At 52.0% G+C, this 57,671-nt stretch carries 53 protein-coding genes (2 of these 53 cut by a window edge); 34 read left to right on the forward strand and 19 right to left on the reverse strand.

Going from position 1 to position 57,671, the window contains the following annotated elements; translation table 11 throughout:
* The 7 genes from ACYVAD_RS25605 to ACYVAD_RS25635 form a co-directional block, all read right to left on the reverse strand.
* On the reverse strand, nt 1-840 hold the 5' portion of the coding sequence (locus ACYVAD_RS25605; protein ID WP_461142404.1) for an aminotransferase class V-fold PLP-dependent enzyme. 390 nt of this gene lie to the left of the window's left edge; 840 of the gene's 1,230 nt are visible here — the first part of the coding sequence; its start codon is at nt 838-840; the stop codon falls past the left edge of the window.
* 112 nt (nt 841-952) lie between these two features.
* The gene (locus ACYVAD_RS25610; RefSeq protein ID WP_461142405.1) at nt 953-1,444 is read right to left on the reverse strand and encodes a RidA family protein; all 492 of its coding nucleotides are present in this window, start codon (nt 1,442-1,444) and stop codon (nt 953-955) included.
* Between the two features lie 69 nt (nt 1,445-1,513).
* Nucleotides 1,514-3,070, reverse strand: a complete 1,557-nt coding sequence (locus ACYVAD_RS25615) for a SusD/RagB family nutrient-binding outer membrane lipoprotein (RefSeq protein ID WP_461142406.1) — start codon at nt 3,068-3,070, stop codon at nt 1,514-1,516.
* Between the two features lie 23 nt (nt 3,071-3,093).
* On the reverse strand, nt 3,094-6,477 hold the full coding sequence (locus ACYVAD_RS25620) for a SusC/RagA family TonB-linked outer membrane protein (RefSeq protein ID WP_461142407.1): 3,384 nt from the start codon (nt 6,475-6,477) through the stop codon (nt 3,094-3,096).
* 237 nt (nt 6,478-6,714) lie between these two features.
* On the reverse strand, nt 6,715-7,851 hold the full coding sequence (locus tag ACYVAD_RS25625) for a FecR family protein (RefSeq protein ID WP_461142408.1): 1,137 nt from the start codon (nt 7,849-7,851) through the stop codon (nt 6,715-6,717).
* Nucleotides 7,852-8,119: 268 nt separating this feature from the next.
* Nucleotides 8,120-8,725, reverse strand: coding sequence for an RNA polymerase sigma factor (locus ACYVAD_RS25630; protein ID WP_461142409.1), 606 nt, complete (start codon nt 8,723-8,725; stop codon nt 8,120-8,122).
* A gap of 172 nt (nt 8,726-8,897) precedes the next feature.
* Nucleotides 8,898-9,650: a TrmH family RNA methyltransferase gene (locus ACYVAD_RS25635; protein ID WP_461142410.1), complete on the reverse strand. Its 753-nt coding sequence runs from the start codon at nt 9,648-9,650 to the stop codon at nt 8,898-8,900.
* Between ACYVAD_RS25635 and tamL the strand changes: the two genes are divergently transcribed.
* From tamL to secG, 6 genes are all read left to right on the forward strand, one after another.
* Nucleotides 9,650-12,250: a translocation and assembly module lipoprotein TamL gene (gene tamL / locus ACYVAD_RS25640; RefSeq protein WP_461142411.1), complete on the forward strand. Its 2,601-nt coding sequence runs from the start codon at nt 9,650-9,652 to the stop codon at nt 12,248-12,250. The two genes, ACYVAD_RS25635 and tamL, sit on opposite strands and share 1 nt — an antisense overlap.
* A 183-nt stretch (nt 12,251-12,433) precedes the next feature.
* Nucleotides 12,434-13,948 carry a MiaB/RimO family radical SAM methylthiotransferase gene (locus ACYVAD_RS25645; RefSeq protein WP_461142412.1) on the forward strand — a complete coding sequence of 505 codons (1,515 nt, stop codon included), beginning with the start codon at nt 12,434-12,436 and terminating at the stop codon, nt 13,946-13,948.
* A gap of 68 nt (nt 13,949-14,016) precedes the next feature.
* Nucleotides 14,017-15,369 carry a sigma-54 interaction domain-containing protein gene (locus ACYVAD_RS25650; RefSeq protein ID WP_461142413.1) on the forward strand — a complete coding sequence of 451 codons (1,353 nt, stop codon included), beginning with the start codon at nt 14,017-14,019 and terminating at the stop codon, nt 15,367-15,369.
* A complete protein-coding gene (lptE, locus tag ACYVAD_RS25655) occupies nt 15,359-15,913 on the forward strand; it encodes an LPS assembly lipoprotein LptE (protein WP_461142414.1) in 555 nt (184 codons plus the stop codon). Before ACYVAD_RS25650 ends, lptE begins: the two co-directional genes overlap by 11 nt.
* 60 nt (nt 15,914-15,973) lie before the next feature.
* Nucleotides 15,974-16,804 carry a hypothetical protein gene (locus tag ACYVAD_RS25660; protein ID WP_461142415.1) on the forward strand — a complete coding sequence of 277 codons (831 nt, stop codon included), beginning with the start codon at nt 15,974-15,976 and terminating at the stop codon, nt 16,802-16,804.
* A 55-nt stretch (nt 16,805-16,859) separates the two neighbouring features.
* The gene (secG, locus tag ACYVAD_RS25665) at nt 16,860-17,285 is read left to right on the forward strand and encodes a preprotein translocase subunit SecG (RefSeq protein WP_461142416.1); all 426 of its coding nucleotides are present in this window, start codon (nt 16,860-16,862) and stop codon (nt 17,283-17,285) included.
* A gap of 64 nt (nt 17,286-17,349) precedes the next feature.
* On the opposite strand, the gene ACYVAD_RS25670 is transcribed toward secG, so the two are convergent.
* A complete protein-coding gene (locus tag ACYVAD_RS25670; RefSeq protein ID WP_461142417.1) occupies nt 17,350-18,057 on the reverse strand; it encodes a hypothetical protein in 708 nt (235 codons plus the stop codon).
* Nucleotides 18,058-18,304: 247 nt separating this feature from the next.
* Between ACYVAD_RS25670 and ACYVAD_RS25675 the strand changes: the two genes are divergently transcribed.
* Both ACYVAD_RS25675 and groL read left to right on the forward strand, forming a co-directional pair.
* Nucleotides 18,305-18,601, forward strand: coding sequence for a co-chaperone GroES (locus ACYVAD_RS25675; protein ID WP_012925587.1), 297 nt, complete (start codon nt 18,305-18,307; stop codon nt 18,599-18,601).
* 61 nt (nt 18,602-18,662) lie between these two features.
* On the forward strand, nt 18,663-20,303 hold the full coding sequence (gene groL, locus ACYVAD_RS25680; RefSeq protein WP_461142418.1) for a chaperonin GroEL: 1,641 nt from the start codon (nt 18,663-18,665) through the stop codon (nt 20,301-20,303).
* A 361-nt stretch (nt 20,304-20,664) separates the two neighbouring features.
* Here groL and ACYVAD_RS25685 read toward each other — a convergent pair whose 3' ends face one another.
* Nucleotides 20,665-21,321: an ABC transporter ATP-binding protein gene (locus tag ACYVAD_RS25685; protein WP_461142419.1), complete on the reverse strand. Its 657-nt coding sequence runs from the start codon at nt 21,319-21,321 to the stop codon at nt 20,665-20,667.
* Nucleotides 21,322-21,466: 145 nt separating this feature from the next.
* On the opposite strand from ACYVAD_RS25685, the gene sucC reads away from it, so the two are divergent.
* On the forward strand, nt 21,467-22,684 hold the full coding sequence (gene sucC / locus ACYVAD_RS25690; protein ID WP_461142420.1) for an ADP-forming succinate--CoA ligase subunit beta: 1,218 nt from the start codon (nt 21,467-21,469) through the stop codon (nt 22,682-22,684).
* Between the two features lie 85 nt (nt 22,685-22,769).
* On the opposite strand, the gene ACYVAD_RS25695 is transcribed toward sucC, so the two are convergent.
* The gene (locus ACYVAD_RS25695; RefSeq protein WP_461142421.1) at nt 22,770-23,588 is read right to left on the reverse strand and encodes a M48 family metallopeptidase; all 819 of its coding nucleotides are present in this window, start codon (nt 23,586-23,588) and stop codon (nt 22,770-22,772) included.
* 198 nt (nt 23,589-23,786) lie between these two features.
* Between ACYVAD_RS25695 and ACYVAD_RS25700 the strand changes: the two genes are divergently transcribed.
* From ACYVAD_RS25700 to ACYVAD_RS25745, 10 genes are all read left to right on the forward strand, one after another.
* On the forward strand, nt 23,787-24,398 hold the full coding sequence (locus ACYVAD_RS25700; protein WP_461142422.1) for a fumarylacetoacetate hydrolase family protein: 612 nt from the start codon (nt 23,787-23,789) through the stop codon (nt 24,396-24,398).
* A 173-nt stretch (nt 24,399-24,571) separates the two neighbouring features.
* Nucleotides 24,572-26,533, forward strand: coding sequence for a M23 family metallopeptidase (locus ACYVAD_RS25705; RefSeq protein ID WP_461142471.1), 1,962 nt, complete (start codon nt 24,572-24,574; stop codon nt 26,531-26,533).
* 50 nt (nt 26,534-26,583) lie between these two features.
* A complete protein-coding gene (gene bcp / locus ACYVAD_RS25710; protein WP_461142423.1) occupies nt 26,584-27,033 on the forward strand; it encodes a thioredoxin-dependent thiol peroxidase in 450 nt (149 codons plus the stop codon).
* Between the two features lie 79 nt (nt 27,034-27,112).
* Nucleotides 27,113-27,970, forward strand: coding sequence for a transketolase (locus ACYVAD_RS25715; RefSeq protein ID WP_461142424.1), 858 nt, complete (start codon nt 27,113-27,115; stop codon nt 27,968-27,970).
* A 57-nt stretch (nt 27,971-28,027) separates the two neighbouring features.
* A complete protein-coding gene (locus ACYVAD_RS25720) occupies nt 28,028-29,002 on the forward strand; it encodes an AAA family ATPase (RefSeq protein ID WP_461142425.1) in 975 nt (324 codons plus the stop codon).
* Nucleotides 28,996-29,568, forward strand: coding sequence for a DUF4276 family protein (locus ACYVAD_RS25725; RefSeq protein ID WP_461142426.1), 573 nt, complete (start codon nt 28,996-28,998; stop codon nt 29,566-29,568). The genes ACYVAD_RS25720 and ACYVAD_RS25725 overlap by 7 nt, the downstream gene beginning before the upstream one ends.
* A gap of 9 nt (nt 29,569-29,577) precedes the next feature.
* Complete coding sequence (locus tag ACYVAD_RS25730) at nt 29,578-30,531, forward strand: transketolase family protein (protein WP_461142427.1); 954 nt, start codon at nt 29,578-29,580, stop codon at nt 30,529-30,531.
* A gap of 78 nt (nt 30,532-30,609) precedes the next feature.
* Nucleotides 30,610-31,182, forward strand: a complete 573-nt coding sequence (locus tag ACYVAD_RS25735; RefSeq protein ID WP_461142428.1) for an RNA polymerase sigma factor — start codon at nt 30,610-30,612, stop codon at nt 31,180-31,182.
* Between the two features lie 66 nt (nt 31,183-31,248).
* The gene (locus ACYVAD_RS25740) at nt 31,249-31,713 is read left to right on the forward strand and encodes a hypothetical protein (RefSeq protein ID WP_461142429.1); all 465 of its coding nucleotides are present in this window, start codon (nt 31,249-31,251) and stop codon (nt 31,711-31,713) included.
* A gap of 25 nt (nt 31,714-31,738) precedes the next feature.
* The gene (locus tag ACYVAD_RS25745) at nt 31,739-32,176 is read left to right on the forward strand and encodes a hypothetical protein (protein WP_461142430.1); all 438 of its coding nucleotides are present in this window, start codon (nt 31,739-31,741) and stop codon (nt 32,174-32,176) included.
* Between the two features lie 102 nt (nt 32,177-32,278).
* On the opposite strand, the gene ACYVAD_RS25750 is transcribed toward ACYVAD_RS25745, so the two are convergent.
* The 3 genes from ACYVAD_RS25750 to trpF form a co-directional block, all read right to left on the reverse strand.
* Nucleotides 32,279-33,313 carry a LiaI-LiaF-like domain-containing protein gene (locus ACYVAD_RS25750; protein WP_461142431.1) on the reverse strand — a complete coding sequence of 345 codons (1,035 nt, stop codon included), beginning with the start codon at nt 33,311-33,313 and terminating at the stop codon, nt 32,279-32,281.
* 2 nt (nt 33,314-33,315) lie between these two features.
* Nucleotides 33,316-33,798, reverse strand: coding sequence for a PspC domain-containing protein (locus ACYVAD_RS25755; protein ID WP_461142432.1), 483 nt, complete (start codon nt 33,796-33,798; stop codon nt 33,316-33,318).
* A gap of 480 nt (nt 33,799-34,278) precedes the next feature.
* The gene (gene trpF / locus ACYVAD_RS25760) at nt 34,279-34,896 is read right to left on the reverse strand and encodes a phosphoribosylanthranilate isomerase (protein WP_461142433.1); all 618 of its coding nucleotides are present in this window, start codon (nt 34,894-34,896) and stop codon (nt 34,279-34,281) included.
* A 195-nt stretch (nt 34,897-35,091) separates the two neighbouring features.
* On the opposite strand from trpF, the gene mnmA reads away from it, so the two are divergent.
* From mnmA to ACYVAD_RS25805, 9 genes are all read left to right on the forward strand, one after another.
* Nucleotides 35,092-36,270 (forward strand): tRNA 2-thiouridine(34) synthase MnmA, encoded by a 1,179-nt coding sequence (mnmA, locus tag ACYVAD_RS25765; protein WP_461142434.1) that lies wholly within the window; start codon nt 35,092-35,094, stop codon nt 36,268-36,270.
* 62 nt (nt 36,271-36,332) lie between these two features.
* Entirely contained in the window at nt 36,333-36,584 is a 252-nt protein-coding gene (locus ACYVAD_RS25770) for a hypothetical protein (protein WP_461142435.1), read from the forward strand.
* 51 nt (nt 36,585-36,635) lie between these two features.
* The gene (locus ACYVAD_RS25775; protein ID WP_461142436.1) at nt 36,636-37,307 is read left to right on the forward strand and encodes an HAD family hydrolase; all 672 of its coding nucleotides are present in this window, start codon (nt 36,636-36,638) and stop codon (nt 37,305-37,307) included.
* Between the two features lie 57 nt (nt 37,308-37,364).
* Complete coding sequence (locus ACYVAD_RS25780) at nt 37,365-38,441, forward strand: agmatine deiminase family protein (protein ID WP_461142437.1); 1,077 nt, start codon at nt 37,365-37,367, stop codon at nt 38,439-38,441.
* Between the two features lie 4 nt (nt 38,442-38,445).
* The gene (locus tag ACYVAD_RS25785) at nt 38,446-38,784 is read left to right on the forward strand and encodes a n-acetylglutamate synthase (RefSeq protein WP_461142438.1); all 339 of its coding nucleotides are present in this window, start codon (nt 38,446-38,448) and stop codon (nt 38,782-38,784) included.
* Nucleotides 38,784-39,488 (forward strand): hypothetical protein, encoded by a 705-nt coding sequence (locus ACYVAD_RS25790; RefSeq protein WP_461142439.1) that lies wholly within the window; start codon nt 38,784-38,786, stop codon nt 39,486-39,488. Before ACYVAD_RS25785 ends, ACYVAD_RS25790 begins: the two co-directional genes overlap by 1 nt.
* Before the next feature lie 124 nt (nt 39,489-39,612).
* The gene (locus ACYVAD_RS25795) at nt 39,613-41,973 is read left to right on the forward strand and encodes a peptidylprolyl isomerase (protein ID WP_461142440.1); all 2,361 of its coding nucleotides are present in this window, start codon (nt 39,613-39,615) and stop codon (nt 41,971-41,973) included.
* Nucleotides 41,974-42,094: 121 nt separating this feature from the next.
* Complete coding sequence (locus tag ACYVAD_RS25800; protein WP_461142441.1) at nt 42,095-43,477, forward strand: peptidylprolyl isomerase; 1,383 nt, start codon at nt 42,095-42,097, stop codon at nt 43,475-43,477.
* 84 nt (nt 43,478-43,561) lie between these two features.
* Entirely contained in the window at nt 43,562-44,524 is a 963-nt protein-coding gene (locus ACYVAD_RS25805; RefSeq protein ID WP_461142442.1) for an AAA family ATPase, read from the forward strand.
* Nucleotides 44,525-44,660: 136 nt separating this feature from the next.
* Here the strand turns inward: ACYVAD_RS25805 and ACYVAD_RS25810 are convergent, their stop codons facing one another.
* Genes ACYVAD_RS25810 through ACYVAD_RS25820 form a run of 3 tightly spaced genes read right to left on the reverse strand, consistent with a single transcriptional unit; the run spans nt 44,661 to nt 47,571 of the window.
* The gene (locus ACYVAD_RS25810; protein WP_461142443.1) at nt 44,661-44,846 is read right to left on the reverse strand and encodes a hypothetical protein; all 186 of its coding nucleotides are present in this window, start codon (nt 44,844-44,846) and stop codon (nt 44,661-44,663) included.
* Between the two features lie 57 nt (nt 44,847-44,903).
* Nucleotides 44,904-45,902: an ABC transporter ATP-binding protein gene (locus ACYVAD_RS25815; RefSeq protein ID WP_461142444.1), complete on the reverse strand. Its 999-nt coding sequence runs from the start codon at nt 45,900-45,902 to the stop codon at nt 44,904-44,906.
* Between the two features lie 46 nt (nt 45,903-45,948).
* A complete protein-coding gene (locus ACYVAD_RS25820; protein ID WP_461142445.1) occupies nt 45,949-47,571 on the reverse strand; it encodes an NADP-dependent glyceraldehyde-3-phosphate dehydrogenase in 1,623 nt (540 codons plus the stop codon).
* A gap of 192 nt (nt 47,572-47,763) precedes the next feature.
* On the opposite strand from ACYVAD_RS25820, the gene ACYVAD_RS25825 reads away from it, so the two are divergent.
* Both ACYVAD_RS25825 and ACYVAD_RS25830 read left to right on the forward strand, forming a co-directional pair.
* The gene (locus ACYVAD_RS25825) at nt 47,764-48,480 is read left to right on the forward strand and encodes an SDR family oxidoreductase (RefSeq protein ID WP_461142446.1); all 717 of its coding nucleotides are present in this window, start codon (nt 47,764-47,766) and stop codon (nt 48,478-48,480) included.
* A 75-nt stretch (nt 48,481-48,555) separates the two neighbouring features.
* Nucleotides 48,556-48,969: a hypothetical protein gene (locus tag ACYVAD_RS25830; protein ID WP_461142447.1), complete on the forward strand. Its 414-nt coding sequence runs from the start codon at nt 48,556-48,558 to the stop codon at nt 48,967-48,969.
* 119 nt (nt 48,970-49,088) lie between these two features.
* Here the strand turns inward: ACYVAD_RS25830 and ACYVAD_RS25835 are convergent, their stop codons facing one another.
* Nucleotides 49,089-50,690 carry a Na+/H+ antiporter gene (locus tag ACYVAD_RS25835; RefSeq protein ID WP_461142448.1) on the reverse strand — a complete coding sequence of 534 codons (1,602 nt, stop codon included), beginning with the start codon at nt 50,688-50,690 and terminating at the stop codon, nt 49,089-49,091.
* 385 nt (nt 50,691-51,075) lie between these two features.
* On the opposite strand from ACYVAD_RS25835, the gene ACYVAD_RS25840 reads away from it, so the two are divergent.
* The 4 genes from ACYVAD_RS25840 to ACYVAD_RS25855 all read left to right on the forward strand — a co-directional run bounded on the left by ACYVAD_RS25840 (nt 51,076) and on the right by ACYVAD_RS25855 (nt 57,005).
* Nucleotides 51,076-52,635 (forward strand): M81 family metallopeptidase, encoded by a 1,560-nt coding sequence (locus ACYVAD_RS25840; protein ID WP_461142449.1) that lies wholly within the window; start codon nt 51,076-51,078, stop codon nt 52,633-52,635.
* A 333-nt stretch (nt 52,636-52,968) separates the two neighbouring features.
* Nucleotides 52,969-54,150, forward strand: coding sequence for a DUF2235 domain-containing protein (locus ACYVAD_RS25845; RefSeq protein ID WP_461142450.1), 1,182 nt, complete (start codon nt 52,969-52,971; stop codon nt 54,148-54,150).
* A 162-nt stretch (nt 54,151-54,312) separates the two neighbouring features.
* Nucleotides 54,313-55,644: a glycerate kinase type-2 family protein gene (locus ACYVAD_RS25850; protein WP_461142451.1), complete on the forward strand. Its 1,332-nt coding sequence runs from the start codon at nt 54,313-54,315 to the stop codon at nt 55,642-55,644.
* Nucleotides 55,645-55,649: 5 nt separating this feature from the next.
* Nucleotides 55,650-57,005, forward strand: a complete 1,356-nt coding sequence (locus tag ACYVAD_RS25855; RefSeq protein WP_461142452.1) for a GntP family permease — start codon at nt 55,650-55,652, stop codon at nt 57,003-57,005.
* Here the strand turns inward: ACYVAD_RS25855 and ACYVAD_RS25860 are convergent.
* Nucleotides 57,002-57,577, reverse strand: a complete 576-nt coding sequence (locus tag ACYVAD_RS25860) for a D-sedoheptulose-7-phosphate isomerase (RefSeq protein ID WP_461142453.1) — start codon at nt 57,575-57,577, stop codon at nt 57,002-57,004. The genes ACYVAD_RS25855 and ACYVAD_RS25860 overlap by 4 nt on opposite strands.
* An 89-nt stretch (nt 57,578-57,666) precedes the next feature.
* Nucleotides 57,667-57,671: the end of an ROK family protein gene (locus tag ACYVAD_RS25865; protein ID WP_461142454.1), read on the reverse strand. Its footprint extends 952 nt past the window's final position; 5 of the gene's 957 nt are visible here — the last part of the coding sequence; its start codon lies beyond the right edge, outside the window; its stop codon occupies nt 57,667-57,669.

Consider the following 57,671-nt stretch of genomic DNA (forward strand, 5'->3'; position numbering starts at 1 on the left):
GCCAATAGTCGCACCACGGGGTGGCATGCTGAGCCGGGCCGCTTCGATGTATTTTTTCTTACCCATCAGGATACCCGCGCTCTGCGGACCACGCATCGCCTTTCCGCCTGATACGCAGACCAGATCGAAGCCCATGTCATGGAATTTCCAGAGGTTTTCGACCGGCGGTACGTCGGCCGCAATGTCAATCATGGTGGGAATGTTGTGTTTCTTACCGAGCGCTACCCAATCCTTGTGCTGAATTTTGCCTTTGTCGGACTGGATGTTCAGAAACCACAGTAGCGCCGTTTTGTCGGTGATGGCTTTTTCGACATCCTCAATGGTTTCAACCTGAATGATTTTACAACCCGTATTCGTCAGGGCGTGCGAGTAACCAATGTCATGGGCTTTTTGCGCAATCACTTCCGATTTCATACCGGTGCCTTCCAAATGCGGCAGTTGTTCAACTTTTTTGGGGTCCATACCGGTCAGTACACCGGCCAGGCCCAGCGTCATGGCGGAGAAGCAACCCGCCGTCACCACGGCCGATTCGGCGTGGGTAATGACGGCAATTTTTTCGCCCACTTTCGTCTGCACGTCGTCCAGCATCATAAATTCTTTCGATGATGCCAGAATAGTATTTACTACGTCCTCTTCCATGAGCGAGCCCGTCATGGCGGTATACGTGCCAGCCGCATTGATAAACGTCCGGATACCCAGTTCTTTTACCAGGTTACGGGGCGCTACCGTAGGCGCTGTCGCAGCCAGTGCCGTAGTCAACGGAGCAGCTACTCCACCAAACAAACCGCCAACCATCGGCACAGCCGACAGATGTTTAATCAATGTACGTCTACTGAGCATAATCAGTTATGTATTAATGGAGTAAGAGAGCAAAGAAAAAAGGAAGGGGTGGGATGAAGCGAAAAGCCTGAGCGCTCTGAACGTCAACAGTCAGAGCGCTCAGCCAATTCATTTACAGATGGGCAATGCAGTCAATCTCGACCAATGAATTGCCGGGAACACCTCCACGAACTGACACCGTAGTACGTACCGGGGGTTTGCTCCCGAACCGGCCTTTGTAGACTTCGTTCATGGCTTTGTAATCGTTGGGATCGTGCAGAAAGACAGCTACTTTCAGCACTTTCTCCATCGACGAGCCAGCTTTGACGAGCTCTTTCTCCAGTTCGTTCAGGACGTGGTCGGTATGCGCCTTTACGTCACCTTCGAAGTGAGCACCGATGCCGAAGAGAAACAGCATGTTGCCGAGCTTTTTAACGCTGGAATACAGCGGCACATCGTCTGAAGTGACGACGCCCGTGGCTTCCGCTTCGGGTACTGATTGCACCTGTGAGTTGGCAACGGCCTCACCACCCAAACCCGGGCGCGCTAGACCGGGTCGCGCTAGACCCAGCCCGGCAAAGCCTGCTATTAGGCGCTTAAGAATCGATCGGCGTTGTGTTTCCATCGGACAATACGTAGCCCGTTGACGAGCTAGTTACTGTGGTTTTGTTGCGATTACGTACGAGCCTGCGATCTACTTATCCCACCACACTACGCTCGACAGTGTGTTAGTGCCGCCCTGCCGGGTGCGCGCTTCGAGGAAGTTGGTCCGGTTGTAAGTTTCCTCCGAATCAGGAATTACAAAACGGGTTGGGATCTTGCCACCCGTCAGGTTACCTGGATAGTTCGTTGGCGTCAGGTTTGGGTAGCCCGTACGTCGCCAGTTCGAGAAGATTTCGTACTCGTCTTCCAGGAACAGGGCCACCCATTTCTGCGTCGAAATTTGCTCTATTTGCTGCGCGGTTGTTCCCGTCGTTTTGTACGGATTGTTCACCAGGTACAGGTTGATCCGGGCGTCGGAGATTACCCCACCCGCGCCAAACAATGACCACTGACGCATTCCCGCCCGAACGGCGTTGTTGTATGCCGTTGCCGCCGTTGTTCCACTATTCCAGCCCCGCACAGCCGCTTCAGCCAGCAGCAGATTCGTTTCGGCGTTACCCAGCACGATCAGTGGCGAGTTATACTTCAGAATCGTGTTCGGATTAGGCTCCGAAAACGAATTGAAGTTGGAAGGCAAACTATTGTAGGCCGCGTTCGGCATTCCCTGTTGCAGGGCCGTTGTCGTGTCGGCCGTGAAGGTCGACCCGTTAGCAGTCCACACAACCGAAATTACGTTCAGACGGGGATCTTTGGTCGTTTTCAGGTAATCGATCAGCGTTTTCGCGAACTTACCACCCTCTACGTTATCGCCACCCGGCGTAATGTAATCAGTGCTTAGCAGGCCGTTGGCGATGAAGTTCCGGCTGGCCACCTGCGAACCATCCACGTAGGCAATAACCGCTCGATCGGCATCGTCCAGAATAACGCCACCGGCAATGGCTTTCTCGACCCAGGTCTTAGCCAGGGCCGGGTCAACCTGCGTCAGGCGCATTCCCAGCCGAAGCATCAGTGTGTAGCCAAACTTTTTCCACTTGGTTACGTCACCACTATACATCAGGTCGGCATTCCCGAAGGTTGCTTTTGAGGCATCGAAGGCGGCAATCGACTCGTCCAGCTCCTTCAACAGATCAGCATAAATAGCTTGCTGGGTATCATACTTCGGCGCGTAGTTCTTGTCCGACAAAGCTTTACCGGCGTCGAAGTAGGGAATATCGCCGTACAGGTCCGTCAGGCGATGAAAGATGTACGCTTTCCAGATCCGGGCCGCCGACAGTTTATTGACGTTGGCCGGATTGCCCGCCACTGCGTCCATCACCTGCACGATTGAGGTTATCGCCCCCAGTCCAGCCCCCGTTCCCGCGTAGGCGTTCCAGCTAGCCTGCGAATAGGAGAAGTTAAAATATTTGTCGCCAGCAGCTGGCACTTCCTTATACGTCGAGAAGTGCTGCATCGAACCACCAATGGTCAGGTAGGCGGCCCCCGTAAAGTTAGTGCTCACACCGTCCAGCTGCGCCCGGGTAAACAGATACTCCGGAATGACAGCCGAATATTTATTGGGGTCTACGTTCATTTCCTCAAAGCCCTTGTCGCAGGCCGACAGGAGGAACAACGGAGCCGCAAATAACAGTTTATAAATCAGATGTTTCATGTTACCGAAAGAAGGTTAGTAGATTAGAATTTAACCGTCAGGTTCACACCCAGACTACGCGTTCTTGGTACGCCAAAAGCTTCCAGCCCCTGCGCGTTGCTGCTTGTATAGCCCGACTCCGGATCGAAATACTGGTTCTTCTTGTCTTTGTAGAGGATCGCCAGGTTACGCCCAACAATCGAGATTGACGCGGCCTGTAGTTTCAGGAAGGGAAACTTGCTGACAGGCAGGTTGTAGCTCAGAATCACCTGCCGCAGCTTGATGAAGTCGTTGTTGAACATGAACATCGCCGTGTAGTTCTTGTCGTTGTCGTAGTACGTATCAACGTCTTCTTTCTTCCAGAACTTGGTATACGGACTGCCCTCCGGCGTTACGCCCGTTACGGTCACACCGGTTTCACGACCGGGCAGGGTTTCCTGCGGCAAACCGAAGCGGTAGGCGTACTGGTACAGGTTCGAGTAAACGATGCTGCCGAATTTGCCGTCAATCAGGAAGTTCAGCGAGAAATTCTTGTACCGGAAGTTGTTGGTAATCCCCATCGTGAGCGGAGGAGTTCCCTGACCAATTTCTTCCAGATCGCCACGCACCGCGTAACCGCTGGCGGTGTTGAATACGACGTTACCAGCCGCATCGGTTTTCTTTCGGTAGCCCCAGATCGTTCCGTACGGACGATCCAGTACGTTCCGCACCAGGCCACCGCCTACCCCCGTACCAATATCGATACTAGTCAGCCCATCGGCCAGTTGCTCGATTTTACTCCGGTTATAAGCCATGTTATAGCTCACGTCCCAGACAAAACCGCCATTCTTCACCGGCGTCCCGGTCAGCAGCAGCTCAATTCCTTTGTTGCTCAGGGCTCCCACATTCAGCAGGGCTGACGTATAGCCAGAGGATAGGGCGATGTTCGTGGTTACGATATCGTTGGTTGTCCGGCGATTGTACAGGGTCAGGTCAAGTCCCAAGCGGTTGTTCAGGAACCGGGCTTCGATACCCCCTTCGTAGGTCGTTGAGGTCAGCGGCTTCAGGTCGGGGTTTGGCATCTGCGACGAAGCCAGCCCTTCGACCGGACGGCCGTTGTGGCCACCCTGTTGCAGCGTGTAGTACTGGTAAATCTGGTACGGGCTAACCGTAGCACCACCTACCTGTGCCCACGATGCCCGCAGTTTTGCAAAGCTCACGGCTTTTGGCAGACGAACAGCATCCGACAGGATGAACGAGCCCCCTACCGATGGGTAGAAGATGTTGTTGCTCTTTGGATTCAGGACCGAGAACCAGTCCTGACGGCCCGACAGGGTCAGGTAAGCCACGTTCTTGTAGCTGAAGTCCGTCGACGCAAACAGCGAATTGATCGCGCTTTTGTAATACGTTGGCGTCGTGGTTGAGGTAGCTAGGTTGGTGTAGCTGTAGAAGTAAGGAATCGCGAATTCGCTACCGGCAATCGTCGTCTGGTCGTAGATCGACTGCTGTAAGTTACCTCCTAGCAAGGCCGTGAAGCCCAGGTCACCCGCAAACGTTTTGTTGTAATTCAGCGTCAGCAGACCGTTGGTTTCCGACGAGCTGGTTTTCCGGGCTTCGTAGGTACCCAGCGGCTGATACGCATTATTGGTTGGTTGAACGTATTCCGACTGAAAGCTATAGAAATCCTGGCTGACACTCCCTTTGATAAACAGGTTATCCAGGATGTTGTACCGGATACTCCCCTGGCCGATGAAGCGGTTTTTGCGGTCATCGTTTTTGAACTTGTTAACGACGAAATATGGGTTGGGGGCTGCGGGGACGGGGTTCCATTCCAGTTCTTTACCCGTCGTCGCGTCATAACCCGGAGCCAATGTGCGAATATCGACCGTATTGGCGATCAGATACGTAGCCCAGTGGGGGTTCATGTCGGCATACCCAACTTTCGGGCGGTTAGTCGCTGTTTCCAGGTTATACTGGAATACGGCTTCAACCGTCAGTTTTTTACCCAGGAAGGCGTTCAGGTTCAGGTTGGCAATCCGGCGGGCAAACGACGAGTTTGGTACAATGCTGTTTGCCTGCGTGTTGTTCAGACCTAAGCGAAAGTTAACCACCTCATTACCACCCGTGAAGGCAATCGAGTTGATGTAGTTGCTGCCCGTCCGGTAGAAGTTTTTCAGGTTGTCTTTCTGGGGCGAATACGGGTGCATCTGGCCGTCAACCTGCATGTAGGGCTGACCGTCCATAGGTGCCCCGTACGACAGACGGCCCGTGCTTTTAGCCTGCGTCAGCGTCGTTGGCTTTACGCCATCAACCCCCTGCCCGTACTGGTACTGCCAGTTGGGAATCAGCGCCAGATCTTCGAACGATGTCGTGCTGTTTACTTCGACGCCAACCCCTTTCTGACCGCGACCTTTTTTCGTCGTAATCAGGATCACCCCGTTCGAGGCACGAGCCCCGTACAGAGCCGCAGCCGGACCACCTTTCAAGACGCTGATCGACTCAATGTCATCGGGATTGATACCACCAATTCCATCGCCCCGGTCAACGTTCATGCCGTTACCGTCGGCCGTCGTACCACCAGGGGTACTGTTATCCATCGGCATCCCGTTGATTACGTAAAGCGGCTGGTTGTTCCCGTTCAGGGAGCCATTACCGCGAATGACGATCCGGCTGGAACCACCGGGGCCCGTCGAAATACCGGTGGCGTTTACTCCGGCAATTTTACCCGTCAGGGCGTTGGCAACGTTCAGTTCGCGCGCTTGGGTGAACTCGCTGCCTTTTACTTCCGTCACGGCGTAAGCGAGCGCTTTTTTCTCTTTCGAGATGCCCAGCGCCGTTACGACAACTTCGTTCAGCGTGCTGGCCTCGGGAGCCAGATTCACCGATAGTTCGGTCTGGTTACCAACGGTCACTTCCTGCCGTTTGTAACCCACGAAGCTGAACACCAAAACGGTATTGTCTTCGGTCAGTTCGATCGCATAGGAGCCGTCGGCGGCCGTGGTCGTTCCACGCTGGGTTGCTTTCACGACAACGCTCACGCCCGGCAGACCCGTCCCGTTTTCGTCCAGCACAAAGCCCGTCAGTTTGCGTTTTGGAGCTTCCAGTTGGCTGGTTGGACGATTTTCGGCCGGTACTGCCTGCCGTTTCAGGATAATACGCTCCTGGAAAACTTCGTATGACACCTGATAAGGCGTCAGTACTTTGTCCAGTACGTTAGAAAGAGGCTCATTAGCAAACTTGTAGTTCTGCTTCCGCACGTTGTTGAACACCTGGGAGGTGTACATGAACTTGACCTGGGCCGTAGCGCCGATTTTTTCTAACAACTTTTCGATATCAGCGTTAGCTAACTGAACACTGACTTTACGCTCCAGAATCTTTTGTGCACTCAGATCGTAGGCGTGGGTAATTGTGGTAAAGAGGGCGGCAAACAGGGTCAGGGATAGGCTCATGACCAAGACTCTCGGTATTGTTTTTTGAACAAGTAGTCTTTTTAACATAGTTTTGGCTTTTGTCGGATTGAAAAATTCGGCACAAGTAGTCCTTCTCCGCTATGCGGATGTCTTGTGAGGAGACAGGGGGCGAAACCAGGGTCAGGGGTGTTGGCGCATCTCTGACCTTTCTTTTTAGACGGAAACAGTTTTCTTTACATAGGCACCTCTCGCTTTAGTAGGCTAATTATCAAGTTACTAACAACCATTCCCTTCAATAATAATCTGTGTACCAACCCGCCGATACGTAGCGTTGATCGTGCGGCAGATCAGGTCCAGTTTATCGTACAACGGTTCATCAACGACCGACGCAGTCAGGTAGCAATTCTTCATCGCTTCCCGGTCGAATTGGATGTCCACGCCGTAAGCCTGCTCCAGTTCGGCGAAGACATCGGCCATGGCGGTTTTGCGATACCGGAAAAACTTTTCTTTACTGGCGGGGTCCAGCAGACTTGGGTCGTCCACCAGACTAACGACTAGTTGGTTACTGGCGTCCGAAACGGTTACCTGTTGATTCGGCGTCAGGACTACGTCAGCTTTCTGCTTATTTTCTTTTGTCAGCGATTCCTTTCCTTCGGTTTGCTTTGAGACGGCAACCCGGCCTGTACTGACAATCACTTTCCCCGCTTGCTGCCCTTTGTTGGCCTGAACCGTAAAGCTGGTGCCCAGCACTTTGGTCGTCAGCACGTCAGTATGCACGTAGAAAGGTTTGTTCGGATCTTTCGTTACGTCGAAAAAGGCCTCCCCCAGCAGATACACATCCCGTTCGTCTTTGGTGAACTGCTCGGGATACCGCACCTGGCTATTCGGCTTGAGCGCCACCGTACTCTCGTCCGGGAGACGTATTTCCATCGGTTTATCCGTCGTGTTACTGATCGTTTTCCAGGGCGATGCAACCCGTTTCGTCAGGGCACCGTAAGTCGGCGTTATTTCCTGCCGCGAATTTAGCTGCGAGAACGCGTACCAGCCCAGTATCCCTAAAACCAGCGTTACGCTGGCTGCAATACCGTATTGCCACGCTTGGAACGGACGCAGAATCGTCCATCGTGGAGCTCGTTTCTCTTCCCGGTCTGCCAGCGACTGGTATAGGCGATTAATCTCCGTTCCTACCTCCTCGTCCGAAAGAAGCGACTCATTGGCGAGGAGCTGATCATACAAAGCATGTAGCGAGAGCAGCACGCCAAATGCTTTATCAACCAGGTCCTGCTTATCCGGATTTTGCTGAAGCCAGTTCTCCCAAAATTCACGTTCGACGGGCGCATCGTATAGCTTCCATCGCTGGAACGAGACATCAGCCGCTAATTCTTCAGGTTCGTAGTGTCGGTAATCGTGCATACCAGCCGGGAAAATCCCGCTTGTTTACCTGAATGATGCAAGTCTCGTCGGCCAATACTCACCTTTTTGAAATTTTATTTTGAAAATTTTTCGATCACCCAAATAGTAGGCAGATCTTAAAGGGAGGCACAGCTAAAGATATCTTTTAATTTTCTCAAGACAAAAACGCACTTTCAATCACTATAAGGTTATAAAATATAACTCAAACAATATTAGTTACGTAATTACGCAGCTGACAATGGTCAAAAAACTGACTAGTTTGAGGGGCTTAAAATGATTGAACAAGCGCAATCAGGAATCCGATGGATGAAGACAGCTGCCCCTTAAGAGCGGTAAGGGCGCGGTAGAGTAGATTGGCGACCGATTGCCGATTTATCTCCATCAGGTCGGCAATCTGCTCGTTGTCCAGATTCTTGTAGAATTTCAGGAAAACGACTTCCTGCTGACGTTTGGGCAGTAGGTCGACCGCCTGGCGCAGTTTCAGTTGGCTCTCGGATTCGCTTTCTTCCTGCGTAATATTAGCTTCGATGGTCTGCCAATCCGACAATTCACCTAGCTCATCGGTCTCCAACGAGGAAAGACTGGGTTTGCTACGCCGGAACTCCTGAAAAAACTGGTTTCGCAGTGATTTGAAAAAGTAAACGGCCACGAACTGGATGGTGATAGTCTGCCGTTTCTCCCAAATATTGATGAATACGTCCTGGATGGTATCCTTGATAAAATCCGTATCCGACGTAAAGTTAGTAGCGTACCGAAACATAGACCGGTACTGCGATTCAGCCAATCGACAAAAAGCCATCTTATCACCGGCTTGCGCTTGCTGCCAGAGATGAAGTAGATGCTGATTCTCTTCGATTAGGTGCTGCCGCTCCAACGTAACTTATTTTAAGGGACAAACGTAAAAATAGGAATAAGCCGACAAAACACCCGCCCATCAGGCGATAAACAAAAATTAATATGGCTACGGGCCATTCAGGCTAAAAGAAAATACCGTTCTGTTCTTACAGGAAGTACGTAAGTACCGCGCCTGCTACACATTGCTCTTGTTACGTCGTTTCCCGGCGCCAATTATCCAGTAGGATAGCGGTAGCAATGCCTACGTTTAACGACTCGGTTTCGCCATACCGGGGAATAGTAACCCGTTGGGTAACATACGGATCGACCGCCGGGCGAATTCCGTTGGATTCGTTGCCCATAATCAAGTAACCGCCTTTCGTGAACGACAGCTGATGAACGTTCTCTCCATCCAGGAAAGCACCGTACACCGATTGTTTCGACGGCTGCTGGCTCAGGAAAGTCACGATATCACCGTACCACCAGGCAACCCGGGTGAAGGAGCCTTTGCTGGCCGAAATCACTTTGGGGTTATAAACATCTGCGGTTGTCTCGGAGCAGATGATTTTTCGGATACCATACCAGTCCGCGATCCGGAGAATAGTACCCAAGTTGCCCGGATCCCGGATATCGTCCAGAATCAGCCCCATTTCATTGTCGGTTACGGCTAACGGCCGGTTTTCCTTCGTTCTTACAATGGCAATGGCGGCATTGTTGCTTTCCAGCGTGCCAGCCCGTTCGAGATCGGCCACCGACGCAATTTCAACAGGCGTTCGTTGGTGGTCTGTCAAGTGGCTGTTTTCTTTGTAGAATGATTCAGTCGCTACCAGCAGTTCCGTTTGAAAATCGGACCGCAGGACTTCCTGTACGCTCTTAGCTCCTTCGACCAGAAACGCACCATGCTGCTGCCGGTATTTTTTCTGGTGCAGCGACTGTATATATTTAATTTGATTCTTAGATAACATTGGTAAACGGTCAATCAGTACGGCTCACGTTGTTTATCGGTCTGGTGCTAACGGTCCTGTTTTCGGCCTGCGTTAGTTCCCGACAGTTCGGCAATAACCGCTATCTGCTCACTACCCAGACCATTCGGGGAAACCACGCCATTTCGGACGAACAGCTCGAAAGTCTTATTCCCCAGAAACCTAACCGGCGGATTCTGGGGCTTCCGATCACCCCGCCCCTCTGGTTCTATCAACTCGGACTTCACTCCTACGATCAAAAGGCGGTTTTGCGTGAACTGGAAGCCAAAACTAACGAATTTGAGCAGCAAAGTCAGCAACTAGCCAACCAACCCAAAGCACTGAAGCGACTCAACCGCCGGTTCAGTCGGGAGGCCAAAGGCCTGCGTCAGAAAGCCGAAGAAGGTAACTGGCTCATGCGGAATCTGGGCGAACAGCCCTCTTACTTTGCCGAGAGCGACGTAAAAAATAATGCCGCCAAGATGCAGCGGTATCTGGTCGACAAAGGCTTTTTTAACGCGCAGACTAGTTATTCCCTCGATACGTTGGGCCGGCGGCAGATTCGGGCGAATTACCGGATTCAGGAAAACGCCGGATTCTATCTCAACAGGGTTCTTTACTCTATTGCTGATCCGCGCGTTGATTCGCTGGTCAGGGCCTCGCTGAATGGTAGTCAGCTCCGCGTCGGCGACCGGTACACGGCTGACAACATGGCCGCAGAACGGGTTAGAATCGAATCGTTATTACGTGATCAAGGCTACTATCTGTTTTCGCGGCAGTACATCCGAGCAACCGACGTCGACACGAACCGCAACAGCCTGGATCGACTAGCCACCAACAGTGCCGTCCGCAGACCGGTCAGTGTGCGGGTAGAAATTCTGAACCCACCCGACCAATCGGCCCATCCTATCTTTCATTTCGGCGATGTCGATGTCCGGATCAGCCCTAATGCCGACGCTGCTGGTCTGAGCAATGACGTAGCCAATCAGGTCGCCCAGCTGAGCCGTCTGGATACGGTCAAACGAAATGGCGTTACGTATCTGCTGGACAAACAGAATATATCCACTCGCTTGTTGGACGGCAAAATCCTGGTGCGCCCCGGCGCGCTTTATAACCAGAGTAATTACCGGAACACACAGCGTAATCTGTTCCTGCTCAACCAATTCAAACTGATCAATCTCAATTTTGTCGATTCGACAAACCGGCGGTTACACACGCTCGTCACGGCTACCCCGCTGGACAAATACGAAACGACACTCGAAGGGGGCCTTTTCGTATTGTCACAGGCACAGCCTGGCCCGTTCACAAACGTTACGTTCCGAGTGCGTAATCTGTTCGGCGGTCTGGAAACCTTCGAAGCCACCGTCCGCTACGGCCTCGAATACCAGACCGGCTTTGCCACCGACCAGGCGGGTAGCCAGACACCTTACCCCTCGAATGAGTTCGGAGCCATTACGTCGCTGATCTTTCCGCAGATGCTGTTTCCGGGACGCTGGCGTTTTCGATTCAACCAGTACAACCCACGCACACAGGTTAGTATCAGCTTTAACAACACAATCCGACCGGACTACAAACGGTCGCTGCTACGGAGTACGATGGCCTATAACTGGCAGACGACACCCGCCAAGCAGTTCAGCTTTTTGATCGCCGATATCAACCTGATTAATGCCAGCTTCGACACTAAATTTGGGAGGGCTTTCCAGGAACAGCTCGACCAACAGCAGAAGTTAGGTAGCACCGTTTACCTTAGTTTCCGGCGCTCGCTGAGCTCCAGTTTCAGCTTTGCGTATACGTATAATACGAGTGTTCAAGGCCAGAACCGACGGGCTAATTTCTTCCGCACAGCTGTGGAATCGGGCGGAACGACGCTTAACTTCTTTTCAAACCGTACTATTGAACGCTGGAGCGACCCGAGTGTAACGGGGCTTCAGTTCTATAAATTTTTACGTGTTAGCGCTGATTATCGGCATTATGTGCCGATTCGAGCTCGTACTACGCTAGCATTCCGATTCAATACAGGGCTTGTGTACGGTTACGGACCAGGACAGACGGCTCCCTACGAAAAGCTGTTCTTCGCGGGCGGTAGCAACAGCATTCGTGGCTGGCTGCCACGCCGACTAGGACCGGGGGCCGAATTGCCACAGTTCCCTGTTGGTCAGCCTCGCGTACCAATACTGAATCCACGGTATCCACAACAGTTTGCCTACACCTTCGAAAAACCGGGCGATATGCTCATTGAAGCATCAGCTGAGTTACGTGGGCGCCTGTTTCATTTTGGGGGCGATATAAACGGTGCTCTGTTTGTGGATGCGGGCAACGTCTGGACAATCCGTGACAACCCAAACCGGTACGGTGACGTCTTTAAACTCAATACGTTCGTCCCCCAGATTGCGGTAGGGACCGGCGTCGGTCTTCGTATCGATTTTTCGTTCTTCGTTATCCGGTTCGACGGGGGCATCAAGGTCTGGGACCCCGCCCGTCAATACCTCAAAGAAGGCGAGCTGGTCGACGAACGATTCCTGCTGCCCAAATTCTCGTTACGTACGCTCTCCAGCGGACCTAATCCGCTGACAATCAATTTTGGGATTGGCTATCCATTCTAGTACCTCGATTATCGTCTTTTCGATCTATCTCTTTTATGAGAAATTAACGATCTGACGCTGTCATTTTGGCAGAACTTTCCAGCCTTTCTTCGTAAATTTGTTACTCAATTTTGAAACCGACAGGCCTCCGTTGCCAGCAGATAGCTTTTTTCTGCGGCTATGCATTGGCTTAATCTAGTCTCTATGGAACGCTTCACCGAACTAGCCATCTTACAACCGACTGATAAAGAAGAAATTGATCTTCCCCGTACTTCGGAGGAAGAACTGGCTGTCGGCAAAAAACGCCTGTACATCGAGAGCTACGGCTGCCAGATGAACTTTGCGGATAGTGAAATCGTCGCGGCCGTCATGCGGAACGCGGGATTTGCTACCACGTCTACCGCCGAGGACGCTGATCTAATTTTTCTGAACACCTGTGCCATCCGCGACAACGCCGAGCAGAAAGTCCGCCACCGACTCAAGCACCTGACCGGCCTGAAACGGCAAAAACCCGAGCTGCTGGTTGGTATGCTGGGTTGCATGGCCGAGCGCCTGAAAACGAAGCTGCTCGAAGAAGAGAAAGTTGTCGACATCGTAGCGGGTCCCGATGCGTACCGTGACATTCCCAAGCTGGTTGAAGAAGCCGAGTCAGGGCAGAAAGCGGTGAACGTATTCCTGTCTCGGGAAGAAACCTACGCCGACATTTCCCCGATCCGACTGAATTCCAACGGTGTAACGGCTTTCGTGTCGATCATGCGGGGCTGTGACAATATGTGTAGTTTCTGCGTCGTGCCATTCACGCGGGGCCGGGAACGCAGCCGCGATCCGCACAGCATCGTCCGCGAAGCGCAGGACCTCTTCGACCGGGGCTATCGCGAGGTAACGCTGCTCGGACAGAATGTTGATTCGTATAAATGGGAGCGATCCGCCGTTGCGGAAGGAGTAGAGGAGGAAGGGAGGAAAGGAGAAAAGGAACTCTCCGATGAATCCTCTATTCCTTTCCTCCCTTCCTCCTTTACTCCTTCTATTACCACCTTCGCTCATCTCCTCGAAATGGTGGCTCAGATTCATCCGGATCTGCGGGTTCGTTTTTCAACCTCGCACCCGAAGGATATTACGGACGATGTACTCTACACGATGGGACGTTACGACAACATCTGTAACTATATCCACCTGCCTGCGCAGAGCGGCAATAGTCGGGTACTGAAACTGATGAATCGGACATATGATCGGCCCTGGTACGTCGAAAAAATCAACAGCATCCGCCGGATTCTGGGCGAGGACTGTGGTATCTCGACCGACATGATTTCGGGCTTCTGCACCGAAACAGAGGAAGAACACCAGGAGTCGCTGTCGCTGATGGATTACGTGACGTACGACTACGCGTACATGTTTGCCTATTCGGAGCGTCCGGGTACGCTGGCGGCAAAAAAATACGCCGATGATATTCCAGAGGACGTAAAAAAGCGTCGCCTGAGCGAAATCATCGCCAAGCAGTTGGAGCACTCCGCGGCTCGTAACCAGCGTCATATTGGCCAGGTGCAGCGCGTGTTGATCGAAGGGCCATCCAAGCGCTCGGACGACTTCCTCTGTGGCCGGAACGACCAGAATAAAATGGTGGTATTCCCCAAAGGCGATTTCCAAAAAGGTCAGTACGTCAACGTGCTGGTTACCGAGTGTACGTCGGCTACGCTACGGGGCGAAGTGGTTACTCATTAATGGTCATTGGTAGTCATTCTTTGTAACAGACGACAAATGGCTGATGAATAACCATAAATGACCTCTACATGAACAATCAAGAAATTCAAAGCGTCAAACAGCGCTTCGGTATAATCGGGAACGCACCTGCCCTCAACTACGCCATCAACGTAGCGATGCAGGTAGCGGCCACCGATCTGACTGTCCTGATTACGGGTGAGAGCGGCAGTGGTAAAGAATCGTTTTCGAAAATTATTCATAGCCTGAGCGCCCGGAAACACGGCCAGTTTATTGCTATCAACTGTGGAGCTATTCCAGAAGGGACAATCGACTCGGAGCTGTTCGGTCACGAAAAAGGCTCGTTTACAGGTGCTGTCGACGCTCGCAAAGGATACTTCGAGACCACGAACGGTGGGAGCATCTTTCTGGACGAAATTGGTGAGATGCCCCTTGGCACTCAGGCTCGGCTTCTGCGTGTGCTGGAAAATGGTGAGTTCATTCGCGTCGGCTCATCAAAAACCCAGAAGACGGATGTGCGGGTTGTCGCGGCTACAAACGTCAATCTGATGGATGCCGTTGCTAAGGGCAAATTCCGGGAAGATCTGTATTACCGGCTTAATACCGTGCCCATTTTCGTACCGCCCCTGCGCGAGCGTGGCACCGACATCGAACTGCTGTTTCGGAAGTTCACAACCGATTTTGCTGAGCGGTATCGCATCAAACCGCTTCAACTGACCGATGGTGCCAAGCAGGTGCTGATGAGTTTTCCGTTCCCCGGTAACATTCGTCAACTGAAAAACATCGCCGAGCAGGTATCTATTCTGGAATCAGAACAGAACAAACCCATCGAAGCCGACACGCTGGCCCGCTACCTGCCCCAGTCGCAGCCAACCAGCCAGACGCTGGCCCTGTTTCCGCAAGCGAATGGCAGCGACGGTATTTCCGAACGGGAATTACTGTATAAAGTTCTTTTCGACATGCGTCGGGACGTTAACGACCTGAAACGGTTAGTCCGAGACGTCCTGGGTAGTGAACAGGATGGTCGGCAGATTCTAAATAACCACAAGGATCTATTCGACTCTATTCCGTCTGACGCTGACAATCGACCGGCGAGCGACACGAGTCTGGCCCGGTTACTTCCGTCGGGGAGCCCCGTTAGCCGTTCCGAAGCTCCGGCCCCGTCGGAAACGTATGGCAGTCATCCCCCCGTTCAAATCTACGACGATGTTGATGGTGACATCAACGACGTAACGGAGGTGGAAGATGTTACCCACGAGACCGAAGAAGATGATTCGCTCTCGCTCGAACGGCAGGAGAAAGAAATGATCCTGAAAGCGCTTCGGCGGAACAATAACAAACGGAAATATGCCGCTCAGGCGCTCGGCATCTCCGAACGAACATTATACCGGAAAATTAAGCAGTACGAAATTGATGAAGACTAACTGGGCGCGGACCCGGCGCCGGGGTGTAGCGTTACGTTACCCAAGCCCCGTTTATTTTTTGCTGATACTGGCCGTGGCTACGTCTTTGTCAGGCTGCGGAATTTACTCGTTCTCGGGCACAACCCTTTCGCCAGATATCAAGAGCGTAACGATCAACAACTTTACGCTGGCGACTGCCGGGGGGCCAGCCAATCTACCGCTAACCTTCAACGAAAAGCTACGGGAATATTACCAGCGCTACACTAACCTGAAGGTGCTTCCCAACAACGGCGACATGGTGCTGGAGGGGAATATTACCGGCTACGAACTATTAGCGGTGGCACCAACGGCGCAGGATCAGGCTGGCGTTAACCGACTACAGATTACCGTAACGGTACGTTTTTACAACAACAAGGACGAGACGAAAAACTTCGAGCAGTCCTTTTCCTTTTACCAGGACTTTCCTCAGAACCAGACACTTAGTCAGAACGAGAACCGCATTGTACCGATCATTCTGGATCAGATCGTTCTGGATATTTTTAACAAGACAGCGGCTGACTGGTAACCTGAGAGTTTAAAAAAAACGTAACTTCCCCCTGGCGAATCACCGTAGCCTCTTTCCTCTATGCAGGCACTTGATAAAGAGACCTTTTCGTATTGGGTCACTCATCCCGAAGATCTTACCCCAACCGATTTTTTGCAGTTGCAGGACAGTGTGCAGACGTATCCGTACTGTCAGGCGCTGTACACCCTAACGGCTAAAGTAGCCTCAGCGCATCTTCGTAACCAGGCTGTTCCAAGTATTAGGCAGGCCGCCGTCCATGCGCTGAGCCGGAACGCCCTACGGAAGCTAATTGATAATGAATTTCAGTGGTCAGAAAACCTGTTGTCGAAACTGAATGAACTAGCGGCTGGTCATGTCGCTATTCCCGAAGATTACCAGCAGGAAAGCTACGCTTTATTTAAGTCCAAAATGGGAATGAATACAACCATTCCGCGATTAACGTTACTTCAGTTGCCCAGTCAGTTTACCCCCACCGAACCACAGACAGTTCCCCAACCCGAAGACCCAACCTTAGCCGAGACCCAACTCCAGGAAGGCCTTACCCAGATTGCCACGGCCGAACCGGCGCTCGTTGAGCCCGACATGCTTGTGAAGAAGCGGCAACAGCAGTTTGATCTTATCGACAACTTTATTCGATCAGAACCCAGTATCTCCCGCGTGGGATTAAAACCGGGCGAACCCTTCGATCAGGAAGATTTGACGAAACGCAGTAAACCAGCCAACGGCGGTCTGGTAACCGAAACTTTCGCCAAAATTTTGCTAAAACAAGGAAAAGCAGATAAAGCCATTGAAATCTATCAGCAATTGATAGTTAAAAATCCGGCAAAAGAAGCGTACTTTGCGGCAAAAATAGCTGAAATAGAAGTGACGCGAACCAGCTCAAGCAACTGATTAGCTGCTTCTATCCAACACAAGGCATTAAACGAATTATTTAGAACCTTTTTTCATGATAACGGCAACTATTGTCATCATTTGCATCATTACAGTCCTGTTGATTTTAATCGTGCTTGTTCAAAATTCTAAAGGTGGTGGTTTAACGGGTGAGTTTGGCGGTCTTGGCTCTAATCAGCTGATGGGCGTTAAGAAAACGACTGATCTGTTGGAGCAAATCACCTGGGGACTGGGTATTGGTCTGATGGTCCTGTCACTGGCTTCGTACATGCTGGTCGACCGTACTCAGGGAGGTGGTATTAACAGCGTAAACGTTGACCGCGCTCAAACCCAGACGTTACCCGGAGCCGCTGCCCCGACTCCAGGCGCAGCGGCTCCAACGCCGGCGCCTAGCGCGGCTACGGGTGCTGCTCCTAGCCAGGCTGCTCCCGGCGCTCAATCGCCAGGTGCGTCAACGTCGGCACTGACCCCACAGAAATAAGATCTTTTTCGATACGCAACGAAGCCGCGCCAGTACTGGCGCGGCTTCGTTGTTTAATACCTGGTCAGGCGACAGCCTGTGCCAATAGCTGACGAGCAATGGGTAGCAACGTTTCCTGTACAGGATAGGTCTGCTGGCTTTCGAGCATGAACGTGGCAGGGTTAGGCAGGTGCCGATGCCGTCGAATCAGATCAAGTTTTATATTCTCGAACGTAGTGGCCAGTCCTTTACGTACAGCTTCCACATAATTCAGACGAACCATACGACCGCCCGGCTCCTGATCAGAGTAGAACGTAATAGCAAACGAGTAAACGTGCGTTTCGGAGCCACTGGTTGTGTGAACCAGCAGATACCCTTCAGCGGGGTGAAGGGGCATGAGCCCAATAGGTTCCAGTGTCAGTTTACCGGCAATATCGGTCCAGCGTTGTTTCCCTTCTGAAACCATTGTCTGAAAGCGTGGTAACGCGAAATTGATAACCGTATCGATCTCTGCCAGCAGCGGGTCGTCCGTATTTTCGGATTTGTACTCAATCCGGGGGGGCGGCCCAGTTACTCGACTGATTCGCTTGGGAAACGCGGCATTTAGCGTACCTTTGCCCCGCGAAAAACGGACACCAGCTTCGTAATGATCTTGTAAATCAGGCAAATCCGGTACTAGTTTGTTAGCCGTAAAGTTCTGTTTAACAGATTGGAGATATGCCATTACGACATATTTCTGGTACTCGGCATCAAGCCAGTTTTGCGTGAACCAATCGGACGTCAATTTTTTCATGAGGCAATTGGACAGGTTGTATTACCAAAACGATTTATCAATCTAAAGAAAGCAGCAGGTACAACCAAATTCTATTCGCAAAATCTAGTCTCGTACCACACGAAGTACTCCTAAGCTAAAGACCTGCAAAATGTCAGCCAAAAATCGGTAATTATGACAGAGTCAGCAGTTGGCACAGTAATTGGCAACGGGAGAATGTCGTGTAACGAACCAAACAAAAAATAGTAACCTTAATCAACTCTCAATCATGGTAGCAGAAACGGAAAGCGTTAAAGTGAACGTGAAACCGCTGGCCGACCGGGTGCTGGTAGAAGCCGCTCCGGCAGAAGAAAAAACCTCGTTCGGGATCATCATCCCTGATACGGCAAAGGAAAAACCCCAGCGCGGTACGGTCGTAGCCGTTGGTGCAGGTAAGAAAGATGAGCCACTGACGGTTCAGGTGGGCGATACGGTACTGTACGGCAAATACGCTGGTACGGAAATCACCGTAGACGGAAAAGAGTACCTCATCATGCGCGAATCTGACATTTTCGCAATTCTTTAATTCTAACTGCGCTCCCTAGGAGACGCAGCGTTTTTTGTAATCCAAAACGATTAACAGAACAATGGCTAAGAAAATTTTCTTCGATACCGAAGCCCGCGAGCGTATTAAGAAGGGTGTTGACACCCTGGCCGACGCGGTGAAAGTAACCCTGGGCCCTAAAGGCCGGAACGTAATTCTGGACAAAAAATTCGGCTCGCCAGCCATCACCAAAGATGGTGTAACGGTTGCTAAAGAAATCGAACTGAAAGACGCCATGGAAAACATGGGCGCTCAATTGGTAAAAGAAGTAGCGTCGAAAACAGCTGATTCAGCTGGTGACGGTACGACCACTGCTACCGTTCTGGCGCAGGCGATCTACTCGATCGGTGCGAAAAACGTAGCCGCTGGTGCCAACCCAATGGATCTGAAACGGGGTATTGAAAAGGCAGTTTCGGCAGTAACGGCGAATCTGGCTGAACAGGCACAAACCGTTGGTGATGATTTCGGTAAAATCGCGCAGGTAGCTACAATCTCGGCTAACCACGACGAAGAAATCGGCACCATGATCGCCGAAGCCATGAAGAAAGTAGGTAAAGAAGGTGTTATCACGGTTGAAGAAGCTCGTGGTACCGAAACGGAAGTTAAAACCGTTGAAGGTATGCAGTTCGACCGCGGTTACCTGTCGCCTTACTTCGTCACGAACACAGAGAAAATGGAGGTTGATCTGGACCGTCCGTTTATCCTGATCTCGGAAAAGAAAGTATCGTCGATGAAAGAGCTGCTGCCCGTTCTGGAGCAGGTTGCTCAAACCGGCCGTCCCCTGCTGATCATCGCTGAAGATGTTGATGGTGAAGCACTGGCTACGCTGGTGGTTAACAAAATCCGGGGTGCGCTGAAAGTTGCCGCCGTGAAAGCTCCTGGTTTTGGCGACCGTCGGAAAGCTATGCTGGAAGATATCGCTATCCTGACCGGCGGTCAGGTAATCAGCGAAGAGCGCGGTTTCAAACTGGAAAACGCGTCGATCGATTACTTAGGTCAGGCTGAAAAAATCCTGATCGACAAAGACAACACCACGATCGTTAACGGTGTTGGTCAGAAAGAAGACATCACGGGCCGGGTTAACCAGATCAAAGCGCAGATCGAAAACACGACGTCGGATTACGACCGTGAGAAACTGCAGGAGCGTCTGGCGAAACTGTCGGGTGGTGTAGCTATCCTCTACATCGGTGCTGCTACCGAAGTAGAAATGAAAGAAAAGAAAGACCGCGTTGACGATGCACTGCATGCAACTCGTGCTGCCGTTGAAGAAGGTATCGTAACGGGTGGTGGTATTGCCCTGATCCGGGCGATCTCGTCTCTGGACAACGTTAACACGATCAACGAAGACGAAAAAACCGGTGTTAACATCATCCGTGTTGCTCTGGAATCTCCTCTGCGCACGATCGTTGCCAACGCTGGTGGCGAAGGTTCGGTTATCGTGAACAAAGTGAAAGACGGTCAGGGCGGTTTTGGCTACAACGCCAAAAACGATACGTTCGAAGACCTGTTCGCTGCTGGTGTTATCGATCCGAAGAAAGTAACCCGTCTGGCGCTGGAAAACGCAGCGTCGATCGCAGGTCTGCTGCTGACGACCGAATGTGTGATCGCTGATGAACCAGAAGAAGCTCCAGCCGGTGGCGGTGCTGCTGGTATGCACGGCGGTGGCATGGGCGGCATGATGTAAGCCAACGCTTCATACAAAAAATACCCGGTCCAACGGCCGGGTATTTTTTTTGTACCTCCCAGAAGAAAGTATTATCAATCTATTACTTATAAATGCGTTACCTACGGATCTATCTGCCTTAGTTAAGTAGAGAAGTCTAAAAAAAGGGCAATAAAAAAAGCCAAGCGAGATACCCTCTTGGCTTTCTGATTTACTCAACGTTATGAAAAACTTTTCTTTTCGATACAATTATAAAACAAAAATCCTGAAATTTAATTCGCTACCTAAATAAATTTTTACTCAAAATTTTTAATACTCTGATTTACAGAGCATTAAAAATTTAAATTCTCAAAACATTTGGCTCTTTTTTGAGTACTTGTACTTAAATTATGACTCCGTCACGAATAGTTACCGTGCGGTCCGCTAGGGCAGCCAACGCTTCATTATGCGTAACGATAATGAATGTTTGCCCAAACTCATCTCGAAGCCGGAAGAAAAGTTGATGCAGCTCTTCGGCGTTATGTGAGTCCAGATTTCCGCTGGGTTCATCGGCAAAAACAATAGCCGGTTCATTGATGAGCGCTCTCGCCACAGCTGTCCGCTGCTGCTCTCCCCCAGACATTTGCGAGGGTAAATGATCGAACCGATGCGAAAGACCAAGTGTCGTTAAGAGCGATTCCGCTCGCTGTTGGACCGCCTTCTCGTCCTTCTTCGCGATATACCCAGGCAAACAGACGTTTTCCAGCGCCGTGAATTCGGGCAGTAGATTATTAAATTGAAAAACAAACCCGATTTGCTCATTTCGAAAACGAGCCAGTTGTCGGTCATTCAAGGCAAATACGTTCTCACCAGCGATGTGTAGTTCGCCGGAATCCGGGCGGTCAAGCGTTCCCAGAATTTGCAGCAGAGTCGTCTTCCCGGCTCCCGATGCGCCAACGATAGACACCACTTCTCCCGGCTCAACAGTCAGATCAATTCCTTTCAGAACAGGTAGTTCGCCGTATTGCCGGCGCAGGGCGGTAGTTTTAAGAAGAGACAAGCGTAAATTGATTTATAATGATGTGCCGGAGCCCGAAAGACCATCGACTATCGGACAAAGTGCTCCTCAGCTACGACAAAGCCGAGATAATTCACTTACTTTGCCCACAAAAATACGATTTCCAACACTCCTTGTTGCAGTTGTCATGAACATACACGAGTATCAGGGTAAAGAAATTCTGAAGAAGTACGGCGTACGTATTCAGGAAGGCATTGTAGCCGAGTCACCCGAGAAAGCCGTAGAAGCCGCCAAACAGATTATGGCGCAGTCTGGGTCTAAATTTGTGGTCGTTAAATCACAAATCCACGCGGGCGGACGCGGTAAGGGCAAAGTTGTCGGCTCAGAACAGCGGGGTGTTGCCCTGGCCAAATCCGTTGATGAAGTCCGGGATATTGCCAAAAACCTGATCGGCAACGTACTGGTTACCCACCAGACGGGTCCTGAAGGCCGCAAAGTAAACAAGGTTCTGGTAGCTCAGGATGTTTTCTACCCTGGTGCGTCAGAGCCGAAAGAGATGTACCTCAGCATCCTGCTCGACCGGTCTAAAGCCTGCAACGTCATCATGGCCAGCACCGAAGGCGGTATGGACATTGAAGAAGTTGCCGAGAACACGCCCGAAAAAATCGTTAAGGAATGGATTGATCCGGCCGTTGGTCTGCAACCGTTCCAGGCACGTAAAGTAGCATTCGGACTGGGCCTGGAAGGCGAAGCCTTCAAAGAGATGGTTAAATTCGTAACCTCGCTTTACAAAGCGTACGTTGAAACCGATGCAGCCATGTTCGAGATCAACCCGGTTCTGAAAACGTCGGACAACAAAATTCTGGCGGTTGATGCAAAAGTGAACCTGGACGACAACGCCTTGTACCGTCATCCAGAGTTGGCAAGTCTGCGCGACGTCGCTGAAGAGGATCCCCTCGAAGTAGAAGCATCGGCCAACGACCTGAACTACGTAAAACTGGACGGTAACGTCGGTTGTATGGTAAATGGTGCAGGTCTGGCGATGGCTACGATGGACATCATCAAACTGTCGGGCGGTGAGCCTGCCAACTTCCTGGACGTAGGAGGTGGCGCTAACGCGAAAACGGTTGAAGCTGGTTTCCGGATCATTCTGAAAGACCCGAACGTAAAAGCTATCCTGATCAATATCTTCGGTGGTATCGTTCGTTGTGACCGCGTAGCAACGGGCGTCGTTGAAGCCTACAAGGCCATTGGTGATATCCCAGTTCCGATCATTGTTCGTCTGCAAGGTACCAACGCAGCCGAAGGTGCTAAGATCATCGACGAATCAGGCCTGAAAGTACAGTCGGCGGTTGAGCTGAAAGAAGCAGCCGAGAAAGTACGTCAAGTGGTAGCCAATCTGTAATTCCGTTATTTTTCTTGATAATCCCAATAGTAAAAAGGGAAGCCTCATGTGAGGCTTCCCTTTTTACTATTGGGGTAGGTAGCGACTAGCGTTTCGCATAAAATTTCAACGCTTCAGGCATCAGCTTTTGCAGATCGTTAATCCGGCGCTGATCCGAAGGGTGCGTTGATAAAAACTCGGGGGGTTTATTTCCGCCACCCGCCTGCGCCATACGCTGCCAGAACGGCACAGCTTCCCGTGGGTCATACCCTGCCATCGCCATAAAGATCAATCCCAGATGGTCGGCCTCCAACTCTTGATTCCGGCCGTGTGGCAACGCCCGTCCGAGCTGGTACGCTGCGGGCAGCGAAGCCCCTACGGCCTGCATCAGTAACGCCCGGGTCGTTGAGCTTTGTTGCGCTTGCGATCCGGCGTAAACCTGACCTACCTGAAGCAGCCCGTTGGCAACCAAGCTTTCGCTCATTCGCTCATTCCCGTGTTCAGCAATGGCATGTGATACTTCGTGTCCCATTACCGTGGCCAGACCAGCCTCATTTTTAGTGTAGGGTAGAATTCCCGTATACACCACGATCTTGCCTCCAGGCATACACCAAGCGTTCACCTGCGGGCTTTGCACCAGGTTATACTCCCAGCTAAACCCTTCGAGTCGTTTGGCATAGCCATTTTCGTTCATGTATTTTTCCACGGCCTGCCGAATCCGCATACCAACCCGTCTTACCATTTCAGCATCGCTGTTACGTACTACGGTACTGGTGTCAATGAACTGCTTGTATTGCGTGTTGCTCAGGGCCAGCATTTGATCATTCGGTACAAACGTAAGTTGCCGACGATTGGTAATCGGGACTCGTTCGCAACCACTGATTGCGATGCCCAAGACCAGCATGCTTATAAGTGCTTTTTTCATTTTCTCCTGCTTATTTATCTGGAATGGTTTTCTGTCTGTAGATGACCCGGAAGGACTCGAATTTGTTTAAATTTTCCCGTACGGGTTCTGCCAAGCTGTCTTTAAGCCTTAGATTTGCGACAGTCTCAATCGTTTAATCAGCAGTTGGAAAACTGACGATCGTTCGCACGACCGCAGGCTTTCCCAGCTTTCACCAATATGAAAATCATTTGCGTAGGCCGTAATTACGTCGAACATATTCAGGAACTTAACAATGAACAGCCCGATGACCCGGTCATTTTTCTGAAACCCGAAACGGCGATTCCTCTAAAAAATGAGCCTTTTTTTTACCCCAGCTTCTCGAACGATATTCATTACGAAGTTGAGGTTTTGGTAAAGATCAACCGGGTTGGTAAGAACATTGACGAAAAATTCGCGCACAAATATTACGACGAAATCGGCATCGGGGTTGATTTTACCGCCCGTGACGTGCAGAGTAAGCTGAAAGCGAAAGGGCTTCCCTGGGAACTGGCTAAAGGATTCAATGGCTCCGCGCCTATTTCCGGTTTTATTCCCAAAACCGATTTTGCCGATCTACAGAATCTGAACTTTAGGCTGGATCTCAACGGCGAAACCCGGCAACTGGGCAACACCAGCCTGATGCTGTTCAAAATTGACTACCTGATCTCGTTCGTTTCAAAATATTTCCTGCTGCAACAGGGCGATATTCTGTTCACCGGTACGCCAAAAGGGGTCGGCCCCGTACAGATTGGCGACCGACTCACTGCTTACATCGAAGACCGAAAAATGCTGGAGGTTGACGTAAAATAGTCAGTATTCGTTACGTCTCCATCACGCCAAATCCATTGCTTTTGAAACGATTAGTAGTTTATAGTCTGATACTTGGCTGGCTTAGCCTTGGGTTCGCCTTTGCTCAGACCGGTACACCACCTCAGTCGCCGGGGAACACCCCTGTCGTTCCGTCCAGCAAGCTGGCAGGCTCGATGGTACCACCCGGTTATTTTTTATTTCCCATCATGCCAGGTAACCTCAACTCGCTTTCGGGGGGTATGGGCGATCTCCGGCCCAATCACTTTCACGCCGGCATCGACATTCGTACGGGCGGCCGGGAAGGGCTGGATGTTCACGCGGCCGCGGATGGGTACGTGTCGCGCATTGCCGTGTTTACGGGTGGTTACGGCAACGTAATTTTCATCAAGCATCCCAACGGGCTAACAACGGTTTACGGTCACCTGAAAACACTGAACGACACGCTTGGCTCGTACCTACGGGCGCAACAATACGCCCGCAAAACGTTCGAGATTGATCTGCGTTTCAAACCTGATCAGTTCCCGGTAAAAAAAGGGGACGTGGTTGCAGCATCGGGTAATACGGGCGGCTCGGGAGGTCCGCACCTGCATTTTGAAGTGCGCGACGCTAACGACAATCTGATCAACCCGCTGCTATACGGCTTTCCCGAAATTAAAGACGAGGTTCCGCCCTATTTCGAGCGAGTAGCCCTGAAGACGATGACGTCTACATCCCGGATTAATGGCGAGTACCAACGGATTAGTCTCGTCCCGACGCGCCGGCCCGACGGTACGTATGTCATTACGCAGCCGATTACGGCGTCAGGCCTGATCGGTATGGAAGTGCTGGCCTATGACAAAACCAGTGGCTCGCCGTACCGAAATGGGATTAGTTGTCTGGAAATTAAGCTCGACGGGCGGGAAGTGTTTGCCTACAACATGAACAGTTTTCCGAATGAGCAGACCCGGTACATGAACCTGCACGAAAACTACGAAGTCGAGCAGACTACCGGCCAGCGTTACCACCGAGGTTACATTGCCGATGGCAACATTTTGAATCTGTACAAACTGCCCAGCAACGCAGCCTACCGGGGCCGTTTACCGCTGCTGGACGGCAAACCCCACCAGGTTACGCTAACCCTTTTTGATGCGTTCGACCAATCGGCTCAATTAACGTTTACCATCCAGCCCGAAACAGCTGCGACACCAACGCCAGCCTTACAGGCCGATTCACTGCTGGCTTCGGAGGACGACGAGGAGACCGTAGCGCCGGCTCCCGCTCCTGTTACCGGGCAACCGACAGCGACGGTCATAACGGACGAGAATGTACTGAAACTGACAGTCAAAAATGTGTCAGCAACGAATCCGCCCGTAGCCAAGCTTTTTGTTGGTCGCACGTCGACGGATCTACCCGCCAGCTACGCTAAAAATAATCAGGCTGTCTACTTAATGGATTTACGAAAAGCGCTGCCTGACTCAATCGTTTTTGGTCAGCGATCGGTGCGGACGTATTTTAAGCAACAGGTTTATCCGGGCAAGGCTGAAACGGTGACTGACGGCGGCAACCGACTGGAGTTTAGCCCCAAAACGCTGTTCGATACGTTGCATCTGAGCATGCGTCCCATGCCGGGTGGCGGTCTGGAAGTCAATCAATCGATTATTCCCCTGAATGATTTTCTGACCATCGAACATACGCCCAACTACCCCATCGCTATCGACACCATGCGCACCAAAGCCTATTGGGTGAGTGGTGGCCGACCAAGTTTTGTGGGCGGTAAATGGAACAAAGGACGGATTGAATTTAAGACCCGGTCGCTGGGACGTTTTCAGTTAATTACTGACGCGACCCCGCCGACGGTTGAGATTCTAAGTGCTACGCCCGCCGGGATAACGGCCCGTATCCGGGATAACCTGTCGGGCATTGCCGACTTCCGGGCATTTATCAACGGCGAGTGGGTGCTGATGCAGTACGACTACAAACGTGCGCTACTCTGGTCAGATAAACTGGACCCGGAAACGCCGTTCGAAATTGGCGATGAAGTTTTGGTTCAGGTAAAAGACCGGGTTGGCAACGTTGGTTCGGCCAGTAAAATTATTGGTGAGAAGCCGGCCGTGGTCAAGAAAAAAGCCACACCCAAAAGCCGCCGAAGACGTTAATCCATCCTCTCAAATCGGTATTATTCCCGGAGAATTTTCTTTCAATTCCTATGAGCTTATCTGTTGGCGATCCAGCCCCTAACTTCACCAGCACCGACCAGAACGAACAGCCAATTAGCCTGTCTGACTTTCGGGGCCAAAAAGTAGTCCTGTATTTTTACCCCAAAGACGATACACCAGGTTGTACGGCCCAGGCCTGTAGCTTACGAGATAATTATGAAGCTTTAAAATCGGCGGGGTTTGAAGTACTCGGTGTAAGCACCGATGATGCGGCCTCGCACCAGAAATTCATCGGCAAACATAACCTCCCCTTTAAACTGATTGCCGATACGGATCAGCAGATCGTGACGGCTTACGGCGTCTGGCAGGAAAAATCGATGTACGGCCGTAAATTCATGGGCATCGTCCGAACGACCTTCGTCATTGACGAAAATGGTAATATTGCTGAGATTATTACCAAAATCGATACTAAGCAGCACGCTGAACAGCTTTTAAACTAACGTAATGCGGAGCCTGATCCGCTTTTCTCACCCTTGAAGTAACCCGATACGGACGTAGGCATCCGTACCTGATCTGATTATGGAAATTCAACAACTCGAACAGATTGCAACCGCCGTTCGGCGGGATATCGTCCGCATGGTAGCCGCCGTTAACTCCGGCCACCCAGGCGGTTCGTTAGGCTGTACCGATTTTCTGGTAGGTCTATATTTTGACGTCATGCGTCGCAAAATGGACGCCGATGGCAAACCCGTTTTCGACATGGATGGCATCGACGAAGACATTTTCTTCCTTTCGAACGGACACATCTCGCCGGTTTTCTACTCTGTACTGGCGCGGGCGGGCTATTTCCCAATTGCGGAACTCGCTACATTCCGGAAGCTGGACAGCCGGTTGCAGGGCCACCCTACTACGGCTGAACACCTACCAGGCGTTCGGATCGCATCGGGTTCGCTGGGGCAAGGTTTGTCAGTAGCCGCTGGTGCTGCTTATGCCAAAAAACTGAACGGTGACGACAAACACGTTTACGTCCTGATGGGCGATGGCGAACAGCAGGAAGGCCAGGTCTGGGAAGCGGCTCAGTTTACCCCCAACAAAAAGCTGGGCAACCTGACCGCCGTTATTGATTACAACCTCGCGCAGATCGACGGCAAAACGGAATACGTCAATGACAACCGCGACCTGGCGGCAAAATACCGGGCGTTTGGCTGGCACATCGACGAGATGCAGGGCAACGACATGAACGACGTTATCCGGACGCTGAAAAAAGCGCAGGAAAATCCCGACGTTCCAACCCTGATTCTGATGCATACCGAAATGGGTTACGGCGTCGATTATATGGTGGGCAACTACAAATGGCATGGCGTCGCGCCTAATGCCGAGCAAGTGCAGCAGGCTATGAATCAGTTGCCGCTGTCAGTAGGGTACTCTGATTATTAGTTCTTTAGAAAAAAGAGGCAAGACGTAAGACAGGAGACGTAACGCCACGAGTTAGTCATGAAGATCCAACGCTTAGTCATCGAAAATTTCAAATCCATAGAACGGATCGAGCTCATCGAGCCAAATCCGTTCACGGTCTTTGTCGGCCCCAACGGTTCCGGCAAGTCGAATATTTTCGAGGCTTTGGAGTTTGTGAATTTACGATACAGCACTTCTATCGGTACTGCTACAGGTTTGTTTGGTGGCTTCGGTAATTTCTCGAGAAGGCAAGATTTAGACAAGAAATTTTCTTATGAGTTAGATCTAGAGAAATTCAACCTATCCTACTCTTACTCTGAAGAAAGTTTTGATGATAGCGGTGAAATAATCAACGAGGAGGAAACAACTCTGACTCCTCAACAAAAAAAGTCTTCTGCCTATCTGCAATACTTCAACAGCTTCTACCGGATTTTTATTAGAAGAGATAACTTAGTTAAGTTAGCTTTTAACGATGATCGGCGTTTGTCTTTATCGGCGTCAAATCTTGAAAAAGTATTAAAGCGGATTTTGACTAACTCCATACTTAAAGAAGAGATTTTTGAGTGGCTTGAATTATTCGTTCCTAGTTTTAAGGCAGTGGAGATAGACGACAGAGACGAACTACGTTGGTTTGAAGTTTCATCTTCTGGATACTTCACAAAAGACTTAATCTCTGACGGTACGTACAACATTTTAGCCTTGCTTACTGCTATTTACCAGAGTGATCAACCACAGTTTTTGTGTATTGAAGAACCCGAAAACGGTCTCAATCCTAAAGTCATTTCTGAGTTTGTCAACCTCTGTCGCTACGCCTGCGAAGAGTTTGGTCATTTCATCTGGTTGAATACGCACTCGCAATCACTGGTTTCTCAATTGACTACGGAAGAGATCGTTTTGGTTGATAAACGGGACGGTGCTACACAGATCAAACAGGTAAAGGGAATGAATTTGCATGATCTGCCAATGGACGAAGCGTGGCTTTCCAATGCTCTTGGAGGGGGTATACCGTGGTAAAGCTGGGTATCATCTGCGAAGGAGAATCCGAACCATTCATTCTCGATACAGTAGATTTCCGCCAATTTATTGCTCAGCATAATCTTGAGCTGGTTGGCGTAACGCAGGCTGGCGGCAAAAAGGAATACGAGGCCGAGCGAATAAATAAGCACCGAAAGATTCTTCTTGACCGAGGGGCCGAGCGGATCATTGTTCTGGTTGATTTGGACGCAGATGCTTGTATCACGCTGACAAAGCAACAGATTAACTCAGCACCAAATCAAACAGTAATTGTAGCAGTCAAAGAATTCGAAAACTGGTATCTGGCTGACTCGCAAGCACTAAGTTCATTTCTTGGCGTTACAGCAGAAATCGATTTGCCAGAGCACGATGATGATGCGATTACGACGATTATCGATATGGGCAGAGTAGCCAGACGATTTGCTCGTTATCGAAAAAGTAAAGTGCTTCTGGCCAGAGATATGCAACGGCACGGCTTCTCCATCGAGCGGGCGGCTGCGCATCCGAATTGTCCAAGTGCCCATTATTTTCTAACAAAATTGCAAACCCTCGCTTCGGCGAACTGACTAAGAAACATGAAAAAATTCGAATACACAGAGAAGAAAGACACACGCTCGGGCTTCGGCGCGGGCATTGCTGAACTGGGCCGCTCAAACCCGAAAGTCGTCGCCCTGACGGCCGATCTGGCAGGTTCGCTTAAGCTGGAGACGTTTATCAAAGAAAACGCTGAGCGGTTTGTGCAGTGCGGTATCGCCGAAGCCAACATGATCGGCGTATCGGCTGGCCTGACCATTGGCGGTTTTATCCCCTTCGCGACTACGTTCGCCAACTTCGCGACGGGCCGGGTATACGACCAGATTCGCCAGTCAGTAGCCTATTCGAACAAGAACGTAAAAATCTGCGCATCACACGCGGGTGTTACGCTGGGTGAAGATGGCGCAACGCACCAGATTCTGGAAGATTTGGGCATGATGAAAATGCTGCCCAACATGACCGTTATCAATCCCTGCGATTACAATCAGACTAAAGCCGCGACCCTCGCTATTGCCGAGCACGAAGGTCCGGTTTATCTGCGTTTTGGTCGTCCGGTCATTCCCGTCTTTACGCCTGCCGATCAGAAATTCGAGATCGGAAAAGCGTGGCAAATCAACGAAGGCACCGCCGTATCCATCTTTGCTACGGGGCACCTGGTTTGGGAAGCCATCAAAGCGGGCGAAATGCTGGCTGCGGAAGGAATTGAAGCCGACATCATCAATATTCACACAATTAAACCGTTAGACGAAGAAGCGATTCTGGCATCGGTGAAGAAAACGGGTTGTGCCGTTTCAGCCGAAGAACACATGCTGAACGGCGGTCTGGGCGACAGCGTAGCGCAGGTCCTGGCCCGTAACTACCCGGCTCCGCTGGAGATGGTGGGCGTCCACGATACGTTCGGTGAAAGCGGTACTCCTGATCAGCTGATGGAGAAATACGGCCTGACGGCCGACAAAATCGTTGAATCGGTGAAAAAGGTCATGGCACGAAAATAGCGCCATGATTACGGCAGGGACAAACTGTCCCCCGCCGACAGACGAGAACTGCCCATTGCCAGTTCCATTTGATTGACAATGACTGACGAAGAAATCCTCACTAAATACCGCGACCCGTCGAGCCGGAATTATGCCTTCAATCTGCTGGTGCGCAAGTACCAGCAGAAAATTTACTGGCATATCCGCAAGATGGTCATCGACCACGATGATGCCGACGACCTGGTGCAGGAAACGTTCATAAAAGTCTGGAACAGTCTGGAACAGTTCCGGGGTGATAGTCAGTTATATACGTGGATATATCGCATTGCGACCAACGAGTGTCTGAACTTCCTGAACAAGAAACGTCGTCGCTTTTTTCTGCCCATTGGCGACGTAGAAGGCGAGCTGATGGAGAAGCTGGAAACCAACGCTGACTACGTAACATCCGGCAACGAACTCAGTGGCGAGGACGTACAGATTAAGTTACAGAAGGCATTGTTAAAACTGCCCGATAAACAGCGGCTGGTATTCAACATGAAGTACTTCGATGATATGAAATACGAAGATATTGCGGAAATTACCGGTACGTCGGTGGGTGCCTTAAAAGCTTCGTATCACTTTGCGGTCAAAAAAATTGAGGACTATCTAACGAAAACAGACACAACCAATTAAACCCCGGCTTTCTCCAGTTGTCAAATCAGGAAGAAGGCAAACAGTGTGACTTGTGCCCGATAGATTATGAACGAAAACAATCCCTTCAGACTAGACGAACTGCCTTCCGAGCATCCGCTTCGGCAACAGCCATTTACGGTCCCGGAAGGTTACTTTGACCAGTTGCCCTCGCGGGTTCAGGAGCGAGTGACGCGGAAACCGAAACCAGCTTTTTCCGTAAGCTGGTCGTGGCAACGGACGGTGGCCTCGCTGGCGGGAGCCAGCCTGATCGCCGTTCTGGTATGGCAAACATTACCGCAGCGGCAGGAATCGCTGGGCGATGAAGCGTTGGCGGGCGTAAGCGACGATGTCATTGCGGCTTACCTTGACGATCAGGGAGTTGACCCGTACGAACTGGCCGACATGCAACAAATTCACTCCTCGCTTGGTAGTGATACTACGGCGATTCAGTTTCTTAACGTAGCCCCGGCAGATATCCAGCGGCTTATTGAGGAACAGAACCTAACTAATACGCAGAATATAGGTTCCTGATTAGTAGATGGCAACTTTTACGACAATGAGACACGCATGGATGGGTATGGCGCTGGGTTTGCTCTTGACCGTTCACATGGCCAGTGCGCAGAACGACCCAGGAGGTCGCCAGAAAATAGAATCCGCAAAGATTGGATTGATCACGAACCGGCTTAACCTGACGACGAATCAGGCTCCGCAATTCTGGGCGGTTTACAACGAATACAACGCCAAGAAGCAGGAGTTAAACCGGCGAATCCGGCAATTGAACAACGATCCGGCGCGAACCGGCATGAACGACAACCAGTTGGTTAACGGACTTCGTGAGATGAACGCAACGAAACAGAAACTGGCCGATCTGGATGAGGAATACATGTCCCAATTTCTGAAAGTAATCAGTCCAGGCCAGTTGACAGAGTTGTATAAGACGGAGCAGTATTTCAACAAAATGCTGCTTAATCGACTCAACAATCCGAACGATTAAGCTTTCTCCTTCGGATAAGCGTCTTGGCTGGCATAACCTAGTAACGTAAAACCCCGCTCCAGATCTACTGGGCGGGGTTTTACGTTACTCTAGGAGAAACAATTAGTACCGAACTACTTTGAAGCTGGAGATACCACCATCGAAGCGAATCAGCATTTTCTTCTTCGCAGCATCATAACCAGGGCTCAGGTATTCACCTCCACCAACGTCGGTGAAATCATCGAGCTTATTCAGATTTAGGGCACCATCTTTCTTGATTTTGCAGCCTACCTCTTTCGGCACCCGTATGGTTACCGACGCGGCGCCCACGTCCAGCTTCACATCCGCCTGATCAGCTTTCGCGCCCAGTTTTAGATCAATATCAATGGCTCCGCCTTCAACCTTCAGTTGTTTAACCGCATAGGCACTCAGGTCCAGTTCTCCCTGACCGGCTCCCAATCCCACGTCCATTGTCCAGACAGGTTTGGTGTTGAGATGGACATCAACCCGATTTTCGTAGTTGCCGTCCTTTAGATCAATCGTCTGATTTTCTTTCGTTGGCATCAGCTCGATCGTTGGAATGCGCGTTGTTGGATCGCGCTCCACTGACATCGAGTAATTGCCAATGCTGTTACGTGTGTTGACTTTGATGAGTTCGCTGGACGGATCGCTGATGATGAATCGCCCCGCTCCACCCGCCAATTTGAAAACGGCTTCGCGCGTGTCTTCCTGCATGGGCTCAGCAAACGTATTCGTTTTTACCTCATCGCCTTCCAGCCGACGCTTATTCCGTTCAGACTGGTAGTCGCCGTCAGTGTCTTCATCATCGGAGTCAGACTCTTCCTCGTCCGAATTGGCATCGTCATCGTTCTCATCCTGATTCCAGCGGAAACTGTACTCAGACCGATCCCGGTTAGGCGAAAAGAGACCGAATAACGTAACTGGTACAGCCACAGCCAGCATAACCGTTGTGACAAAAGCGGCTGGGTTGTCCCGACGCTCCAGAATCACGTTTACACCAGCCAGGATTAGCAGTGCTGGCCAAAAATCGACCAGAGTATGCCAGTTTACGTCCAGCCAGTCGTTTCGGCGCGCCAGGAAAAGAATGCCCAGCGTCAGCAGAAATATACCCCAGAATAATCCGTTACGTGGTTTCATGGCTAAAGCGAGCTGGGTGGCGTATTATCGTTGGGTTTGTACGTATCGTTGGGATTATACGGCGGTTTGATGCGATCGCGAAAAATCAGCCATAAGCCAATAGCGATCAGTACGAACGGCCACAGATCACCAGGATCAATGTCGAAATAGCGATCGAGGAGGAACAGAACGCCCAGTACGATCAGGACAATACCACCAATGATGCTGCGGTCAGGAGAAGCAGGTCGATTCGGATTATAAGGATTCATTGTGAAGAAAGGATTTGCGTAGGCGGAAGATTGATAAACGGATGCACCGTGGGCCTGTTTCGGCATCACGATCCACAAGATAATATAAATCACGAAGGCCGGGAAACCCGGTAAAGGTATTCCAATCAGAAAAATAAGCCGCACCAATGTGCGATTTAAGCCAAAATAGCGAGCCAATCCGGCTGCAACACCACCAACCATAGCCTCGTCGGCAATGCGTTCTAATCGTTGTGTCATAGCGTTTAACCAGTTCCCTGGTCGTTTAAACTGATGTAAACCTACAGCACCTGTCTTTGTTCTTTACACGGATTTGGAAGAGTGGACGCGCATCTGGATGGATGTGTGTTTTCAATGATAGTAGGTAATGCATAGTAGCGGGATTATGGCGTGGAGCTGAAGGTATGGGGTAAGTGGATAGGAGAACAGAGAGGTAATAAGTGGCTAACTCTAGAACCAGCCCCAGCCCTTCGCCCCGACCCCTCCTAATCTTGTAGGGATTTCGTTCTTATCACCGTCGCGGGCCGCCCCGCCCAGCCCCTCCTCAAACAGGGGGTAAACATACAGAGTGATCTTTTTTCTCCCCCTCCTGTTTGAGGAGGGGGCTGGGTGCGGTAGATAGCGGTAAACTAAGCCAGCTTCACCACCTAATGAAACCCCTACAAGATTAGCAAACCCTTTACCCCTCTCCCCGCGCCCAAATTCCCAGTCCCATCCCTCCTATTCTTCCTCTATCGCTTCAAGAATGTCCATTAATTCGCCGAACTCCTTGTTACCAGGTCGTTCTTCCTCGCCCCCCCGTAGTGCGATTCCCTTGACGGGCAGTTCGTTTAGTAGGTCGTGCACGTTATTGATCGAAATGCCGGTCCCTAGCAGGACTGGGTAGCGGGCAGCGAAGCGCTGTAGTGCAGTCTTCAGATCACCGTCCAGATGAACAGGCATAGTGCTGTCGAGCAATATGTAATCAGCCCCATCAATGCCAGCATGCACCAGCATGTCCAGTTGGTCAAGCGTAATCTGCGACACGTCGATTCGTAGAATCAGCGACTTACCCAACGAACCTAGATAGGGCAGTAAGGCCGCTTCTTCAACCTGTAAAAGATCAGGTTGGTAGGTTGCCAGTAACTGCTCAATCTGTTCAGGGTCGATGGCTGTCGTTTCGCCCACAATCTGAATTCCGGCTACCCACGATTTTATTTCCTCGAATTTCTTCGGATCAACGTAGTCCGGCGCATCTTCATCCATTGAAAACCCCAGCATATCAACCCCCATCCCGGCGCAGTAGCGAGCGTCGCTCAGATTTGTTACGTTCGAAATTTTTACCAGCGTTTTCAGCATGCGTTTCGTTTCTAATTAAATCTGGTAGCTACTCGTTTTCTAAAATTACTACGTAGACTCCAGTCTGTGTTTTGGGCAAAGGTACGGCAGCCCTTGGAAACTAAGCAGACCGGGAACGCTGTTCTCTTTTTAGGCCGTATCTTTACGGTATCTTTTTAGCAAATCGCAGGGCTTTGACCCCTGGTCGGATCAATTATGAGCAAACACGGACGAATTCTGGTCGCCATGAGTGGCGGCATCGATTCTTCACTGGCAGCCGTTCTCCTACACGAAGAAGGCTACGAGGTCATCGGGATGACCATGAAAACCTGGGACTACGCATCGTCGGGCGGGACCAAAAAAGAGACGGGCTGCTGCAGTCTCGACAGCATCAACGACGCACGCAACATCGCCGTCAATCTGGGTTTCCCTCATTACATTCTTGACATCCGGAATGAGTTCGGCGATTACGTCATCGACCATTTTACGGGTGAGTATATCGAAGGCCGGACGCCTAACCCCTGCGTTTTGTGCAACACCCACATCAAATGGGATGCGCTGCTCCGCCGGGCCGACCGGCTCGATTGCGAATTCATTGCCACCGGCCACTACGCGAATATTCGCCATGAAAACGACCGGTACGTTATTTCGAAAGGCGTCGATACGCTGAAAGATCAGTCGTACGTGCTGTGGGGCGTTTCGCAGGAGAGCTTGAGCCGTACGAAACTACCGTTGGGCCATCTGCGCAAATCGGAAATCCGGGAGATGGCCAAAGATCGGGGATTCATCGAGCTGGTGACGAAGTCTGAATCGTACGAAATCTGCTTCGTGCCTGATAACGACTACCGTGGTTTCCTGAAACGGCGCGTACCGGGACTGGAAGCCGAAGTAGCGGGTGGCAACTTCGTGATGGAAGGCACTGGCAAAGTCCTGGGCAAACATCAGGGGTATCCATTCTATACTATCGGTCAGCGAAAAGGGCTGGGCATGGCGTTTGGGCAACCCATGTTCGTGACCGAGATTCGGAAAGACACGAACGAAGTCGTGCTGGGCGTCGATAAAGATTTGTACCGGGACGGCATGATCGTGAGCAAGCTGAACCTGCAAAAATACGCGTCCATCGAGCAGCCCATCGAGACAACGACTAAGGTACGGTACAAACACGATGGCCCCCCCGCCACGATCTCGCAGACGGGCGATAAGATCGAAGTACTCTTCCACGAAGGCGTTTCGGCCATTGCACCGGGCCAGGCTGCCGTTTTCTACGAAGGCGACGACGTAATCGGCGGTGGCTGGATCATGAAAAGTTTTCGGCAGTCGGAACTGCGCCAGTCGGATCTGCGCCAGTCAGATTCGTCTCCAGAAGCAGTAACGCGAGCCACGGCTGCTATCTAAGTTAACGAACGGCTCGGCATTGGCTGAGCCGTTTGTGTTTATTCACCAGATCTCCGGATTTCATGCAACCCGAAATCAGAACCCGACACAGTCCCGAGCTGCATCCCCTGCGTTTTTCGCTGAACGTGCTGTACACGGCCCGCCTGCTGATTGGCATGAACGCTAATGAGTTCGAGGCCGAAGCCTGCCTGGACGTCGTTGACGAGCGCATTGAAGACATCACCGACGAGCTGGTAGCAACGGAACTGCTGCACGAAGCAGCTGTACTGGTGGGCGATGTCTTGCCCACGCAGAACGACAAACCGGCGTGCTAACTTCGTGCGCTTTTTCAACGTATAATTTTTCACTACATCCTCTTTCTTTCTATGCCTGCAACTCCATTTGCTACCCTGTTTGACATGGACGGCGTATTGGTTAACAATACCGATTACCACATCAACGCCTGGATCAAATTTGCCGATAATCATGGTTATCAGCTCAGCAAGGAACAGTACGTAGCAAACATCAACGGACGCGTATCGGCGGATGCACTGGCTTATCTGTTCCAGCGCACAATGCAGCCCGACGAGCTTGAGTTATTTACCGAAGCGAAAGAAGGGACATATCGGGAGCTGTATAAACCATTTCTGGCTCCTACGCCGGGACTGATTGAGTTTCTGCAAGCCCTGAAAGCCGACAATGTTCGTACGGCCGTTGGTACGTCTGCCCCGGTCAGTAACCTTGGTTTTACGTTGGATGGGCTGACGATCCGCTCGTATTTTGACGCGATTGTCGACGCCAGTATGGTCAAGCACGGCAAGCCTAACCCAGAAATATACCTGACTGCTGCCGAGCGGGTTGGTATAGAACCCGCCCGCTGCGTTGTGTTCGAGGATGCTTTTGCGGGTATTGAAGCGGGCCTCCGGGCGGGTATGCCCGTTGTTGCCCTGGCGACCACGCATACTCACGACGAACTGTCCACGACGGGTGCCTCGCTGATCATTGATGACTTCACGGGCCTCATCGTTGATACCATCCGAAAACTGATTGAGCCATAATTGACGCGCCGAGCCCGTCAGATTTCGTATTTTTGCTGTTCAATCGTCAATCCGTTTATGACGCAGTCTTCATCGATTCAACTCGATCCCAACGAATTCATTCCCGCCCGCGAGGGTTTTTTCTTTCCGGCCGAGTGGCACCCGCACGTAGCAACCTGGCTGAGTTGGCCCCATACCGAGGCATCCTGGACGTTCGAACGGCAGGAACTGATGTTCCCGGCCTACATTGAGTTCATTAAAACCATTGCCGAGAGCGAACAGGTCTGCATCAACGCGCACAATGATATAGTCATGCAGACCGCCAAACTGCGGCTGCTGGCGGCCGGGGCCGATATGAGCCGAATTACGCTCCTGCCCCACCCCACCAACGATTCCTGGTGCCGCGATCATGGCCCCGCTTTTCTGATCAATCCGGAACGTAACGAGCGGATGGTTGTCAACTGGGGCTACAACGCCTGGGGGGGTAAGTACCCTCCCTACGATCGTGACGATCTGATTCCGGTCGAGATTGCGCATTACCGCAAGCTGAATTACGTAACGCCCGGAATTGTCATGGAGGGAGGTTCGGTGGAGTTTAATGGAGCGGGAACCGTGCTGACCAGCCGGGCCTGTCTGCTTAATCAGAACCGGAACAGCCATCTGACACAGACTGACATCGAGAAATACCTCTGCGATTTCTACGGAGTTCAGCAGGTGTTGTGGGTAGAGGAAGGCATCGTGGGTGACGACACCGACGGGCACATCGATGATACGGTACGCTTTGTGAACGAGGATACCGTCGTTGCGGCTTACGAGCCGAATGCCAACGATGACAATTACCCATTTTTGCAGGAGATTCACCGGGAGCTGCGCGAGATGCGCCTACCCAATGGCAAGCAACTTAATATTGTCGAGTTACCCATGCCCAATCCGGTTGTGAGTGACGGACTACGGCTGCCCGCTTCTTACGCCAATTTTCTGATTACGAATGGTTCGGTCATTGTGCCCACGTTCCGCTGTACCAATGACCAGCGGGCCTTGGACATCCTGACGCCATATTTCCCCGGTCGTAAGGTAGTTGGTATTGACTCCACCGATATTGTCTGGGGACTGGGAAGTTTCCACTGCCTGAGTCAACAGGAACCAGCTCTGTAAATCTATGTACGACAACAAACTTTTCCGCTCTGTCACGAACACGGACAACGGCGAGGTTTCCGGCGATACGCTGTTTCACTACCATCAGCAAGATCAGTTGGTGTGGGCCGAATACGCCGGTGGTGCCATCGTCAAAGGTCATCTAATCGCTACGGTACTGGACGATTACAGTCTGGACATGCGTTATCAGCACGTCAACAAACAGAACGAACTGATGACTGGCCGGTGTCATTCCGTACCCGAGCGTTTGCCGGATGGTCGGCTGCGGATACACGAATCCTGGCAGTGGACCAGTGGCGACAACTCGTCGGGCGAATCGATTGTCGAAGAAGTTACCACCTGATGCAGACCTACTTGATCCGGACTCTGGTTCCTCTTTTGGTACTCGCCTTCTCCGCCTGCTCGCGGTCGTCGGGGCTAACCGCTCAACTGACGCCCCGCTCGCTGAAAGCGATCAATCTGGAGGAGACGATCAGTCGGCGCGACGAGCTGATGCTGGCCTATACGCTGACGAGCTATGGCGCTAATAACAAAGCTGCTGCAGTCGTGAACGGCGGCTGGGGCATCCGGTCAATCCGTAAAGGTCAGCAAATTGACTTACAGGCATCAAAAGACAGTATCGCCCGACCAATCAACCTGGCTATTCCACGTAACGGGAAGCTGGTCGCCAGTGTCGTGCTGCTGGAAGTTGATGACTATCAAAAAACAAGGCAGCTGCTGGATCAGGTTCGTCGGGTGCATAACGTAGTCAGCGCACCAGCTATGTTGCTGCTGTCGGCTACGGAGCTGCTTACCCCGCTCAAATACGTAGCGGCTGGTATGGCTGCATCGGGTGTTGGATTGAGTTTGCTGGATCGGCTGGACAAGGACGACCTGATTGGCCAGAGCAGTGTAGAACTGTCCGAAGCTGAATTACGCCGGAGCCATCAGCGTTTGATTCACGTACCGGCTCAGTTTTCGGGACGCCATTTACAGGATTCATTTGCGTATGAGCTGACCTTCGACCTGCTGTTAAAAACCGTAAAAATCCGTCCTGGTCGTCAATAAGCCTTTGTGCGAATCGTTGCTTAACCATAGAGTTGGGGTGCATGACGTAGTACCCCAACCATCAAACGAATGATTTTTGTTACGTCGCTGTTTTATCGCTATCGTACCCTAATTCTCTGACGCTATGCGCCAACTTACAGGCGGTATTCTGCTGGCCCTTTTCGTAACAGCCTGCAAAACAGCCGCGCCAGTTGTTCAGCAAACACCCCCGAAACAACCCGTTATCATCACGCTGGGCGACAAAGCTTTTACGACTGACGATTTTTTTCAGTCCTTCACCAAAAATCAGCTTTCGGCTGATTCGACGCAGCACACGGACGTCCGGCAATACCTCGATCTGTACACGAACCTGAAGCTGAAAGTACTGGCCGCTGAAAACGAAAAGCGCGACACAACCGAAGACTTCCGGGAGGAGATGGCCACGTACCGGAAACAGTTGGCTCAGTCGTACATGACGGATCGGGTACTGGTTGAGTCACTGTCGGCTGAAGCTTACCAGCGGATGCAGGAGGAAGTCAACGTATCCCATATCCTGATTTCAGTCAGTGAGAACGCTACACCCGCCGATACGGCAGCGGCCTTCGACAAAGCCAATACCCTGCGTAAACAACTACTCGGCGGGCAGGATTTCGCACAGACAGCTCAGGCCAACTCAGCCGATCAGACCACGGCGGCAAAAGGCGGCAACCTGGGCTATTTCACGACATTCTCGGTGATTTACCCGCTCGAAACGGCGGCTTATACAACGCCCGTTGGTAGTATTTCGGCTCCCGTGCGAACGCGTTTTGGCTACCATCTCATCAAGGTAAATGATAAGCGACCCAGCCGGGGGCGGGTGCAGGTAGCGCATATTCTAGTGCGGATCAGTCCTAGTGCAGATGAAGCAGGTCAAAAAGCGGCTCAGGAACGTATAAATGCCATTTACGCCCGACTTCAGAAAGGCGAGTCGTTCGAAACGGTGGGCCGCGACGTTTCCGACGACCTGACTTCACGCATGAACGGTGGGCTGTTACCATCTTTCGAAACGGGTCGGCAGGTACCTGCTTTTGAGGAAGCCGCCTACGCACTCACCAAACCGGGTGACCTGTCAAAACCAGTCCGGACCAACTACGGCTGGCATATCATCAAGCTCGTCGAACGAAAGCCGCTCGACTCGTACGCTACGCTCGGGCCTGCGCTGCGCCAACGCGTAACGACCGACACCCGCGCCGACGTGCTACGCCAGGCTACCGTTCAGCGGTTACAGAAAGCGTATGCCGTTAAAGAAGCAACGCCCGTTCTGAACGACGCTCTGGCACAAGCTGACAGCAGTTTGCTACGAGGCCAATGGCGTTACCCGGAAGTACTTCCACCAACGCTCCAGGATAAGGTTATTGTCACCATTGCCGATCAGCCCTATACGGTTAATCGCTTTTTCGACTTCGTTCGGCAGAAGCAGCAGCCCCCACGCAATCCAGTTATGCAGAACGGTGCCAATCAGGCGGTGTCAACTCCCGTAACAGGCTCACCAGCCGTGGCGATGCGCCGGATGTTTGATCGTTACGTTGGTGATCAGCTGATTGCAACCGAAGAAGCCAATCTGGACAAGAAATCCCCTGAATTCCGGGCGCTGCTGGGCGAAATCCGGGACGGCGTTTTACTCTCGCAGGTAATGGATAAAAACGTCTGGGAGCGGTCTATGAATGACTCGACCGGACAGCGAATGATCTTCGAGCAGAACAAGCATAAATATAAACTTCCCGAGCGGGCGGTGGCCACAATTGTTGTTGCCAAAAACGACGCGCTCCTGAAGCAAACAACCGACCTGTTGAGTAGCCGCCCGCCGTACCAGCTTCGTCGTACATCCTCCGACTTGTCGTACGATAAAACGCAGACGGCAATAACGCCCCAGATGCGCGAGAGTCTATCCGAAGTGCTAGTAGCGATGGCCCGTAATCAAGACTACATTGTGGAGGTAAGTGGTTCGCACGACGCTACCGAACGTGATTCAGTTTCGGCGGGCCGTATCCGGGCCGTCGTCAACTTTTTGCAGCAGAACGGCATTTCATTGAGCCGAATAACCGAAAAAGATTACCAGGGAGCCCGTCCCGGCGAGTCAGCCGCGGTAGCCCAGCGCCGGGTTACGTTCCAGTACTTTTCCAACGCAAAAGCCGACGTGGTCAAAGTCCTGAATAGCCGTAATCCGCAGTCGGGCGACGAGCCAGCCATCACGATTTCGGAAGGCACGTTCGCGCAGGGAGCCAACACGTACCTGGATGGCATCAACCAGTGGAAGGTCGGAACCACCGTAGTGCATCCGGCGGGCAAAGCTGTAGCCATCATCATCAGCCGAATTGAGCCCGCTCGTCCGCAGACCTTCGCCGAAGCGCGGGGGAAAGTAATCAACGATTACCAGGCCGAGCTTGAAACGCAGTGGCTGACGCAGTTGCGACAACAGTATCCCGTAAAGCTGAACGAAGGCGAGATCCAGAAATTAGCTAAATAATCCGGTCCCGTTCCGGCTTGAACAATTCAGCTCGCCGGAGGGCGTTTAGAAACTAGCCGGGTGTACTCTTAAAATTCGTTAAACCACAGAACATTACCCGTTCGGTGCGTATCTTTAAAACATGAAAACTATTTTTAGTGGTGGACTGCTCCTTCTGGTCAGTTGGTTGCTAACAGCGCCAGCCTTTGCTCAGCGTCAGGAAGTCAGTCTGAATAAAATCATCGCCAAAGTTGATAATTATTACGTCCTCCGGTCCGATTTGGAGGAGGCTCTTCAATCATACGTCAGCCAGAATCAAACGCCCCCCCAGCGATGCCAGATACTGGAGAGTTTGGTCATCAACAAAATGATGCTGGCCAAGGCGGAGATCGACTCCGTCGTTGTTGAAGAAAAAATAGTCGACAGCGAGCTAGACCAGCGGATGGCGTACATGGCCCAGCAGTTTGGTTCAGAAAAGAACATTGTCGAAGCGTACGGCAAGAGCCTGGAAATGTTGAAAAGTGAACTTCGGCAGCAGGTGAAAGATCAGAAGATCGTGCAGAAGATGCAGCAGAAAATCACGAGCGATATCAAAATCACCCCTCGTGAAATTCGCAAATTCTTTGACGCTATTCCCAAAGATAGTTTGCCCTATATGCCAGCCGAGGTTGAAGTCGGCCAGATTGTTCGGTATGCCAAACCAACCAAAGAGCAGAAAGACGTACTGCGTCAGCGCTTGTTAGACCTCAAAAAACGCGTTGCTGCGGGCGAAGACTTTGCCAAACTGGCGAAAGAAAACTCCGAAGACGTTGGTTCGGCGCAGAACGGGGGCGACCTCGGCTTTGCCAAGCGGGGCATGATGGTGGCACCGTTCGAAGGGGCAGCCCTTAAGCTCAAACCCAACGAAATGTCGGACGTTGTCGAGTCTGATTTTGGCCTTCACCTGATTCAGTTGATCGAAATCCGTGGTGCAGAATATCACGCCCGTCACATTCTGCTTCGCCCGGACTATAACCGGCTCGACCTGAGCGGACCGACAAAATACCTGGACAGTCTGCGTAACCTGGTTCAGATCGACACGCTGAAATTCGAAAAGGCAGCTCATGATTTCTCGGACGATAAAACTACCGCCGATGCGGGTGGTTTACTCCGCGATCCTCAGTCGGGTGGCAGCCGTCTGGCTATGGATGGCTCGATGGAGTACTCGCTGTTCAGCATGCTCGATACGATGAAAGTGGGTAGCATTTCGGCTCCCCTGCCTTACCGAACGGAAGATGGTAAGAGCGCGGTTCGCCTGCTGTATTTTAAGAGCAAGACCCCTCCCCACACGGCTGATTTCAAAACGGATTTCGAAAAACTGCAGACGATCGTGCTGACGAACAAAAAGAACCGCGCCATCGACGACTGGTTCAAAAAATCGCTGGCTGACGTATACATCTCGGTTGATCCTGAATTTCAGAACTGTAAGATTTTCGGCACAACGCAGGACAATGCAGCCAGCCTCAGCAGCAGTGGAAGTCGATAAGTTTCTGTAGGTTTCTGTTTGGTTTTTCGTTTGATTTACTGATCAGCGTCAACCTGAAACCATAACCGTTTAAACCTATTCCCTGTGCCTTACTCATCGGATGTTGCGGCTGCAGAAGCCCTTTCTAACTCGTATCAAAAGCTCAAAACTGAAATCTCAAAAGTTGTCATTGGTCAGGACGAAACAGTCCGTCTGCTGCTGACAGCCATTTTCTGCCAGGGTCACTGCCTGCTGGTTGGGGTACCGGGCCTCGCAAAAACCCTGCTAATCCAGACCATTGCCAACGCGCTTCACCTGGATTTCAACCGGATTCAGTTCACGCCCGATTTGATGCCATCCGACATCCTTGGCTCGGAAACTCTGGACCAGGAACGTAATTTCAAGTTCATCAAAGGACCGGTATTCGCGAACATCATTCTGGCCGATGAGATCAACCGGACTCCGCCTAAAACGCAGTCAGCGCTGCTGGAAGCGATGCAGGAGTATTCGGTAACGATTGCCGGGCAGAAATACAATCTGGGACGTCCGTTCTTCGTGCTGGCTACGCAGAACCCCATCGAGCAGGAAGGTACCTATCCCCTGCCCGAAGCGCAGCTGGACCGGTTCATGTTTAACGTCTATCTGGATTATCCGTCGTACCAGTCCGAGCTGGATATTGTCAAGAGCACAACCTCCGACAAACGGCCAGAAGTGCAGCGGGTTATTACCGGCGATGAGATCCGGGAATTTCAGCAGTTGGTACGTCGGGTACCCGTTGTTGACAACGTTATTGAATACGCCGTTAAGCTGGTGCACAAAACGCGTCCGAACACCGAACTCGCATCGGCTGACGCGAACCAGTACCTCGAATGGGGCGCTGGCCCGCGGGCGTCACAGGCGCTGATTCTGGCCGCCAAATGTAACGCCTTGCTGAACGGTAAATACTCGCCCGATATTGAAGACGTTCAGGCGGTTGCGCTGCCGATTCTCCGCCACCGTGTTGTGCGGAATTTCAAAGCCGAAGCCGAAAATATCTCCGTCGAGCAGCTCATCAAACGGATGATGTAAAAACATAAGGGAGAAAAGGAGGAGGGCAGGAAGGAGGAAAGGTTCGTGTTGAATTCCTTTTCTCCTTCCTGCCCTCCTCCTTTCCTCCTTCCTGCCCTCCTCCTTTCCTCCTTCCTGCCCTCCTCCTTTTCTCCCTTTACTCCTCCTCTTTATCCCGATTTTCGTTGTTGGTCTTCCCTAGATAATCGTCTACGTTACCGTCTGATTTGTCGTCAACGCCGGACGCATCCACGTTTTCGGTTTCTTCACTGACCAAAAATCCTTCTGAAGCCTGTTCTGACACGTCAGTCTGCCGTTCGCCTTCGGTTTGTTTGTAGTCCATAACGCTTGTGTTTTGTTTCTCTAAACAACTTCTCAGACGGCAGCGGGTTCAAAATAGTTAGGCCTGCACTGGCCACAACTCATCTTTTTCGATACTGATACCGATCCGTTGGCCCACGGCCAGATCGTTCCGCGTTGTTAGGGCTCGCAGGTTAATCGTTTCGTTCACCTCAATAGCTATTTCCGAATGGTTGCCTTTAAAAAAAACACTCTGAATCACTCCGGTTATCGACGCATCATCGCGCAGCTTGACCTGCTCTGGACGTAAAATATACATATCGGCCGACGTTTCTTTCGATGAAAGGTTCAGCTGTAAGATCGCCAGTTGCTCCGTCGTCAATACGTTTACCAATCCGGTCAGACTAGCCGCGTAGCTCGTCGTTGGTTGACGATATACCGTTTCGGGATCGGCTAACTGAACGAGCTTTCCCTCCCGCAGAATACCCAATGTATCGGCAATGGACAGCGCATCGGAAGCATCGTGCGTAACGAACAGACAAGCCGTTTTTTCCTGCTGAACCAGATCAAACAACAATTCCCGAACCAGGAGTCGGTTAGGTAGATCGAGGTGGCTGAAAGGTTCGTCCAGCAGTAAAATAGCGGGTTTGTCGGCAATGGCACGGGCAATAGCGGTACGTTGTTTCTCCCCACCCGATACATGCCGCGGCACCCGGTCCTGCACCGCCGTTAGCCGGCAAAGCCGCAGCAGTTCATCCGTTCGAAAATCGCGGTAATTTTTCTCAAAGAAACGCAGCGCGTACCGGATATTCTCCCGAATTGATACGTTCGGCATGAGTTGATATTCCTGGTGCACCAGCCGAATAGCGGGGTGGCCGGGGATCAGCTTTTCCGATGGTCCGGGCACGCGTTCCCCATCGAAGCGCACCTCTCCCCCATCGGTATCCAGCATACCGGCCAGTAATCCCAGCAGCGTACTTTTTCCCGATCCACTAGCGCCCACCAGCGCCATAATCTGACCGGGCTCCAGCACAAATGAGACATCCCGAACGGCGGCTACATTATCAAATGATTTTGTAAGATTAGAGGCAGTAAGCAAATCAAAAGAGGCTGGGCAACGAAATTGTCCAGCCTGGTTAGTCTGTTTAGAAAATGAAATTGGTGCTCAGGAAGCCGGATTTGTGTTCGCCCACGATATCATTCAGAATATCCTTATTTGACTGGGTATCCTTCGTGGCGACAACGGCTCGGATCGAGAACGAACGTAGCGCATCCTCCACCGACAGCGTTCCCTCCGCCGAGTCTTTCCGCCCCGTAAACGGGAACGTATCGGGTCCCCGCTGGCACTGCGCGTTGATGTTGACCCGGCAAACCAGGCTCACCAGCGGATCGATCAGTTCCGCAATTTTGTCAGGATCACTGCCAAAGATACTTGCCTGCATCCCGTGATCATCGGTGATCAGGTAATCAATAAACGCATCGGTATTCTCGAACGGTACTACCGGAATAACCGGTCCGAACTGCTCCTCGCGGTACAGCTTCATACCTTCCTTAACGGGGTATACCACCGCTGGTTTAAATAGTGACTCGGCTACCAGACCGCCCCCTTCATTCATAACGGTAGCTCCACCGGCTTCGGCATCCTGGATGCACTCAGCCAGGTAATCGGGCTTGTGGGGTTCGGGGAGGGGCGTAATCTGAACACCTTCATCCCAGGGCATGCCGGGTTTCTGTTTGCTCACCTCCGCGCTAAACTTTTGCAGAAAGGCATCGGCAACAGACTGGTGCACCCAGATGATCTTGATCGCCGTACAGCGTTGTCCGTTGAATGAAAGCGATCCCAGCAGACATTCTTTCACGGCTACATCCAGATCAGCATCGGGCAGTATGATCGCAGCGTTCTTCGCATCCAGACTCAAAATGGACCGCAAGCGGTTCAGTTTGGGGTGCTGCCGCTGCAATTGATCGGCCACTTTGCTGGAGCCAATCAGCGTTAGTACATTGACCTTACCTGATCCCATTACGGGAGGCACCACGTCGGCCCCGCGACCGTAGAGCGAGTTGACGACGCCCTTCGGAAAGCTGGTCCGGAAGGCTTCCAATAGCGGGTAATGCAGCAGCGATCCATGTTTCGGCGTTTTGAACAGGATTGTGTTTCCCATTAAAATACTTGGAATCAGGGTCGTGTAGGTTTCGTTGAGCGGGTAGTTGAACGGCCCCATCGCCAGCACCACGCCCAGGGGAGCCCGTCGAATCTGGCCAATGATACCTTCTTCGATCCGGAACCGTGAACTGGCCCGGTCCATATCTTTCAGGGCATCGATGGTATCGTAAATGTACTTGATCGTCCGGTCGAACTCCTTGGTGGCATCGGCGAGGTTTTTTCCGATCTCCCACATGATGAGATTGACAACCAGTTTTTTCTGCTCCAGCATTTTACCAACGAAGGTTTCCATGCAGGCAATTCGACCTGCTACGGACATCATGGGCCATTCGCCCCGGCCATTATCATAGGCCGCGACGGCAGCCTCTAATGCTTCCAGTGCTTCTTTGGGTGTTGTTACGGGAAAGCTCCCGACCAGCTTTCGCTGCAACGTACCATCCTCGGTGGGTAGACAAACCGGTGAATACACGTCTGACACGGCTCCGTCCCACCGGCGCATTTCGCCGTTGATCAGGTATTCGCGCTGGTGAATCGGTTCGATCCGGTATTCGGCGGGAATCTGATCCTCGGCGGGGAAAAGCTGGGCAAGTTGATCGTTGTTCATAACTGCTACGTTGATGGTTGTATAAGAACGGCAGCAAACGTCGTGAATCGGCCCGCGAAATCCAACGCTTTGGCTGTTGCGATTTCATCAGGGTGATTACCTACCCGCGATCCAAAACCTTACCAACAGTTCGGCGGTTGTCCAGGTGACCCCGTTTGGGCGTTCTTCCATTACTTATCATTTACGTTTATCATGGCAGAAACGAATAAAGTCGCTCTGATTACTGGTGGCTCAAAAGGCATTGGTTACGGTATCGCCGAAGTACTCATCAATCAAGGAATCAACGTAGCGATCACCAGCCGGTCGCAGGAAGCGGCCGACGAAGCCGCTGCATCGCTTAATAAAATCAGGCCGGATGCCGCGCTGGGCATCATGGCCGACGTACGCGATCTGGCATCGCAGGAGAAAGCCGTCTCGGCTATTCTTGACAAGTGGGGCCAGCTGGATTACGTAATCGCCAACGCGGGCGTAGGTCATTTCGCTCCCCTCCAGGAACTAACATTGGAGCAATGGCACGAAACCATCGACATCAACCTGACGGGGGTATTTTATAGCGCCAAGGCTTCACTCGATGCCCTGAAAAATACAAAAGGGTATTTCATTACGATTGCCAGCCTGGCTGGGACGAACTTTTTCGAGAAGGGCTCGGCCTATAACGCCAGCAAGTTTGGTCTGGTCGGCTTTACGCAGGCCATCATGCTTGATCTACGCAGCGAAGGCATTAAAGTGACGACGATCATGCCGGGTTCGGTCGCGTCGCACTTCAACGATCACCAGCCCAGCGAGAAAGATGCCTGGAAAATCCAGCCCGAGGACATTGGTCAGTTAGTCGCGGATCTGATTAAAATGCCGGCTCGTACGTTGCCCAGCAAAATTGAGGTTCGCCCAACGATCCCTGGCGGGAAGTAGTAACGGTTGCAAAGGACGAAAGAAGAAAGACGCTAGGTATGCAGGAGTATTCGGAGATACGCGTATACTCGCACCATGAAAGCGTATCTATTCTTGGCGGCAGCTTCTTTTTTTGCCTTGGTAAGTGGCTGCAAAAAAAACGATCCCGTTCCCGAAACAGACCTCACCACTGGGTTAACTGGTAGTTACCCATTGACTTCACTCCAGTCAGGCTCGGTAACCCGAACGCTACCAGACGGAGCCTACTCGATGAAGTTTACAACGAGCCGACTGGATAACACGCACCTGTCAGCCGTCCTAACGGTTACGGAGACTCCGGGCTCGTTTGACGTCGGCAATTACAGCTTTGAACTGACGCGCGGAACCGGCGCAGATTCGTTGTTTAACGTTAGCGTACAGGGGACTTCTGTAGGAACGATGAGCCCCCGAACGATAGACGTAACTATCCAGTGGGGCGGTAACACCAGGCGGGTAAAAGCAGCCCGGTAAAAGTAAAACGCCCAGCGCCTTATCAGCGCTGGGCGTTTTGTGTACGTTACATCTGACGAAGGTAGCGGTTTACACCAACTCCCTGCAAACCAGCTTAGGATGACTAAACGAGAATTACCCTACTCATCCTTACTGATCTTTTCCTCTTCCAGATCGAGCTGAGCTTCGTGCCGCCGGATTACCTCGTCGCTGAATTCCGTTTCGCGGCCTATCCGGTAAAGCTCTTTACGTTGCACCTCAATCACGTCCATGACCACCTCACGAAAGCGGCCAATAGTGTTATCCCGGCGACAATCTTCCAACGAGTCCAGCCGCTCGTGCGTCAGGTGAACGTCGCTTTCCAGCCGCGTTTTCAGGTTGGCAACCAGTTCGTTGTCTTTTGTCTCCACTGCGTATCGCTCATTCAGGTGCCTCAGCGATACGTTCAGCAACTTCAACCGAACCGTGGCGTCCTGCTCCTCTTCCGGAACAAACCCTTCGCGCTCCTGCGGATTTACCCAACGAATAATCAGTGGCAGCGTTAACCCCTGCACCACCAACGTCACCAGAATCACCACGAACGTAATGAACAGGATCAGGTTTCGCTGCGGAAAGGGACTTCCGTCTTCCGCCAGCAAGGGGATGGAAAGCGCCGAAGCCAGCGAGACAACACCACGCATACCAGCCCAGCCAATAATAACCGGGTTTCGCCAGCCGGGCTTGGCATCGCTTACCGAAATCCAGCGGCTAACCAGGCGCGTGAACAGGGCGCTTAACTGCGCCACCAGCAACCGAGTCACGATCACAATCGCACTGATAATCAGACCGTAGGTAATGGCCTCGGTTTTTGAGTAGTCGCCGAGTCCTTCCACGATGACCGGAAGTTCCAGTCCAATCAGGATGAAGACTACGCCGTTGAGCACAAACGAAACCGTAGCCCAGGCATTCAGGGCCTGGAGCCGGCTACTGTGCGTAAAAAATTCATGGTTTCGGAACGACAGAAAAAGCCCCCCGCTGACAACGGCCATCACCCCCGAATAATGAAACTGTTCAGCCGTGAGGTACATAAGGTATGGCGCAACGAACGTCAGCGCGGTATCAATGCTGGACGTGGTCGGTAGCCACCGGTGGATCGCGTAAAAAACGTGCGCAATGGCCAGACCAATCAAAACGCCCATCACGGTAAGCATCAGAAAACTGGTAGCCGCTTCGTGGAAAACGAATGAACCGGACAGCACGGCCGCCAGCGCAAACCGAAACACCGTTAAGCTGGAGGCATCATTGATCAGGCTTTCGCCTTCCAGAATAGCCGTAACTACCTTGGGCACTTTGATTCCTTTAAGTACCGACGTTGCCGCTACCGCATCGGGCGGTGATATAATTCCACCCAGCAAAAAACCCAGCGCCAGCGTAAAGCCCGGAATCAGCGCATTCGACACAAATGCCACAATACAGGACGTAATGATGACCAGACCGAATGCCAGCATGGAAATAATCCGGCGCCATTTCCAAAATTCCTTCCAGGACGTGAACCAGGCCGCTTCGTAGAGCAGGGGCGGCAGGAAAATCAGGAAAATAATATCCGGATCAAGCTCGATCCGGGGCAAGCCGGGAACAAAGCTTATCGCTAGCCCGCCTAAAACCAGAAAAATGGGGTACGAAATATTCAGTCGTTGCGCTGTCATAACCAGCAACGACACGACCAGCAGTAAGGCTAATAGTAATAAGATTGTCTCGTGCATATGCGTGACTGACTCTAACCGACCGCTCACGGTCGTGGTGATGATTGCCCCTGATGGACACCAAACGTCCACTGCATCCTCCGCTTTGTTCTAAGCTTGGCTCCGACCTTCACGCACGTAACGTAAAGCAAAGTAGTCATCTACAGGTCCTCATCGAAACCACAGCGTATCGATCAGATTTGTGGATTGTTGGCAACTTACGAGAAAAAAAGAAGCCGACAAACTCAAAACGGGCGTCTGGATCAGCCTCTTTGTCTTCTCCTACCTTCGAGCGACCACTTAATGCGACCAGATGACGTATCGAGTTTACGGTCCGGTTAAGTCTGATGTGTGGAGATTACGTCAAAATCCTTGCGGGCAACAGTACGTTTTCTAACTTGTAGACATGAAACATAGACTACTCCTGCTGACGGCCTGTTTCCTCGTCGTCGGCGAAGCCTTTGCCCAAACCTCCCTCCCCCGCATTGCCATCGCCGGTCTAGGCATTGAGTCCAGTACGTTCTCGCCGGCCGAAACTCACGAAGAAGCGTTTCACGCCCGGTACAGTGGTGAAGTTTTCAACGCCTATCCGTTCATGATGCTGGGGACGGCTCCGTTACGGAAACAGGCGCGCTGGATTCCTACCGTTGTCGGCAAGTCCTTACCCGGCGGAGCTGTTACCCGCGAAGCCTACGAGTCGCTGGTGCACAAAATGCTGGACTCGCTCAAAAAATACGCTCCTTACGACGGCCTGTATTTCGACATTCACGGCGCGATGAGTGTGAAAGGGCTCGACGATCCCGAAGGCGATCTGATTACCCGCATCCGAGACGTAGTGGGCTATAAAACACTGATCTCCACGTCGATGGATCTGCACGGTAACGTATCGTGGCGGCTGGCGAAGAATACGGACCTGATGACATGCTACCGCATGGCGCCCCACGAAGACGCTATGCAAACCAAAGAGCGGGCCGTTACCAATCTGCTCAATCGCCTGAAAAGCGGCAAAGGTAAACCGGCCTATAAAGCGCTGATTACGGTTCCGATCCTGCTGCCGGGTGAAAAAACGAGCACCCGCATCGAACCCGGCAAAAGTCTGTACCAGGAAGTGGCTCCCCTCGCCGACAACCAAGAGGGTATCGTGGACGCGGGTATCTGGATTGGTTACGCCTGGGCCGATGAACCCCGCAACCACGCGGCCGTGATGGTAACCGGCGACGATAAAGAAAAGGTAACTCAGGCCGCTGAAAAGCTGGCCACTGCCTTCTGGAACGTTCGCTCAAAATTTGATTTTGTCGCGCCAACCGGAACGCTGGACGAATCGCTGGCGAAAGCGTTATCCAGCCCCAAGCATCCGTATTTTATCAGCGATACCGGCGATAACCCGACGGCCGGTGGCGCGGGTGACGTAACCTGGACACTTACCCAAATTCTGAACCGACCGGAGTTCAAGAAGGCCGACGGTCCAACGCTGATTTATGCGTCCATTCCGGGGCCGGAAATGATCAAAAAAGCACTGGCGGCTGGCGTAGGTGGTCAGGTCGAAGGAACCATTGGAGCCGCCGTCGATCACCGGTTTGCGCCACCGATTCCCATCAAAGGCACGGTTGAATCGATCGAGAAAGGCGATCGAGATGCCGAAGTCGAAGCTGTCATCAAAGTAGGTAGCGTGCATATCATCGTGACTCAGAAGCGGAAGCCCTACCATAAGGAGAAGGATTTCACCCGCCTGGGTCTGGCACCTCGCAAAGCCGATATTGTTGTGGTTAAGATTGGTTACCTTGAACCTGAACTCTACAACATGCGCGCCGACTGGATCATGGCCTTAACGCCGGGCGGTGTCGATCAGGATCTGTTCCGACTACCTTACAAACGTATCCTGCGCCCTATGTTTCCCTTTAATAAGGACATGAAAACCCCGGATTTGTCGGCTAAGCTGGTGCCCATTTCTGGAACATCCAGGTAATTATTCTTCTTGGTTCACCTACCACCGGCACGGGCCGCCCCGCGTATTCCCCTCCTACAAGAGGAGGAGAATACGCAGAAATCTCTCGGTTAAGCTCCCCCTCCTATTTTTCTAGGAGGTGGCAGGCGGGGCGGCCCGGGCCGGTGGTAGATAGCCACAATTCATCACCCCTAAAATCCCTACAAGATTAGCTGTTGTAGGAGGGGCCGGGGGTGGTAGATAGCCGCTAACTGGTACTCGTTACGCCTACTAATTTTTCAATACGTTCACTCATAATACCGCACATAGCCAGCGACTTAGTACGTATATTTTGCTCTGGAAAATTAACAACCCATGAGCAAAAAAATCATTATCTGTTCGGACGGCACCTGGAATGACCCCGAACAACTCGACCGTGGAAGCCTGGTACCTACTAATGTTGTCAAGCTGGCCAGGGCGCTGGCACTAGCCGAGCAACCGGATCAGAAAATCTTTTACGACCCTGGCGTTGGCACCGGTAACAGGCTCGACCGGTGGACGGGTGGCTTAACGGGAAAAGGATTGATCAAGAATCTGTTCGATTGCTACGGTTTCATTGCCCAACACTACGAGCCGGGTGACAAGATCTACCTCTTTGGCTTTAGCCGGGGTGCCTATACGGTCCGCAGCCTGTCGGGACTGATTGGCCGTTTCGGGATCGATAAATCCCTGAACCCGCAACAACTTGCCAGGGCAACCACCTCGGCGGCTACCGGCCACGTAGCGGAAACCCGTACGGATGATATTCCACGAGAACTTCAGGGTATCAAGCACCAGTACATGCAGTACAAAACATCGGCCACGGACGAAAAGCAGAAAGCCGTTATCACTGCTTATAAAGCGCATACCGACTGCTACGAACCTGATATCGAAATGATCGGCGTCTGGGACACGGTGGGGAGCCTGGGGATTCCGCTGCCCTTGCCCCGCTATCGCTTTCGGTATCTCACAATGCTGAATACCTGGGTAGAGCGCTGGCTGCTGGGTAAATACCGCTTTCTGAACGTGCAGCTCAATCCGCGGGTACGTAGTGCGTACCATGCCCTAGCCATTGACGAAAACCGGAAGGCGTTCCTACCCACACTCTGGAAAAAAGATCCGAAAGCCCCCGACGGACAGATCCTGGAGCAGGTCTGGTTCGCAGGTATCCATAGTAACATTGGTGGTGGGTATGCCGACGCGGGCCTGTCCGATAATACATTGCTCTGGATGATTGACCGAGCCAAACGGCATAACCTGTCTTTTAACGAGTCGTACATCAACCGCCGGATCAACCCCGATTCGTTCTACGGCGAGTTACGCGATGAGCGGAAGAAGCTGATTAAGAAGCTCCTGTTTACCGAATGCCGTCGGCCTATCGCAGCGTTATGCGCCGAAGCAGGCGTGGACGTGGTCATTGCCAACAGTGCTAAAAAACGAGTGGATTCCCATATCTGCAAAACGGTCTATACACTCGACAAGGCGCTAAACGATGCCGCTTGTGAACCGGATTTCTGATCTCCGACCCAAGCGATAGAGCAGCCTCTCTCCTGTTCGTTATCAATTCAACTAGTTGCCTGAGTAGAGTTATACCGAAGCCGTATTTTCATTAAACGGGACCGGTTCCATTTGTTGGTTGACAAACGTTTAGTAAACTGCCGGCTCAACCTCCGCTAACTCGTGGCAATTCGTTCGTTGATGACAAGAGAGCACGCGATTCAGATTTTTTCCGCAGCCATAACGGCCGTCCAACCGGCGACCCTGCTCCCTCAGCATCTGTCGGTTACCAATGATGTTCTTTGCCTGGGCGAACAACGCCTGCCGCGGTCGTCATTCCGTAATCTTTACGTCATTGGGGCGGGGAAGGCATCAGCAGCAATGGCTGTGGCCACGGAACAGGTGCTGGGCAAGCTCATCACCGACGGCTTGGTAACGACCAAATACGATCATTCGCTTCCCTGCGAGCGGATACGCATCATGGAGTCGGCCCACCCGGTACCGGATGAAAACGGCGTACTGGCCGTTCAACAAACGCTGGCACTACTGAATCAGGCCACCGCGGACGATCTCGTGATTTGCCTGATCAGCGGTGGTGCGTCGGCGCTCTGGTGCGACGTACCGCCGGGTCTAACGCTATCGGATGTGCAGACGACGTTCGATTTATTGATCAGGTCCGGGGCCGCGATCGACGAAATCAATGTCGTTCGTAAACACCTTTCCGCCATTAAAGGCGGCCAGTTAATTCGTCAGTGCGGGGGAGCGCGCGTGGTTACTTTCCTTATCAGCGACGTACCATCGAATGATCTGGGCGTGATCGCCAGCGGCCCGACGGTTGCTGATGCCTCTACGTTTCAGGATGCCTACGCCATTCTGTCTACCTACAAGCTGATCCCTCAATTGCCAGAACGTGTTCGCGAGTACCTGAATAAAGGGCTTAGGGGGCAGATTCCCGATACACCCAAACCTGGCGATCCCCTGTTTAACCGTACCACCAGCACCATTATCGCTAGCATTCAGGTTGCGATGCAGGCAGCTGCTGTCGAAGCGAAAGCCCTTGGCTATCAGACTCAGGTTATTCCAGAGTTGGTCACGGGCGACGCTGTTGCCGAAGCGCAGCAACTAGTCAGGCGGGCGCTTCAGTACCAGGGCGAAAAACCGCTTTGTATCATTCAGGGGGGCGAGACAACGGTCAACGTAACGGGTAGCGGCAAAGGCGGACGTAATCAGCATTTCGCGCTGGCGGCCCTGAACGAACTAACACACCTTCCGCCCTCTCAGCGTTCCCTGACTATATTGAGTGGCGGCACCGACGGCACAGATGGCCCGACGGACGCGACTGGTGCCCTGGTCGACAGTGATACGTTGGCGCTGGTCGACCAGAAGCAGTTATCCATTGATGCGCATTTAGCGAACCAGGACGCTTACCATTTTTTCAACCAGACGGATAGTCTACTAATAACCGGCCCCACCCAGACCAACGTCATGGATATTATGCTGGCTATTGTTTCGTAATGCCGATGAGTAACACCTACTACCTTCTTTTTCTGCTAATTGCCAGCATCGGCTTCATCATCTGGGTCACGGCCTACCGGAACGTAAACGCCTTTTTCGCCCTACTCCTGGCGGCCCTGGGTGTTGGACTGCTCAGCGGGCTGCCCCTGGGCACGCTGGTCGGTACGCTCAAACTTGGGTTCGGCCACACGATGGAGAAAATTGGCCTGCTGATTATTCTGGGGACGACATTGGGCGTAATTCTGGAAAAGACCGGCGCGACCATGAGCATGGCGAACCGTATTCTACGACTGGTCAATGAGAACAACGCACCCGCGGCCATTGCCCTGACCGGATTTATTATTGGCTTCCCGATCTTTTGCGACAGCGGCTTTATCATCCTGAGTGGCCTGAACCATTCACTTGTTCGGAAAACGCACCACCGGATGCCCGTTATGGCGGCTGCACTCGCTACGTCGCTCTACGCCGTTCATTGCCTGGTTCCTCCGCATCCGGGTATTACGGCTGCCGCCGTGGCAACGGCAGTCGGTACAACAGGTGGCGATCTGGGCCGGGTGATGCTCTGGGGACTGGGCCTCTCAATACCGGCCGCGCTGGTGGGCTACGCCTGGAGCGTGTGGCGGGGCCGTACCATCGACCACGAGTACATCGCACCAGAGCAGGACGACGTAACGGTCGATCACCTACCACCGGCCTGGCTCTCATTCCTGCCCGTCGTACTGCCCATTGCGTTGATTGCCAGTAAGTCGATTGTGCTCTTATACACCTCACAACAGACGGTTGACGAAAGCCGGTTACTACAACTGTTGTCGTTTATTGGCGATCCCGTCATGGCCCTGGGTGTCGGCGTCTTGCTGTCGCTGTTACTCATTCGGCAACAGCACCGACAAGCGCTTTCTCACTGGCTGACTGACGGCGTTGATAAGGCCGGTATGATTCTGGCGATTATTGCCGCCGGAGGGATGTTCGGGGAGATGCTTCAGGCAACAGGGATGGGCAAAAATCTGGGTGAACTGCTCGGCGGGCTGTCATTGGGCATTTTCTTTCCATTCCTGATCGCCAGCATCCTCAAAACGGCGCAGGGATCTTCGACAGTTGCAGTCATTACAACTTCCTCGCTTATCACGCCCTTGCTGGCAGATCTTGGACTCGACTCACCAATAGCGCTGACGCTTACGATCCTGAGTATGGGCGCAGGCAGCATGACCATCAGTCACGCCAACGACGCGTATTTCTGGGTAATCAGCCGGTTTTCCAACCTGGAAACGGCCGCTACCTTGAAGGTGTACAGCGTCGCTACGTTGCTGATGGGCGTAACGGTGCAATGCCTGATCTGGGTGCTGTTTACGCTGCTCAGCTAAGCCTTTACCTGAAACTCGTTCAACTCCATAAAGGCGTAACAGATCAGATGGCAGATACTCATGTGGGCATCTTCCACGCGCCCGTAATGAGTATCGTCGACGACCACCACCGTATCGGCCATATTGGCGAGCTTGCCCCGCTGCCCACCAACCAGAGCGATGCTATACACATTGTTGTTCCGGCACCAGTCGACGGCTTTGACCAGATTGGGCGAGTTACCGCTGACACTCATGGTCATCATCAGGTCGCCCGGCTGCGCGAAATTCATCAGTTGACGCACGAAGATGTCCTCGTAGGCATAGTCATTACCCAGCGCGGTCATCCAGGCCATGTTATCGTTCAGCGACATGCCCCGGAAGCGTTTGGATAGTTTATCCGAAGCACCTTTACTCAGGTCGGTAATGAAATGGGATGCATTGGCCGCACTACCGCCGTTGCCGAACACAAAAATCTGCCGGTCTTCTGCCCAGGCTTTGCGAAACAGATTAATCAGCTTGGTTAATTGTTGCGTGGGTAAAGCTGCCAGCATCTGCTGCTGACGAATCAGGTAATCCGAGATATATCCTTCCATGTTGATTTACGACAGTTCTTTTTTTGTCATCCCGCGCATTTTATCATTCCGACCGGGGCGCGTAGCCGCCAGGAGGAATGATAAAACAGTTATA

This window comes from Spirosoma pomorum, from assembly GCF_054776615.1.

Excerpts from the sequence above, each read along its gene's own strand:
- ACYVAD_RS25715 (WP_461142424.1), top strand. The coding sequence starts at position 27,113 with ATGGAAATTCAACAACTCGAACAGATTGCAACCGCCGTTCGGCGGGAT.
- ACYVAD_RS25610 (WP_461142405.1), bottom strand. The coding sequence starts at position 1,444 with ATGGAAACACAACGCCGATCGATTCTTAAGCGCCTAATAGCAGGCTTT.
- ACYVAD_RS25800 (WP_461142441.1), top strand. The coding sequence starts at position 42,095 with ATGAAAACTATTTTTAGTGGTGGACTGCTCCTTCTGGTCAGTTGGTTG.
- lptE (WP_461142414.1), top strand. The coding sequence starts at position 15,359 with ATGAAGACTAACTGGGCGCGGACCCGGCGCCGGGGTGTAGCGTTACGT.
- bcp (WP_461142423.1), top strand. The coding sequence starts at position 26,584 with ATGAGCTTATCTGTTGGCGATCCAGCCCCTAACTTCACCAGCACCGAC.
- ACYVAD_RS25750 (WP_461142431.1), bottom strand. The coding sequence starts at position 33,313 with ATGAAACCACGTAACGGATTATTCTGGGGTATATTTCTGCTGACGCTG.
- ACYVAD_RS25825 (WP_461142446.1), top strand. The coding sequence starts at position 47,764 with ATGGCAGAAACGAATAAAGTCGCTCTGATTACTGGTGGCTCAAAAGGC.
- ACYVAD_RS25755 (WP_461142432.1), bottom strand. The coding sequence starts at position 33,798 with ATGACACAACGATTAGAACGCATTGCCGACGAGGCTATGGTTGGTGGT.
- ACYVAD_RS25820 (WP_461142445.1), bottom strand. The coding sequence starts at position 47,571 with ATGAACAACGATCAACTTGCCCAGCTTTTCCCCGCCGAGGATCAGATT.
- ACYVAD_RS25675 (WP_012925587.1), top strand. The coding sequence starts at position 18,305 with ATGGTAGCAGAAACGGAAAGCGTTAAAGTGAACGTGAAACCGCTGGCC.
- ACYVAD_RS25625 (WP_461142408.1), bottom strand. The coding sequence starts at position 7,851 with ATGCACGATTACCGACACTACGAACCTGAAGAATTAGCGGCTGATGTC.
- ACYVAD_RS25660 (WP_461142415.1), top strand. The coding sequence starts at position 15,974 with ATGCAGGCACTTGATAAAGAGACCTTTTCGTATTGGGTCACTCATCCC.
- ACYVAD_RS25635 (WP_461142410.1), bottom strand. The coding sequence starts at position 9,650 with ATGTTATCTAAGAATCAAATTAAATATATACAGTCGCTGCACCAGAAA.
- trpF (WP_461142433.1), bottom strand. The coding sequence starts at position 34,896 with ATGCTGAAAACGCTGGTAAAAATTTCGAACGTAACAAATCTGAGCGAC.
- ACYVAD_RS25645 (WP_461142412.1), top strand. The coding sequence starts at position 12,434 with ATGGAACGCTTCACCGAACTAGCCATCTTACAACCGACTGATAAAGAA.
- ACYVAD_RS25795 (WP_461142440.1), top strand. The coding sequence starts at position 39,613 with ATGCGCCAACTTACAGGCGGTATTCTGCTGGCCCTTTTCGTAACAGCC.
- ACYVAD_RS25695 (WP_461142421.1), bottom strand. The coding sequence starts at position 23,588 with ATGAAAAAAGCACTTATAAGCATGCTGGTCTTGGGCATCGCAATCAGT.
- ACYVAD_RS25650 (WP_461142413.1), top strand. The coding sequence starts at position 14,017 with ATGAACAATCAAGAAATTCAAAGCGTCAAACAGCGCTTCGGTATAATC.
- ACYVAD_RS25620 (WP_461142407.1), bottom strand. The coding sequence starts at position 6,477 with ATGAGCCTATCCCTGACCCTGTTTGCCGCCCTCTTTACCACAATTACC.
- ACYVAD_RS25790 (WP_461142439.1), top strand. The coding sequence starts at position 38,784 with ATGCAGACCTACTTGATCCGGACTCTGGTTCCTCTTTTGGTACTCGCC.
- groL (WP_461142418.1), top strand. The coding sequence starts at position 18,663 with ATGGCTAAGAAAATTTTCTTCGATACCGAAGCCCGCGAGCGTATTAAG.
- ACYVAD_RS25830 (WP_461142447.1), top strand. The coding sequence starts at position 48,556 with ATGAAAGCGTATCTATTCTTGGCGGCAGCTTCTTTTTTTGCCTTGGTA.
- ACYVAD_RS25735 (WP_461142428.1), top strand. The coding sequence starts at position 30,610 with ATGACTGACGAAGAAATCCTCACTAAATACCGCGACCCGTCGAGCCGG.
- ACYVAD_RS25700 (WP_461142422.1), top strand. The coding sequence starts at position 23,787 with ATGAAAATCATTTGCGTAGGCCGTAATTACGTCGAACATATTCAGGAA.
- ACYVAD_RS25615 (WP_461142406.1), bottom strand. The coding sequence starts at position 3,070 with ATGAAACATCTGATTTATAAACTGTTATTTGCGGCTCCGTTGTTCCTC.
- ACYVAD_RS25840 (WP_461142449.1), top strand. The coding sequence starts at position 51,076 with ATGAAACATAGACTACTCCTGCTGACGGCCTGTTTCCTCGTCGTCGGC.
- ACYVAD_RS25770 (WP_461142435.1), top strand. The coding sequence starts at position 36,333 with ATGCAACCCGAAATCAGAACCCGACACAGTCCCGAGCTGCATCCCCTG.
- ACYVAD_RS25740 (WP_461142429.1), top strand. The coding sequence starts at position 31,249 with ATGAACGAAAACAATCCCTTCAGACTAGACGAACTGCCTTCCGAGCAT.
- ACYVAD_RS25720 (WP_461142425.1), top strand. The coding sequence starts at position 28,028 with ATGAAGATCCAACGCTTAGTCATCGAAAATTTCAAATCCATAGAACGG.
- ACYVAD_RS25785 (WP_461142438.1), top strand. The coding sequence starts at position 38,446 with ATGTACGACAACAAACTTTTCCGCTCTGTCACGAACACGGACAACGGC.
- ACYVAD_RS25860 (WP_461142453.1), bottom strand. The coding sequence starts at position 57,577 with ATGGAAGGATATATCTCGGATTACCTGATTCGTCAGCAGCAGATGCTG.
- ACYVAD_RS25810 (WP_461142443.1), bottom strand. The coding sequence starts at position 44,846 with ATGGACTACAAACAAACCGAAGGCGAACGGCAGACTGACGTGTCAGAA.
- ACYVAD_RS25855 (WP_461142452.1), top strand. The coding sequence starts at position 55,650 with ATGAGTAACACCTACTACCTTCTTTTTCTGCTAATTGCCAGCATCGGC.
- ACYVAD_RS25845 (WP_461142450.1), top strand. The coding sequence starts at position 52,969 with ATGAGCAAAAAAATCATTATCTGTTCGGACGGCACCTGGAATGACCCC.
- ACYVAD_RS25835 (WP_461142448.1), bottom strand. The coding sequence starts at position 50,690 with ATGCACGAGACAATCTTATTACTATTAGCCTTACTGCTGGTCGTGTCG.
- ACYVAD_RS25730 (WP_461142427.1), top strand. The coding sequence starts at position 29,578 with ATGAAAAAATTCGAATACACAGAGAAGAAAGACACACGCTCGGGCTTC.
- ACYVAD_RS25745 (WP_461142430.1), top strand. The coding sequence starts at position 31,739 with ATGAGACACGCATGGATGGGTATGGCGCTGGGTTTGCTCTTGACCGTT.
- mnmA (WP_461142434.1), top strand. The coding sequence starts at position 35,092 with ATGAGCAAACACGGACGAATTCTGGTCGCCATGAGTGGCGGCATCGAT.
- ACYVAD_RS25705 (WP_461142471.1), top strand. The coding sequence starts at position 24,572 with ATGGTACCACCCGGTTATTTTTTATTTCCCATCATGCCAGGTAACCTC.
- sucC (WP_461142420.1), top strand. The coding sequence starts at position 21,467 with ATGAACATACACGAGTATCAGGGTAAAGAAATTCTGAAGAAGTACGGC.
- secG (WP_461142416.1), top strand. The coding sequence starts at position 16,860 with ATGATAACGGCAACTATTGTCATCATTTGCATCATTACAGTCCTGTTG.
- ACYVAD_RS25780 (WP_461142437.1), top strand. The coding sequence starts at position 37,365 with ATGACGCAGTCTTCATCGATTCAACTCGATCCCAACGAATTCATTCCC.
- ACYVAD_RS25670 (WP_461142417.1), bottom strand. The coding sequence starts at position 18,057 with ATGAAAAAATTGACGTCCGATTGGTTCACGCAAAACTGGCTTGATGCC.
- ACYVAD_RS25775 (WP_461142436.1), top strand. The coding sequence starts at position 36,636 with ATGCCTGCAACTCCATTTGCTACCCTGTTTGACATGGACGGCGTATTG.